Below are 57,267 nucleotides of genomic sequence, written 5' to 3' on the forward strand. Positions count from 1 at the left end.
AAAAATGAGAAAGCCCGCCTCGTGCGGGCTTTTTCATTTGCATCGCCGATCCGGCGCCGCTACGAGAAATTCGCGATTGCATCCGCCCGCGACTGCGCTATCGTGGCGGGATGCGTTCTTGACCCCTGCGCGATGCTCGATCCGACCGACCTGCGATTGCTGTATCAGCTCCGGCCCGCGGAGGCTGGCGATTTTCCGTTTGCCGAGGCGCTGACGCACGGCAACATGGGCGGCTATTACAAGCGCCACGGGCTCGTCTGGCGCAGCGACCTGTTCTTTGCGAGCTGGCGCGAATCCGAAAACTTCATCCTGGAAGCCGACGGCGAGCGGATCGGCGTGCTGCGCGTGACCGAGGAGGGCGATTCGCTGCACATCCGCGACGTGCAGATCGCAGCCGGTCATCGCGGGCAGGGCGCCGGCACCTACATGCTCGACATGTCGCATCGCTGGGCGCGCGCCCGCGGGCTGCACGAACTCCAGTTGCGCGTGTTCGTCGACAATCCGGCCGCGCGGCTCTACCAGCGCATGGGCTACCGCGTCACCGGGCCGAGGCTGGCGCAGCTCGGCTCGATCCGCCACATGGTGCGCCCGGTCTGAGCGCGTAACGGTGCAACGCGGGGCGCAACACGGCGGCGGTCAGCGTGCAGTGCCGAGCGCGTCGTCGTCAGGGGCGTCGTCCGCCGCGATGTCGTTTTCCGCACCGCGATGCTCGTAGCCGCGCAGCATGAACGCGCGCGGGCTTTCGCCGAACGCGCGCCGGAACATCGCTGAAAACGCACTCTGGCTCTGGTAGCCGAGTTCGCGCGCGATATGCGACAGCGGGCGCCCCTGGTTCAACAGCGGAATCGCGCGCGCGAGCAGCGCCTGCTGGCGCCACTGCGAAAAACTCACGCCCAGTTCCTGCTTGAACAGCCGCGAGATCGTGCGCGTGCTTGCGCCGACCTCGCTCGCCCAGTGTTCAAGCGATTCCGCGTGCGCCGGTTGCGCGAGCACCGATTCGCACAGCATGCGCAGCCGCTTCTCGTCGGGCATCGGCACCGCGAGCGGCAGCGGTTCGGCGCGGCTCAGCTCGTCGAGCACGAGCCCGCCCAGCAGCCGTTCGCGGGTGCCGCTCAGGTCGCGCGCGTCGAGCGCGACGATCAGTTCGCGCAGCAAGCCCGTCACCTCGACCACCCGGCATGCGTCGAGCCCGTCCGGCACGACCGACTCGTCGATATACAGCGTGCGCAAGTACGCTTCCTCGACGATCACGACCTCGTGCGTCACGTGCGGCGGCACCCAGATCGCACGGGAAGGCGGCACCATCCAGGTCGTCCCGGTCGTCGCGACGCGCAGCACGCCGCGCGACGCATACGCGAGCTGAGCCCACGCGTGCGTGTGCAGCGGGATCCGGCGGCCGGCATCCACCTGCCGCGCCCGGACACGCATCGGGTGGACGCGGGTCGGCGCGAACTCGGGCGGGATGTCGATGACGTCGTAGGGATTCGATGCGTCGGCTTGGGCAGGCGGATTCATGGACGATTCGGTCGGCGCGGCGGCGATGCCGTTATTTTAGAAGGCGCCGCGCAGGCGCATGCGGCGGTTTTTCGGCCGATAATGCACCGTTCAAATGAACGTTGTATGGGGCCACACGCGTTCCGGCCGGCATAAGCCCGGGCCCGGGCCGGCGCGACGCGTCGTGCCGAAACGAACCATCGTGCCGCCGGCGCGGTCTATCGATGCGGGCGCGTCTTCGCGCGAGCGGCGCCCACGCGCCCCAACGACGCCGGCGCCCGCGGCACGGCCGCGACGGTCCGGCGCGGCAACACCTGAATCGAAGAGGAGAACCACGATGCGCTACGTATTCGTCTACGGCACGTTGAGAGCGGGAGAAGCCAACGACATCGGCCATGCGGCCGCGCGGCACGGGATCGCCGCGCCGACGCTGCTCGGTGCGGCCGCGCTGCCGGGCGAACTGTACGATTTCGGCACGTATCCGGGCATGGTCGCCGGGCCGGCCGGCCCGGCGCTCGTATGGGGCGATGTCTACCAGATCGACGAGCGACTGGTGCCCGTGCTCGACGAGATCGAGCGCGTCTATCCGGGCGTCGACACGCTGTTCCGGCAGGAGCCGGTGACCGTCGAGCTCGGCGGCCGTTCGTATGCGTGCGTCTACTATCCGGTCGCCGCACATGCGGCTGCCGGCCATCCTCGCATCGCGTCGGGCGACTGGGTTCAGCACCGGCGCGAGCGGGAAGTCGCCTGAGCGTCCGCGCGGCGAACCGCCGCGCTGCAAAAGAAAAGCGCCCCGCGGGGCGCTTTATTCATGCCGCCTGGTCGTGCGACCGGCGGCGGGCAGGACAGGGGTGACCCGGTCCGGGCCGTCAGATTTCCTCGTACAGCGGCAGCGTCAGGAATTCGGTGAAGCCTTCCGACGTCGACATCCGTTCGAAGATCGCCGCGGCACGCTCGTACGGCTGCGTGTTGCCGCCGACCGAACGCTTCACGTTGTCGAGCTCGGCCTTCGCGAATTCGCGCACGAGCTCGGCGCTGACCTTGCGGCCGTCGTCGAGCACGCCCTTCGGCGAGAGGATCCACTGCCACACCTGCGAGCGGGAGATCTCGGCGGTCGCCGCGTCTTCCATCAGGTTGTGGATCGGCACGCAGCCGTTGCCGTCGAGCCAGGCGCCGAGATAGTGGATGCCGACGTTGATGTTGTTGCGCAGGCCGGCTTCGGTGATCGGTGCTTCAGGCTGGAAGTCGAGCAGGTTGCTGCCTTCGATCTGCACGTCGTCGCGCTGCTTCGCGATCTGGTTCGGCTTGTCGCCGAGCACCTTGACGAATTCCTCCATCGCGATCGGCACGAGGCCCGGGTGCGCGACCCAGCCGCCGTCGTAACCGTCGGTCGCGTCGCGCTGCTTGTCCGAGCGCACGCCGCCCATCGCCTTGTCGTTCGCTTCCGGATCGTTCTTGATCGGGATCAGCGCGCTCATCCCGCCGATCGCCGGCGCGTTGCGCTTGTGACAGGTCTTCAGCAGCAGCAGCGCGTAGGCGCGCATGAACGGCACCGTCATCGTGATCTTCGAGCGATCGGCCAGGCAGAAGTCGCGGTCGTTCTTGAACTTCTTGATCGCCGAGAAGATGTAGTCCCAGCGGCCGGCGTTCAGGCCCGAGCTGTGTTCGCGCAGTTCGTACAGGATCTCGTCCATCTCGAACGCGGCGAGGATCGTCTCGATCAGCACCGTCGCGCGGATCGTGCCGCGCGGCACGCCGACGGCCTCCTGTGCCGCGACGAAGATGTCGTTCCACAGGCGCGCCTCGAGATGGCTTTCCATCTTCGGCAGGTAGAAGTACGGGCCCGAGCCGCGCGCGATCAGTTCCTTCGCGTTGTGGAACAGGAACAGCGCGAAATCGAAGATGCCGCCGGACACGCGCTGGCCGTCGACCGTCACATGCTTCTCGTCGAGGTGCCAGCCGCGCGGACGCACGATCAGCGTCGCGACCTTGTCGTTCAGCTGGTACGACTTGCCGTTCTGTTCGAGCGAGATCGTGCGGCGCACCGCATCCTTCAGGTTGATCTGGCCGTCGATCTGGTTCGTCCAGCTCGGCGCGTTCGAATCCTCGAAGTCCGTCATGTACGAATCGGCGCCCGAGTTCAGCGCGTTGATGATCATCTTGCGCTCGACGGGGCCCGTGATCTCGACACGGCGGCATTGCAGGTCGGCCGGCAGCGGCGCGACCGTCCAGTCGCCTTCGCGGATCGCCTTCGTGTCGGCCAGGAAATCGGGGCGTTCGCCGGCGTCGAGGCGCCGGGTGCGCTCGACACGGGCCTGCAGCAGCGCCTGGCGGCGCGGCTCGAAGGTGCGATGCAGCGCCGCGACGAGTGCGAGCGCTTCAGGCGTCAGGATCGCTTCGTAACCCGGCTTGATGTCGCCGGTGATCGCCATGCCTTGCGGCAGCGTGATCGGGGTGCTCATGAGTCTCATCTCCTTGGTCGGTCAGTTGCGGTTTCGGTGAAGGGGGAAGGCGGCAGCGCCGCGAACGTCATGCGCCCGGGCCGGGGCGCGCGCGGTTCGCGGGTCTGCCGGACGGAGCCGGGGTGGCGAGGAATGCGAGCAGGTCGGCCATGCCGCTGCCGGTGCCGTCGGGCGTCACGCCGAGTTCCTCGGCGGGCGCGCCCGTGCGGTTGAGCCAGAACGTCGTGTAGCCGAACCAGGCGGCCCCTGCGATGTCCCAGGCGTTCGACGACACGAACACGATGTCGCGCGGGTGCGCGCCGAACGCGGCGGTGCCGAGTGCGTATGCGACCGGGCTCGGCTTGTACGCGCGCACCGCGTCGACCGACAGCACGCGATCGAACAGGCCGGTCATGCCGGCGCTCTTGATCGCGATGTCGAGCATCTCGGGATTGCCGTTCGACAGGATCGCGAGGGGCGGGCGCGGGTCGAGCGCGCGCAGCTTGCGCAGCGCGGGCACCGTGTCGGGATAGGTGGACAGGCACGCGTATTCGTCCATCAGCCGCTTCTCGGCCGCGCTGTTCAGTGCGAGGCCGAGCACGCGCGCGGCGAACCGCAGCGCGTCGAGCGTGATGTCGCGGAACGGGCGATAGCGGGCGCCGGACGGATCGGCGAGCGTGCGCAACTGCGAGTATTCGATTTGCTTGCGTCGCCACAGCTGCGACAACCGGTCCCCGTGACCGGGAAACATCTGCTCTGCCGCGGCCACGACCGCATGCACGTCGAACAACGTGCCGAATGCGTCGAAGAGGATTGCGTCGGGAGAGGAGAGTGTCGTTGTGGCCGACATAGCCTTGCGCTCCAGTTTCAGAGGTCGGGTCGATTCTATTCGTGATAGCAGATGCTAAAAAAGACGCTAATCATCACTTGATCTTTTACTTTCATATACCTAATCTAGGCCGCTTAAGCTATTTGAAGGGCGGGCGCGCCGCCCTTGCGAGTCATGGACCGGTTCAAACAGATCGAAACGTTCGCCGCGGTCGCGGCGAAGGGCAGCCTGTCGGCGGCCGCGCACGCGGAAGGCGTCGCGCCGGCGATCATCGGCCGCCGCCTCGACGCGCTCGAGGAGCGGCTCGGCGTCAAGCTGCTGGTGCGCACGACGCGCAAGCTCACGCTGACTTTCGAGGGTTCGGCCTTCCTCGAGGATTGCCAGCGGATCATCAACGACATGCAGAACGCGGAGGCAAGCGTGTCCGCCGGCGGCGTGAAGGCGAGCGGCCACCTGCGCATTTCCGCGCCAGCCGGCTTCGGGCGGCGCCACGTCGCGCCGCTCGTGCCCGAGTTCAGCGGCGCGCATCCGGACGTGTCGGTCACGCTCGACCTGTCCGACCGGATGGTCGACCTCGTCAACGAGGGGTTCGATTGCGCGGTGCGGCTTGGCGAGTTGCCCGATTCGTCGCTGGTGTCGCTGAAGCTCGGCGAGAACCGGCGCGTGTGCGTCGCGTCCCCCGCGTATCTCGCGCGGCGCGGCACGCCGGCCACGCTCGCGGAGCTCGCGCGCCACAACTGCCTCGCGCTTGCCGCGAACGCGAACCAGCAGCGCGGCTGGGCGTTCCAGGAGGACGACAAGGTCGTGTCGATCCGCGTGAACGGCACGATGGAATGCTCGGACGGCGCGGTGCTGCACGAGTGGTGCCTCGCCGGCTACGGCCTGGCATGGCGATCGTGGTGGGAGGTCGGCGACGACATCGCGGCCGGCCGCCTCGTCAGCGTGCTCGACGCGTTCGCGGCGCCGCCGATCGGCATCCACGCGGTGTTTCCGCAGCGACGCCACCTGCCGCTGCGCGTGCGCCTGTTTCTCGACTACCTGAAACATACATACGAACGGCCCGGGTATTGGGGCGAGTAGGGGCGCGAGCAGGGCGCGCCCGCCCGCGCGTTTCCGATATGAGGGCGAACCCGCTGCCGGCGCCGGTCGCCCGGTTTCGCGCACTACAATCGAAACTGGCATGCGCGATGCGCCGGGGCCGGCCCGCATGGGTTCGCGGCGCGCGCGGTGCGTCTGACGCAGGAGGGCGCGATGTTCCGGCACATCCTCGTTCCAACCGACGGTTCCGAACTGTCGCAGAAGGCGATCGACGGCGCGATCGACCTGGCGCGCGCGGTCGGTGCGCAGGTCACGGCCTACGCGTGCCTGCCGCAGTATCCGTACTCGCCGTTTTCCGAAGTGATCATCGAGCCGCCCGCCGATTTCCGGGCGCGCAGCGAGCGCGAGGCACGCGCGCACCTGGACGACGTGCAGGCGGCCGCCAAGGCGGCCGGCGTCGTCTGCGACAGCTGGACGAGCGTGCATCCGTCGCCGTACCTCGGCATCATCGAGGCGGCCGAACGCGGCGGCTGCGACGTGATCTTCATGGCGTCCCACGGGCGCCGCGGGCTCGGCAGCCTGCTGATCGGCAGCGAAACGCAGCGCGTGCTGACCCATACGAAAATTCCGGTGATTGTCTATCGGTAGACGCGGTGCCGTGTGTGGCCGTATGTGGCCGCGCGGGCGGCGGCACGGCAGCGCCGCTGAAAAAGGGCGCGCCGGACGAAGCCGGCGCGCGTCGTTGCTGGCGGCCGCAGCCGCGCGGCGGGTCGCGCGGGTCACCGCGCGCCTGCCGTCTCCTCCCTGATTGTTGTTCCGTGTGCTGTTCCGTGCGGCCGATGCCGCGCCGTCGCGTGACGGGCGGGCATCGGCGTGGCGCCATCGCGCGTTACGCGACCTTCTTGCCGTCGAAGAACTGTTCGTCTTCGGTCGAGCCGTGCAGCGCGGTCGTCGAGGCTTCGCGCTCGACCGTCTGCGTCACCGCGTCGAAGTAGCCGGTGCCGACCTCGCGCTGGTGCTTGACGGCCGTGAAGCCCTTGTCGGCTGCCGCGAACTCGGCCTGCTGCAGTTCGACGAACGCGCTCATCTGCGTGCGGGCATAGCCGTGCGCGAGATTGAACATCGAGTAGTTCAGCGCATGGAAGCCGGCCAGCGTGATGAACTGGAACTTGTAGCCCATCGCGCCGAGTTCCTTCTGGAACTTCGCGATCGTCGCGTCGTCGAGGTTCTTCTTCCAGTTGAACGACGGCGAGCAGTTATACGACAGCATCTTGCCCGGGAACTGCTTGTGGATCGCTTCAGCGAACTTCTTCGCGTACTCGAGATCCGGCTTGCCCGTTTCGCACCAGACGAGATCGGCGTGCGGCGCATACGCGAGGCCGCGCGAGATCGCCTGCTCGATGCCCGGCTTCGTGCGGAAGAACCCTTCGACCGTGCGCTCGCCCGTCAGGAACGGCTTGTCGTTGTCGTCGATGTCGGACGTGATCAGGTCCGCGGCTTCCGCGTCGGTCCGCGCGACCAGCACGGTGGGCGTGCCCATCACGTCGGCCGCGAGACGCGCCGCCGACAGCTTCGCGACCGCTTCGCGCGTCGGCACGAGCACCTTGCCGCCCATGTGGCCGCACTTCTTCACCGACGCGAGCTGGTCCTCGAAGTGGACGCCCGACGCGCCTGCCTCGATCATCGCCTTCATCAGTTCGAACGCGTTCAGCACGCCGCCGAAGCCGGCTTCCGCATCCGCGACGATCGGCGCGAAGAAATCGACGTAGCCGTCGTCGCCCGGGTTCTTGCCTTCCGACCACTGGATCTGGTCGGCGCGCGTCAGCGTGTTGTTGATGCGCTTGACGACGAGCGGCACCGAGTTCGCCGGGTACAGCGACTGGTCCGGGTACATTTCGCCCGCGACGTTCGCGTCGCCGGCCACTTGCCAGCCGGACAGGTAGATCGCCTTCAGGCCGGCCTTCACCTGCTGCATCGCCTGGTTGCCGGTCAGCGCGCCGAGCGCGTTGACGAACGGCTCTTCGTTGATGAGGCGCCACAGCTTTTCCGCGCCGCGCTTGGCCAGCGTGTGCTCGACGGCGATCGAGCCGCGCAGGCGCACCACATCCTCAGCCGTGTAGCTGCGCTTGATGCCCTGCCAGCGCGGATCGGTTTCCCATTGCTTTTGCAGTTCCTGTGCCTGTTGCTGTCGCGACATGATGAGCTCCTTGATGCGGTGTGTTGCCAGATCGGTCGAATCGGACGGTGCTGATGCTGTTCTCGAAGCGGGGCGGGGTGCGTGCCGTTTCGCGAAGTCTTGTATAAGAGTCTAGGCAAACCGAGCGACGTGAAATAGGGGCTGTCTCAGGAAGTTTGCAAGTTTTTTATCTTTATAAATCAGTATCTTGTGATTTTCATTCCGCAATGAGAAACGATTTTTCCTATCTCGCAATCGGAGGGTTGTGCCGCGCAGCATGATTTTTTACGACGCAAAAAATTTTTCCGCATCGTGAAATGTGGCGCGAGACGAAAAAAAACCGGCGCGGGTGCGCCGGTCTGCTGGATGGGCGGGCGGCCGGGGGGGCCGCCGGGGCGTGCTTACGACGCCGAATTGCTGCGACGCGGGCCGCCGCTGCGCTGGCCGTCGCGACGCGGGCCGCCGTCACGGCTGCCGCTCGGCTTGCCGCTCCAGCCGCCGCCATTGCCGCCGCCGTAGCTGCGGCCGTTGCCGCCATGGCCGCCGCCCGGCTTGCCGCCGAAACGACGACCGCCGTTACCGCCGCCCGGACGGCCGCGGCCGCCGGTGCCGCGATCGTTGCGCGGGGGCGCCTTGCGCGGCTCGAAGCCTTCGATCACGTTGACCGGCAGCGGCGAGCGCACGAAGCGCTCGATGCGCTTGAGCGCACCCTGTTCGGCGTGGTGCACGAGGCTCACCGCGGTGCCCGAACGGCCGGCACGGCCCGTACGGCCGATACGGTGCACGTAGTCTTCCGCGAACTTCGGCAGGTCGTAGTTGAACACGTGCGTGATGCCCGGGATGTCGATGCCGCGGGCCGCGACGTCGGTCGCGACCAGCACGCGCACGCGGCGCTCGCGCAGCGCACGGATCGTGCGGTTGCGCGCGCCCTGCGGCAGGTCGCCGTGCAGCGCGGCCGATTCGAAGCCTGCGTCGGCGAGACGGCCGGCGAGCTGGTCGGCGTCGATCTTGGTCGCCGTGAAGATGATCGCCTGGTCGAGCGCGTCGTCGCGCAGCAGGTGATCGAGCAGGCGATCCTTGTGGTCGCGGTCGTCGACGTAATGCACGGTCTGTGCAATGTTCGCGCGCGATTCGAGACGCTGCTGGATTTCGATGCGCTCCGGATCCTTCAGCAGGCGGCTCGTCAGCGAACCGATCTTGCCGTCGAGCGTGGCCGAGAACAGCATCGTCTGGCGCGACTCGGGCGTCGCGGCGACGATCGTCTCGATGTCGTCGATGAAGCCCATGTCGAGCATGCGGTCGGCTTCGTCGAGCACGAGCATCTTCAGTTCGGACAGGTCGATGCGGCCGCGCTCGAGGTGATCGAGCAGACGGCCCGGCGTGGCGACCAGGATCTCGGGGTTCTTCGCGAGCAGCATCAGCTGCTGGCCGTAGGCGACGCCGCCGAGGATGCTGACCGTGCGCAGGCGCTTCAGGTGCTTGCCGTAGGTCGACGCGGCCGTGGTGACCTGCATCGCGAGTTCACGGGTCGGCGTCAGCACGAGCAGGCCCGGGCGGGCGACGGGCTGCGGGCGGCGCGCACGGCGGTCGCCCTGGTTCGGGTCGCGCGGCGCGCGCGGTTGCTGCGCCTGCGCCTTCTGGAGCTGCGCGAAACGTTCGATCGCGGGCAGCATGAATGCGGCCGTCTTGCCCGAACCGGTCGGGCTCGACACCAGCAGGTCCCGACCGGCGATGCCGGCCGGAATCGCGCGCTGCTGGACCGGGGTCGGCTTGGCGTAGCCGGCGGCCTCCAGCGCGGAGACGATCTCCGGCGACAACCCGAGCGACGCGAAAGTCGGTTCGTCCGACGCCGGTTCGACCGCGGCCGGTGCGGCGGCGTTCTCGAGACCGAGCGCCTGGTCGGCGATCGCGTTGAGCGGGCTGGAGTTGATGCTCGAAGTCATAACAATCCTTGAAACACAGTGGGTGAAACGTCGGCGCCAATCGCGCATACCCAAGTCGTCGGATTCAGCGAGCAAATCGGGAAACGGGTGCAATCCGCCGAACCGTCGGCGGATGAGGCATTAGAAGCTGTTTTGGGTGCGGCGCGCTTCTGGAGCGGGGCCGCCAGCCTGATAAGTGACGACCGCGAGGGTCGAAGCAGGAGGGGACAGGTTCTAAACCGGATTGGAGCTTAACGCTACGAGGCGTCGGGCCGGAACGGCTTGCGAGCCGAGCGCGGGGGTGACGCAGGCAGCATTATAAAGAAATTTGCTGCGCTGCGCCACTGATTTGATTGCCTATTGCGGCGGGCGGGCCAGGTCAGGACGCCGTGCCGTTCTTCAGCGATTCGACGAGCTCGATGTATTGCTGCTTCGCGGCGTCCTGGGTCGTGCCTTTCAGCGCTTCCCATGCGTCGTACTTGTACTTGCCGACGATGTCGGTGAAGCCCGGCTTGTCGCCGTGCGCGTCGCCGTCGGTCGCTTGCTTGAAGAGCGCGTACAGGCGCAGCAGCGTCAGGTTGCCCGGGCGCTCGGTCAGTTGCTTGACGTCGACCTGGGCCTGGTCGAATTGGGCGGTGAGTTCGCTCATCGTGTGTCTCCGTAAGGGTTTCAAGTCGGGCGATCTTAACAAGCGCCGCGCCGCGCGGGGTCGAGCGATCCTTCCAAACCGCCGGCCGCGCGGCGTGCGCATCGCGATCGGGTCCGATCGCCCGTGGGAACGGGGCGCCGCATTACAATGTCGGCCATGACGCAAACAGTGCTCCTCGCCATCGATACGTCGACCGAATACTGCTCGGTCGCGCTGCTGCGCTCGGCTCAGGCCGATGACGCCGTTTCCACCCCGCAAACCTGGGTCCGCCACGAGCTGACGGGCGCCGTGTCGAGCACGCGCGTGCTGCCGGCCATCCAGGAACTCTTCGCCGAGTCGGGCCTCACGTTCGCCGACTGCGATGCGATCGCGTTCGGCGCGGGCCCCGGCTCGTTCACCGGGCTGCGTACCGCAACCGGCATTACCCAGGGTCTCGCGTTCGGGCGCGGGCTGCCGGTCGTGCCGGTCAGCACGCTGCTCGCGTGCGCCGAGCACGCGCGGCTGCGCGCGCCCGGCACGACGCGCGTGCTGGCCGCGCTCGACGCGCGGATGGACGAGGCGTACTGGGCCGACTTCGCGTGGGACGAGCAGGCGGGCGACTGGCGCACGCTGCATCCGGCGTCGCTCGATGCGCCGGGCGCCGTCGGCGTGCCCGATGCGCCGTTCACGCTCGCGGGCAACGCAGCGGCCGCGTTCGGCGCGCAGCTGCCGGCCGCGGCCGCCGCGGCCGTGATCGACGGCGACGCGCTGCCGCATGCGCTGGCGGTCGCGCATGCCGCACTGCGGGCGTTCCGCGCCGGCCGTACGGTGCCGGCCGACCAGGCCGCACCCGAATACGTGCGCGACAAGGTCGCGCAGACCACCGCCGAGCGCATCGCGGCGCGCGCCGCGCAGACGGGCGGGGCGAAAGGATGACGGGCGTATTGTTGAGCGACCGCTATTTGTCGCCGATGACCGACACCGATCTCGACGAGGTCGTCGCGATCGAGCAGGTCGCGTACGAATTCCCGTGGAGCCGCGGCAACTTCGAGGATTCGTTGCGCAACGGCTACTTCGGCGTGTGCCTGCGGCACGTGACGGGCGCGCTCGTCGGCTATTGCGTGCTGATGCCGGTGATCGACGAGATGCACCTGCTGAACCTGTGCGTCACCCCGGCCGCCCAGCAGTCGGGCGCGGGCCTCGCGCTGCTGCGCGAAGCCGTGCGCATCTCGCGCGCGGAGCGGCTCGACGGCATGCTGCTCGAGGTGCGGCCGTCCAATCCGCGCGCGATCCATCTGTACGAGCGCTTCGGCTTCGTGACGATCGGCCGGCGCAAGAACTACTATCCGGCGCGGCATCACAGCCGGGAGGACGCGATCGTGATGCGTCTGACGCTGAACAAGGACGAAGGGGACGCGCATGGCGTGGGCTGAAGCAGCGCTCGAGGAAATGGGGCTCGCGCAGATCTGGGTGCGGCGCGGGCAGCCTGTGGAACGCGGTGAAGCGGGCGAAGCGCCGGCGGCGGCATCCGGCGCGGCGGACGATGTGTCCGCCGTTGCGGCCGCAACCGTCGCGGCAACGCCGCGGGCGGCGGCAGAGCCGCCGCGCGACACGCAGCCGCCTGCGACGCGTGCGTTCGCACGCGACGATACGCCGCCGGCTGGCGGAGCCGCGCGCGATACGTCGCCGGCCGGTGACGCGGGCACGGCGCCGCGTGCCGCGATCGACGACGACCGTGCGTCCGGCAAGCCCGCGCCGGCCGCCGCCGCGGACGACATGCCGCCGCTCACCGAAGACGATTTCGCGTGGTTCGACGCCGCGCCGCCCGGCGATCCGCTGCCGCCGGCCGAATCGCGTCCTGCCGCAACGCCGGTGGCGATGCTCGACTGGGATGCGCTCGCCGCGCGCGTCGCCGGCTGCACGAGTTGCCGTCTGTGCGAGAAGCGTACCAATACCGTGTTCGGTGTCGGCGATCGAGAGGCGGACTGGATGCTGATCGGCGAAGCGCCGGGCGAGAACGAGGACAAGCAGGGCGAGCCGTTCGTCGGCCAGGCCGGCAAGCTGCTGGACAACATGCTGCAGTCGCTCGCGCTCAAGCGCGGCGACAACGTCTACATCGCGAACGTGATCAAGTGCCGCCCGCCCGGCAACCGCAATCCGGAGCCCGACGAGGTCGCGCGCTGCGAGCCGTACCTGCAGCGCCAGGTCGCGCTCGTGAAGCCGAAGCTGATCGTCGCGCTCGGCCGCTTCGCCGCGCAGACGCTGCTGAAGACGGAGGCGAGCATCGCATCGCTGCGCGGCCGCGTGCATACGTACGAAGGCGTGCCGGTGATCGTCACCTACCACCCTGCATACCTGCTGCGCAGCCTGCAGGACAAGTCGAAGGCGTGGGCCGACCTGTGCCTGGCGCGCGACACGTTCCAGCGGGCGGAGGGCGCCGACGCCAACGGGCCGGCCGGACAATGACGCGCGGCGCGGCGTTCGTGTTCGTCGATACGCTGCACGATGCCGCGGTTCGCGATCTGGGCTGGCTCCTCGCGAGCCCGAGCCTGCTCACCGCGGCGCCCGGCGCGCCGCTCGCGCATCCGTGGTCGGATGCGGTCGAACGGGTGGCCGTCGAAGCGTGGCTCGTCGCGCTCGATGCCGCGCCCGAGCCGCTGCACCGTGCGCTCGACGGGCTGCGGCCCGTGCGACTCGGCCGCTATGCGGAATGCCTGCTCGAATACTTCCTCACACACGGGCCGTCGCTGCGGCTCGTCGCCGCCAACCTGCCGCTGCGCAGCAACGGCAAGACGCTCGGCGAGGTCGATTTCCTCGTCGATGCGCCGGGCGGGCAGCGCCTGCACTGGGAACTCGCGGTGAAGTGCTATCTATGCGCGCCGGTGGACGGCGACGCATCGCTCGCGGATTTCGTCGGGCCGAATCTCGTCGACCGCCTCGATCGCAAGCGCAGCCGGCTGCTCGAGCATCAGCTGCGGCTGAGCGATCGCCTCGGGTTCGCGCTGCTCGGCTACGGGGCGCCGTCCGATGCGCAGATGTTCATCAAGGGCTGGCTGTTCTATCCGCACGGCGTGCCGCTGCCGCCGGTCGCCGCGGAAATCGCGGCCGATCATCCGTGCGGGTTCTGGCTCACGCATGCGCAGTGGCCGGCCTGGGCGGCCGCGCAACCCGACGGCTCGGCGTGGAACGTGCTGCCGCGGTTGGCATGGCTCGCGCCACGGCGGGTGGCGGCCGACGCCGCGCCCGAACCACTCGCGCATTCGCTTGAGTTGCCGTCCGTATTGACGGCGCGCCAGGCGCCCGCGCTGATCGGCGTGCATCGACAGGACGGCAACGGCGCATGGCGGGAGACGGCGCGCGGCTTCATCGTGCCGGACGACTGGCCCGCGCGTGCGCGGGCGTTTGCCGCGCAGGGCGACTGAAACCGCGTCAGCCGGCCCTTACCACCAGCGATGGAAGTGATGGACGGGGCCGACGCCCTGGCCGACGTCGAGCTGGCCGCTCGCGGCGATCGCGCCGGTCAGGTAGGCCTTCGCTTCGCGCACCGCGTGCTCGAGATCGGGCTGCTGCGGCAGCAGCGCGGCGATCGCCGACGACAGCGTGCAGCCCGTGCCGTGCGTGTTGCTGACCGGCACGCGCGTTCCGTCGAACCGCACCGCATGCGTCGCATCGACGAGCCAGTCGGGGCTCGCCGCCGCGTCGGGCAGGTGGCCGCCCTTCATCAGCACGGCGCGCGCACCGGTCTTCAGCAGCGCGTGGCCTTGCCGGACCATGTCGTCTTCGGTCGTCGCGGGCGTGTCGCCAAGCAGGGCCGCTGCTTCGGGCAGGTTCGGCGTGACGACGGTCGCGAGCGGCAGCAGCGCGTCGCGCAATGCGTCGACCGCGTCGGGCGCGAGCAGCGCGTGCGAGCTCTTCGAAATCATCACCGTGTCGAGCACGACGAAGCGCGGCGCGTAACGCCGCAGCGCGTCGGCCACCGCATGCACGATCGCCGCGTTCGCGAGCATGCCGATCTTGACCGCGTCGATGCGGATGTCGTCGAACACCGCGTCGAGCTGCGCGGTCACGAACGCGGCGTCCGGCGCGTGCACGCCGGTCACGCCGCGCGTGTTCTGCGCGGTCAGCGCGGTGATCACGCTCGCGCCGTATGCGCCGAGCGCGGAGAAGGTCTTGAGGTCGGCCTGGATGCCCGCGCCGCCACCCGAGTCGGAGCCGGCGATCGTCAGGACGTTGGGTATCGGGTGCGTCATGATGGCAAGGCGCCGGTTGGAAGACCGGCGCCGGCGGACGGAAACGGAACCAAGGCGAAGTGTAGCGTCAGTGCCGCGCTTCGCCGATCAGTGCGACCGAGTCGAACTGACGCTGGTTCGCCTGGTGGCGGCGCATCACGAGCCACATCGTCAGGCAGACGAACGTGCCGAACAGCACGATCACGACGCCGACCGGCACGTCGAGCCAGACCAGCACCGCGTACAGGCACAGCATCACGAGCACCGACAGGTTCTCGTTGAAGTTCTGCACCGCGATCGAATGGCCGGCCGACAGCAGCACGTGGCCGCGATGCTGCAGCAGCGCGTTCATCGGAACCACGAAATAGCCGGACAGCGCGCCGACGCAGATCAGGAAGATATACGCGACGATCAGGTACACCGGCAGGCGCAGGTGGCCGAAGTGCACGGCCCAGTGCGACGGGAACAGGTCGCGCGTGTAGAACGCCATCAGCATGACCGCGATGCCCATGATGATGCCGACGGGCAGCACGGTGAGCGACTTCTTCAGCGGGATCCGTGCGGCGGCGGCGATCGCGCCGCCCGCGACGCCGACCGCGACTACCGCCTGAAGGATCGCGCCTTCGGACAGCGACATGTTGAGCGAGACTTCGGCCCACTTCAGCACGATGAACTGCAGCGTCGCGCCCGCGCCCCAGAACAGCGTCGTGACCGCGAGCGAGATCTGGCCGAGCTTGTCGCGCCAGAGCACCATGAAGCAGTCGGCGAAGTCGGTGAGGAGCTTGACCGGGCCGCGCTCCTGCTTCGGGTAGCGCGCGCCGGTATCGGGGATCCGCAGGTTGAACATCGCGGCGATCACGTAGATCGCCATGATGATCACCATCGCCGCTTCGGCAGGCGTGGCGATCCAGGCCGGCGTGTGCGCGATCACGTGCGACGCGATGTGCGGGCTGATCAGCGCGCCGCCGAGCACGGTGCCGAGGATGATCGAACTGACGGTCGTGCCTTCGATCCAGCCGTTCGCGGCGACGAGCCGGTCGGCCGGCAGCAGCTCGGTCAGAATGCCGTATTTCGCGGGCGAGTAGGCCGCGGCGCCGAATCCGACGATCCCGTACGCGATCAGCGGGTGGGCGCCGAACAGCATGATCAGGCAGCCGACCACCTTGATCGAGTTGGTGATGAACATCACGCGGCCCTTCGGGCGCGAGTCGGCGAACGCCCCGACATACGCCGCCAGCACCACATAGGACAACACGAAGAACAGCTTGAGCAGCGGTGTCATCCAGTTGGGGGCGTGGAGGTCTTTCAGCAGGGCGATGGCGGCGATGAGAAGCGCATTGTCGGCCAACGACGAGAAAAACTGCGCGGCCATGATGGTGTAAAAACCTTTTTTCATCTGATGCGATGCTTTCGTCGCTGCGGCAGGGCCGCGTAGGCCGCCTGGTATGCGATCGGCTTATTCCGTTCGAAATGGGTTGTGCGCACGGCTTTATAACACGAAAATACGGCAGTTCGGACTAGCAAGATTCCCCGATCGTTCCGCAAATTGTCGGCTTCGGTGCTCAAAAGGCGCGGTAAGCTGCTGATTCGCAAGCGTCTTTACGTAAATTTCCCATGCCGCGCCCGATCTCCGCCACCATCCATACCGCCGCTCTCGCGAACAATCTCTCCGTCGTCCGCCGATTTGCCGGCCCGTCCAAGGTCTGGGCGGTCGTCAAGGCCAACGCATACGGCCACGGTCTCGCGCGCGTGTTTCCCGGCCTGCGCGGCACCGACGGCTTCGGCCTGCTCGATCTCGACGAGGCCGTGAAACTGCGCGAGCTCGGCTGGGCCGGCCCGATCCTGCTGCTCGAAGGGTTCTTCCGCTCGACCGACATCGACGTGATCGACCGCTACAGCCTGACGACCACCGTCCATAACGACGAGCAGATGCGGATGCTGGAGACGGCGCGGCTGTCGAAGCCCGTCAACGTGCAGCTCAAGATGAACAGCGGGATGAACCGGCTCGGCTACGTGCCGGAGAAATACCGCGCCGCGTGGGAGCGCGCCCGCGCGTGCCCCGGCATCGGCCAGATCACGTTGATGACCCATTTTTCGGACGCCGACAACGAGCGCGGCGTCGCCGAGCAGTTCGCGACCTTCGAGCGCGGCGCGGCAAACATCGCCGGTGCGCGCAGCCTCGCGAATTCGGCGGCGGTGCTGTGGCATCCCGATACGCACTTCGACTGGGTGCGGCCGGGGATCGTGCTGTACGGCGCATCGCCGTCGGGGCTGTCGGCCGACATCGCCGACACGGGGCTGAAGCCCGCGATGACGCTCGCGTCCGAGCTGATCGCGGTGCAGACGATCGCGAAGGGGCAGGCGATCGGCTACGGCTCGACGTTCTCCGCGCAAGCGCAGATGCGCATCGGCGTCGTCGCGTGCGGCTACGCGGACGGCTATCCGCGCGTCGCGCCCGAAGGCACGCCGGTGATCGTCGACGGCATCCGCACGCGGATCGTCGGCCGCGTATCGATGGACATGATTACCGTCGACCTGACGCCGTGCCCGCAGGCCGGCGTCGGCGCGCGGGTCGAGCTGTGGGGCAACACGCTGCCGATCGACGACGTCGCGCGCCATTGCGGGACCATCGGCTATGAACTGATGTGCGCGGTTGCCGGCCGCGTACCGGTGCGCGCGGAATAAGGGCAGCACGCGTGGCCAAACAGAAAACCGTCTACGTCTGCAGCGAGTGCGGCGGACAAACCCCGAAGTGGCAGGGGCAGTGCCCGGCGTGCCAGGCGTGGAACACCCTCGTCGAATCGGTCGCCGAGTCGCCGGCCGCCCATCGCTTCCAGTCGCTCGCGAAGCGCGCGCCCGTACAGCGCCTCGTCGACATCGAGGCGGCCGACGTGCCGCGCTTCTCCACCGGCATCGGCGAATTCGATCGCGTGCTGGGCGGCGGGCTGGTCCCGGGCGGCGTCGTGCTGATCGGCGGCGATCCGGGTATCGGCAAGTCGACGCTGTTGCTGCAGTCGCTCGCGGACATCGCGAGCGAGCGGCGCGCACTCTATATCAGCGGCGAGGAATCGGCCGCGCAGATCGCGTTGCGCGCGCAACGGCTCGCGCTGCTCGACGGCGGCGCGCCGGCGGCCGAACTGAAGCTGCTCGCCGAGATCCAGCTCGAGAAGATCCAGGCCGCGATCGACGCGGAACGGCCGGACGTCGCCGTCATCGACTCGATCCAGACCGTCTATTCCGAAGCGCTGACGTCGGCGCCCGGTTCGGTGGCCCAGGTGCGCGAATGCGCGGCGCAGCTCACGCGCATCGCGAAGCAGTCCGGCACCGCGATCATCATGGTCGGGCACGTGACGAAGGAGGGCAACCTCGCCGGCCCGCGCGTGCTCGAGCATATCGTCGACACGGTGCTGTACTTCGAGGGCGATACCCATTCGTCGTTCCGGCTCGTGCGCGCGTTCAAGAACCGCTTCGGCGCGGTCAACGAACTCGGCGTGTTCGCGATGACCGAGCGCGGGCTGCGCGGCGTCGCGAACCCGTCCGCGCTGTTCCTGTCGCAGCACGAGCAGGTCGTGCCGGGTTCCTGCGTGCTCGTCACGCAGGAGGGCACGCGCCCGCTGCTCGTCGAAATCCAGGCGCTCGTCGATACGGCCCACGTGCCGAACCCGCGCCGGCTCGCGGTCGGCCTCGAGCAGAACCGTCTCGCGATGCTGCTCGCGGTGCTGCACCGGCACGCGGGCATCGCGTGTTTCGACCAGGACGTGTTCCTGAACGCGGTGGGCGGCGTGAAGATCACCGAACCGGCCGCCGACCTCGCGGTGCTGCTCGCGATCCATTCGTCGATGCGCAACAAGGCGTTGCCGAAGGGCCTGATCGTATTCGGCGAAGTGGGGCTGGCGGGCGAGATCCGGCCGTCCCCGCGCGGCCAGGAACGGCTGCGCGAGGCCGCGAAGCTCGGCTTTACCGCCGCGCTGATCCCGAAGGCGAACGCGCCGAAACAGCCGATCGAAGGACTGAACGTGATGGCCGTCGAGCGGATCGAGCAGGCGATCGACCGCGTGCGCGATCTCGAATGACCGTGCGTGGCCGGCCCCCGCGCGTGCCGGCCGGACGCGATCTGTCGCGTAATTGGTTGTAAAGGATATGTAGGCCTCTGTAACCCGCCGGACATTGCTTTTCCCTATCCTTGGTCGGATTGTCGAACCGCGCAATGCGAAGGGAACCTATGTTTGAACAGTATGGGGAAACGCCGAGCGGACGCAGTTACAACCTGCGCGGCTGCCGCGTGTCGGAGCCGATCGTTCAGCCGTGGGGCGGCGGATGCCGGATCGTCGAGTGGATCGACGACGAAGGGCGCCTGGCGCGCCGGGTGGTGTCCGAGGACGTGACGGAAGCGGAGGTGGCCGCGGCGATCCGCCGGCCGACCGAAGGGCGGCGTCACCTGATGGGGGATGACGAACAGATGCCGCGCGATACGTTGCCGCGGCGTTGAGCGGGCGGCGCGGCAGACGGACGGTCGCCGCAACGACGTCAAACGCGACGATGACAAAGAGGCCGGGCCTGGGCGCCCGGCCTTGTCGTTTCCGGGCCCGGCGCGGCCGGGGCGGGTTCGTGGGTCGTCGACGCCCGCGGAGATGTGCCGCTTCGCCGACGAAGCGGCCGGCCGACGGCGCCGAAGCCGCGTTCAGCCGATCTGCTCGAGTTCTTCCTGCACGGCGAGCCAGTCGGCCTCGACCGTTTCGAGTCGCGTATTGACCTCGCCCAGCTTGCGGATCGCCTCGGTCAGTTCCGTCTTGCGCACGGCCTCGTAGCTCGCCGGATCGGCGACGAACGCGTCGAGGCGCGCCTTCTCCGCGTGCAGCGTTTCCATTTCCCTTTCGAGCTTCGTGATGCGGTTCTGCAGCGGCTTCTTCAACTGCGACAGCCGCTGGCGCTCCTCGGCCGCCTGACGCTTTTGATCCTTGCGGTTGACGCCCGGATCGGCGCCCGCTGCCGCCGCGCCGTCGGCCTTCGCGGCCGCGCGTTGCTCGGCCGCGTGCTGCAGCAGCCAGTCGCGGTAATCGTCGAGGTCGCCGTCGAACGGCTGCAGCCGGTGCTTTGCGACGAGCATGAACTGGTCGGTGGTCGCGCGCAGCAGGTGGCGGTCGTGCGACACGAGGATCAGCGTGCCTTCGAACTGCGCGAGCGCCATCGTCAGCGCGTGGCGCGTTTCGAGGTCGAGGTGGTTGGTCGGTTCGTCGAGCAGCAGCAGGTTCGGCTTCTGCCAGATGATCAGCGCGAGCGCGAGCCGCGCTTTCTCGCCGCCCGAGAACGGGCCGACCGGGCTCGTCGCCATGTCGCCGGAGAAATTGAAGCCGCCGAGGAAGTCGCGCAGTTCCTGCTCGCGCGTATCGGGGGCGAGCCGCGCGAGATGCGCGAGCGGCGAATCATCCTCGCGCAGCGTTTCGAGCTGGTGCTGCGCGAAATAGCCGATCGTCAGCCCCTTGCCGTCGCGCACGTGGCCCGACAGCGGCGCGAGCGTGCCGGCCAGCGTCTTGATCAGCGTCGACTTGCCCTGGCCGTTCGCGCCGAGCAGACCGATGCGCTGGCCGTTCTGGATCGACAGCGCCACGCGTTCGACGATCGGGATGTCCGTGCCGTCGTCGGCATGGTAGCCGCAGCGGACCTCCTCCATCACCATCATCGGGTTCGGCGCGGCGTCGGGCGTGCGGAACTCGAAGGTGAAGGGCGATGCGATGTGCGCGGGCGCGATCAGCTCCATCTTCTCGAGCGCCTTCATCCGGCTTTGCGCCTGCTTGGCCTTGGTCGCCTTGGCCTTGAAGCGGTCGACGAAGCTCTGCAGGTGCTCGATCGTCTTCTGCTGCTTTTCGTACGCGTTTTGCTGCAGCGCCAGTTGCTGCGCACGCAGCACTTCGAACTGCGAGTAATTGCCGCCGTAGCGCTTCACCTGGCGATTTTCCAGATGCAGCGTGACGTTGCAGATCGAGTCGAGGAATTCGCGGTCGTGCGAGATCACGACCAGCGTGCCGGCGTAGCGGTGCAGCCAGTCTTCGAGCCAGACGATCGCGTCGAGGTCGAGGTGGTTGGTCGGTTCGTCGAGCAGCAGCAGGTCGGAGCGGCACATCAGCGCCTGCGCGAGGTTCAGCCGCATGCGCCAGCCGCCGGAGAAGCTGGCGACCGATTCGCGCGTCTGCGCGAGCGTGAAGCCGAGGCCGAGCAGCAGCGCTTCGGCGCGCGCCGGCGCGGTGTAGCCGTCGGCGTCGGCGAAGGCCGCGTGCGCGTCGGCTTCGGCCGCGCCGTCATGCGCGGCCGAGGCGGCGGCGATGCGCGCTTCGATCTCGCGCAGCGCGGTGTCGCCGTCGAGCGTGTAGTCGAGCGCCGAGCGGTCGACGGCGGGCGTTTCCTGCGACACGTGGGCGATCCGCCACGACGGCGGCATCGCGAAATCGCCGCCGTCGGAATGCAGCTCGCCGCGCAGGACCGAGAACAGCGTCGATTTGCCGGCGCCGTTCGCGCCGATCAGGCCGGCTTTCTCGCCGGGATTGAGCACGAACGAGGCCGACTCGAACAGCGGCTTGGTGCCGCGCGCAAGGCTGAACTGATTGAAACGGATCACGGCGGGAATGACTGACCAAAACCGCTATTCTAGACTGCGCGAGCGTCGCTCCGGATATCGGCCGTTCGGCAGGTGCCGCAACGGCGCGATTTCGCCTAGACTCCACGTCGATCCGGTTTCGTAAAAGGAGTGCCCGATGTCCACCCTGTATTCGTTCAGCGCAGAGACGCTCGCCGGTGAGCCGGCGTCGCTCGATGCGTACCGCGGCAAGGTGCTGCTGATCGTCAATACCGCGAGCGAGTGCGGCTTCACGCCCCAGTATGCGGGCCTGCAGAAGCTGTACGACCAGTACGCGGCGCGCGGTTTCTTCGTGCTCGGCTTTCCGTGCAACCAGTTCGGCAAGCAGGAGCCGGGCGACGCCACGCAGATCGGCGCGTTCTGCGAGCGCAACTACGGCGTCACGTTCCCGATGTTCGCGAAGATCGACGTGAAGGGCGATCACGCACATCCGCTGTACCGCTACCTGACCGACGAGGCGCGCGGCATCCTCGGCCTCAAGGCGATCAAGTGGAATTTCACGAAATTCCTGGTCGACCGCGACGGGCGGATCGTCAAGCGCTACGCGCCGTCGACGAAGCCCGAGGAAATCGCCGCGGATATCGACCGGCTGCTGTAACCGCGTGAAGCGGCGAGCGGGCGTTCCGGACCGAACGGGCCGGGACCGCGGCGCCGGGCCGGTCGGTGCGCAAGCGTGTGCCGCCATACAGGCATACGGGGGCATACGGGCTGCGGGCTGCGAGCGGCCGGCGCTCGCGCGACCCCTACAGGATCGGCGCGAACAGGCGCGCGACGTGCATCGCGATGCGCCGCCACGCGGGCGAGTGCCGATACTCGTTCGCATCGACCTCGTAGGCCTGCGCGAAATCGGCGTCGAGCATGGCTTCGACCTCGTCGGCGAACGCGCGATCGACGGTCAGCACCATGATTTCGAAGTTGAGGCGGAACGAGCGGTTGTCGAGATTCGCGCTGCCGATCGCGGCGGCGACGCGGTCGATCAGCACGACCTTCTGGTGCAGGAAGCCGGGCCGGAAGCGAAACACCTTGACGCCCGCGTCGACGAGATCGCGGGCATAGAGCCTGGACGCCTCGAACACGACGTAGTGGTCGCGCCGGCTCGGGATCAGGATGCGCACGTCGACGCCGCGCATCACCGCGAGCTTCAGCGCGGCGATCACCGCTTCGTCGGGCACGAGATACGGCGTCGTGATCCAGACCCGTTCGCGCGCGGCGTTGATCGCCTCGACGAAGAACAGCGAGCCGGTTTCCTGTTTGTCGGCCGGCCCCATCGGCACGGCGAGGCAATGCATCGCGTCGTCGGGCAACGCCGCCGGCGGCGCGGCGAGCGGCGGCAGCGTCTGCGTGGCCCAGTGCCAGTCCTCGGCGAACACCTGCTGAATGCTGGCCACCACCGGGCCGCGGATCTCGATATGGGTGTCGCGCCACGGCGACAGGCGCCGGTTCGCGCCGAGATATTCGACGCCGACGTTGTGGCCGCCGACGAACGCGCGATTGCCGTCGACGACGACGATCTTGCGATGGTTTCGGAAGTTGAGCTGGAAGCGGTTGACGAACTTGCGGTGGGTCGCGAACGGATGGACCTCGACGCCGCCGCGGCGCAGCGTGTCGACGTAGCTGTGCGGCAGGTCGAAGCTGCCGATGCTGTCGTACAGCAGGTAGCAGCGCACGCCGGCCGCCGCGCGTGCGAGCAGCGCGTCGCGCAGCATCTGACCGAGCGCGTCGTCGCGCACGATGAAGAACTGGACGACCACGTAATCGCGCGCGGCGTCGATCGCCGACAGGATCGCCGAGAAGGTCGCGTCGCCGTTCACGAGCGTGCGCACCGCATTGCCGCCGACGAACGGCATGCCGCCGAGCCGCGTGAGCGCGAGCACGGCGGCCCGGCCGATCGCGTCGGCGGCCGGCCCGTCGGTTGCATCCGCATCGAGCCACGGCGCGCGCGGCGTGTGCGTGCGCAACGCCTCCATCTCGTGGCGCCGCGCGTCGACGTAGCCGGAGAACTTGCTGCGGCCGAGGAACAGGTAGGGGATGAGCGTCAGGTACGGCATTGCGGCGAGCGACACGGCCCATGCGATCGCGCCTTGCGACGTGCGCGTGTTCATGATCGCGTGACACGCCGCGATGATCCCGAGCACATGGACGGCCAGGATCAGGGTGCCGAGATGTAGCCAGTCGAGGGTCATAGGCGCGTGACGGACTCCTGAGGTCGTGCGGCGCGACGGCCGCTTACGCGCATCTTACCCAACCGTGCGGGACCGCGGTGTGCCGTACCGCACGGTTCGGTCGCGGCGCGCCGTCAGGCCTTGCGCGGCAGGTCCGACGCCTGGATCAGGAACACGGCGTCGTCGCCCGCGCTGGTGGGCAGCCACGTGAGCTCGAGGCCGCCGAACGCGGCTTCGACGTGCTCGCGCTCGTTGCCGATCTCGACGACGAGCACGCCGTCGTCGTGCAGCCACTTGTGCGCTTGCCCGATGATGCGCCGTACGATGTCCATCCCGTCCTCGCCGCCCGCGAGCGCCATTTCCGGCTCGTGCCGGTACTCGGGCGGAAGGGCCGCCATCGACGTTGCGTTCACGTACGGCGGATTCGTCAGGATCACGTCGTAGCGCGTGTCGGGGTCGGTGCGGAACGCGGGCAGCGGCGTGTAGAGGTCGCCGCGATGCAGCGTGATGCGATCGTCGAGGCCGTAGTCGCGCACGTTGATCTCGGCGACTTCGAGTGCCTTCTCGGACAGGTCGACCGCGTCGATCTCGGCATTCGGGAACGCGCTGGCCGCGAGAATCGCGAGGCAGCCGGAGCCGGTGCACAGCTCGAGCACCGCGCCGACCTGCTCGGGATCGGCGACATACGGCTGCAGCCCGTCGTCGAGCAGTTCGCCGATGAACGAGCGCGGCACGATCACGCGTTCGTCGACGTAGAAGCGGTGGCCGTGCATCCACGCTTCATGCGTGAGGTACGCGGCCGGCACGCGGTCCGTCGCGCGTCGTTCGATCACCGCGAGCACGGCCGCGATTTCGTCGGGCAGCAGGCGGGCATCGAGGAACGGCTCGAGGGTGTCGAGCGGCAGGTCGAGCGTGCGCAGCACGAGGTAGGCGGCTTCGTCGTACGCGTTGTCCGAGCCGTGGCCGAACGCGAGCTTCGCCTTCGAGAAGCGCGTGACCGCGTAGCGCAGCAGGTCACGAACAGTTGCAAAAGGTGTCGTCATGCGAGGCTCCGTCAGGCGATCAGTTGTTCGAGCACGCGGCGGTACACGTTCTTCAGCGGGTCGACGAAGCGCACGTCGATGTGCTCGTCGATCTTGTGGATGCTGCCGTTCGGCGGACCGAACTCGATCACCTGCGGGCAGATGCGCGCGATGAAGCGCCCGTCGGACGTACCGCCCGTCGTCGACAGCTCGGTCGTGAGGCCGGTCTCGGCGCGGATCGCGTTCTCCAGCGCGTTCGACAGGTCGCCGCGCGGCGTGAGGAACGGCAGGCCGCTCACCGACCACTTCAGCGTGTACTCGAGGCCGTGCTTGTCGAGGATCGCATGCACGCGTGCCTGCAGGCCCTCGACGGTGCTCGCCGTCGAAAAGCGGAAGTTGAACATCAGGTCCGCGTGGCCGGGGATCACGTTGGTCGCGCCGGTGCCGGCATGCAGGTTCGACACCTGCCAGGTGGTCGGCGGGAAGTATTCGTTGCCTTCGTCCCACTGTTCGGCGGCGAGCTCGGCGAGCGCCGGCGCGAGCAGGTGGATCGGGTTCTTCGCGAGGTGCGGGTACGCGATGTGGCCCTGCACGCCCTTGACGATCAGTTCGCCCGACATCGAGCCGCGGCGGCCGTTCTTCACGACGTCGCCGAGTTCGGCGGTCGACGTCGGCTCGCCGACGATGCAGTAGTCGAGGCGTTCGCCGCGCGCTTCGAGCAGCTCGACGACCTTCACGGTGCCGTCGGTGGCCGGGCCTTCCTCGTCGCTCGTGATCAGGAACGCAATCGCGCCGCGGTGGCCGGGGTGGGCCGCGACGAATTCCTCGGAGGCGACGACGAACGCCGCGAGCGACGTCTTCATGTCGGCCGCGCCGCGGCCGTACAGCTTGCCGTCGCGATGCGCGGGAATGAACGGCGGCGAGGTCCACTGCTCGAGCGGGCCGGTCGGCACGACGTCGGTGTGGCCCGCGAATGCGAGCAGCTTGCCGTCGCGGCCGTCGGTGCCGCGCTTGACGGCCCACAGGTTGGTCACGCCGTGCGACGCGATGGTCTCGCATTCGAAGCCGAGCGCGGCGAGGCGCTCGGTCATGATCTGCTGGCAATGCTGGTCGTCGGGCGTGACGGACGCGCGGGCGATCAGCTGTTCGGTAAGGGCTAGGGTGGCGGACATGGTTCGGACCACTTTCGATAAAAAATGCCGGCGCGGTGGCCGGCAGCGATGAGACGTCGGGCTACACCCGCGGGCGCCGCGCGGGCGGCCCTAGGCGGCAAACAGCGCCGCGTACTGATCGGCCACGAAGCCGAGCGATTTCACGCGGCCGTTGACGACGAGCACGGGGCGCTTGATGACCGACGGCTTGTGGATCATCAGCGCGACCGCGCCGGACTTCGTTTCCGCGGCTGCCTTCATGGCGTCGTCCAGGCCGCGCCACGTCGTGCCGCGCTTGTTCACTAGCGCGTCGAGCGACACGTCCTTCAGCCAGTCTTCAACCAGCGGTGTGCTGACGCCGAGCTTCTTGAAGTCGTGGAACTCGAATTCGATGCCGTGATCGTCGAGCCACACGCGGGCCTTCTTCACGGTGTCGCAGTTCGGAATGCCGTAGACGACCACGGTGCGCGGCTTGGCCATCAGTCGCCTCGCAGCAGCTCGTTCAGGCCGACCTTCGCGCGGGTCTTCGCGTCGACCTTCTTCACGATCACCGCGCAGTACAGGCTGTGCGAGCCATCCTTCGACGGCAGGTTGCCGGCGACGACGACCGAGCCGGCCGGGATGCGGCCGTAGCTGACTTCGCCCGTCTCGCGATCGTAGATCTTGGTGCTCTGGCCGAGGTACACGCCCATCGAGATCACCGAGTTCTCCTCGACGATCACGCCTTCGACGACTTCCGAGCGCGCGCCGATGAAGCAGTTGTCTTCGATGATGACGGGGTTCGCCTGCAGCGGCTCGAGCACGCCGCCGATGCCGACGCCGCCCGACAGGTGCACGTTCTTGCCGATCTGCGCGCACGAGCCGACCGTCGCCCACGTGTCGACCATCGTGCCTTCGTCGACGTACGCGCCGATGTTGGTGTACGACGGCATCAGCACGACGTTCTTCGCGATGAACGAGCCGCGGCGCGCGATGGCCGGCGGCACGACGCGGAAACCGCCCGCGGCGAAATCGTCGGCCGTGTAGTTCGCGAACTTCGACGGCACCTTGTCGTAGAACTGCGAGTAGCCGCCGGCCGGCATCGGTGCGTTGTCCTCCAGGCGGAACGACAGCAGCACGGCCTTCTTCAGCCACTGGTGCACGGTCCAGTTGCCGTCGATCTTCTCGGCGACGCGCAGTGCGCCGCGGTCGAGCTGCTCGATCGCGTGAGCGACGGCTTCGCGGACGTCGGCGGGCGCGGCCTTCGGCGATAGCTCGGCGCGGTTTTCCCAGGCGGTATCGATGATTTGCTGAAGTTGTTGCGACATGTTCGTTTTCGCAGGAGATGAATGGGATTGATCGGGATGGACGTCTTACCGCGCGAGAGCCCGGCAGAAATCGACGATGCGTTGCGCGCCCTCGACGCATTCGGGGGTGCCCGCGACGAGCGCGATCCGGATGAAATCGCGGCCCGGATTCGTGCCGTGCGCGTCGCGCGCCAGGTACGAGCCGGGCAGAACCGTCACATTATAGTCGGCGTACAGGCGGCGGGCGAACTCGGTGTCGGACAGGCCGGTGCGTGCGACGTTGGCCCACAGGTAGAACGCGGCGTCAGGCAGCTTCACGTCGATCACGTCGGCCAGCATCGGCGTGACCGTGCTGAACTTCTGCAGGTACAGCGCGCGGTTCTCGCGCACGTGCGCCTCGTCGTTCCACGCGGCGATGCTCGCGTGCTGCCAGACCGGCGACAGCGCGGCGCCGTGGTACGTGCGGTACAGCAGGAATTTCTTCAGCAGCGCGGCGTCGCCGGCGACGAAGCCCGAGCGCATGCCCGGCACGTTCGAGCGCTTCGACAGGCTCGACAGCATCACGAGCCGCTCGAAGCCGCGGCCGAGGCGGTGCGCGGCCTCGAGGCCGCCGAGCGGCGGCGCCGCTTCGTCGAAATAGATTTCCGAATAGCATTCGTCGGACGCGATCACGAAACCGTGGCGGTCGGACAGCGCGAACAGCTCGCGCCAGTCGTCGAGCGTCAGCACGGCGCCCGTCGGGTTGCCCGGCGAGCACACGTACAGCAGCTGGGTGCGCGCCCAGACTTCGTCGGGCACCGCCGCGTAGTCGCACGCGAAGTTGCGCGCCGGGTCGCTGTTCGCGAAATAGGGTTCGGCACCGGCCAGGAGTGCCGCGCCTTCGTAAATTTGATAGAAAGGATTCGGACAGAGTACGATCGCCTTCTTGCCGTCCGCGCTCGGGCGCGCGTCGATCACCGTCTGCGCGAGCGAGAACAGCGCCTCGCGCGACCCCGACACGGGCAGCACCTGCGTGGCCGGGTCGATCTGCGGCAGCCCGTAGCGGCGTTCGAGCCAGTGTGCGATCGACGTGCGCAGCGCGTCCGAGCCGGCCGTGGCCGGATACGACGCGAGGCCGTCGAGCGAAGCCACCACGGCGTCGCGGATCAGCGCCGGGGTCGGGTGCTTGGGCTCGCCGATGCCGAAGCTGATCGGTTTCAGGCCGGCGGAAGGCGTCACGTCCTTGAACAGGGCGCGCAGCTTTTCGAAGGGATAGGGCTGGAGCGAGTCGAGTCGAGGGTTCACGGGCGAAGCGGCCATCGCGGCCGGTTGGAGCGAAAAGGGGCGGCGCAGGTGCCGCACGGCTGCGAACGGGCGCCGACGGCGCGCGATTCGCAGCGGACGATTATAGCGTGACGCAATGCGGTCACGGCCTGCCGGAACGGCGGCCGGGCCGGTGGAATAAAGGGTATCGAACCAAATGAATAACGCGGTACGCGGCAGCCTGCCGACGCTGGCTATCCTGATCGGCGCGTCGGTATGGGGCCTGATCTGGTATCCGCTGCGGATCCTCGCGTCGCTCGGCCTCACCGGCACGCTGGCGAGCGCGCTGACGAGCGCGGTCGCGTTCCTGTTCGTGATCGTCGTGCGGCACCGCACGATCGCGACGCTGCGCTGGCACTGGGTGCTGCCGGGCATCGCGATCACGGCCGGCGTGACCAACCTCGGCTTCGTGTGGGGCACGATCCACGGCGAAGTGCTGCGCGTGATGCTGCTCTTCTACCTGACGCCCGCATGGACCGCGATCTACGCGCATTTCCTGTTGCGCGAGCGGCTGACCTGGGCCGGCGCGGCGCTCGCGGCGCTGTCGATCGGCGGCGCGATGCTGATGCTGTGGTCACCGGCGCTCGGCATGCCGCTGCCGGCCAACCCGGCCGAATGGGCGGGGCTGGCGGCCGGCCTGAGCTTCGCGATGAGCAACGTGCTCGTGATCAAGGCGAGCCGCGAGCTGCCGGAGATGCGCGCCGAGATGCGCACCGCGACGCTGTTCGGCGGCGCGGCGGTGTTCGGCGCGATCGCATCGCTGTTCGAGGGGCTGCCGGCCGCGCCGGCGGGCAGCCAGCTCGGCGCCGCGGCCGCGATCATCGCCGCGATCGGCGTGACGATGGCCGCGAACAACCTGCTCGTGCAATACGGGCTCGCGCGCGTGCCGGCGAACCGCGCGTCGATCATCATGCTGTTCGAGATCGTGATCACCGCGCTGTCCGCGTGGGTGTTCGCAAGCGAACTGCCGACCGCGCGCGAGTGGGCGGGCGGCGTGTGCATCGTGCTGGCGACGCTGCTGTCGAGCCGGGTCCATCGTGCCGCGCCGGCATCGGGCAAACCCGGCGACGGGCGGGACGGCGCACGCGCGATGGTATGATGGAAGCCGTTTGCGGGGCCCAACGCTTGAGATGCGCGCGGCCCCGCTTTTGAATTCCGGGGCGCATCGCGCACACGGGCCGTCCGGCCCCGCGCGTCGCGGCCCCGTCCGTTTCACACCTTCTTCACATCCGGTACCGCCGTGCGTCTGAGCTCGATCAAACTCGCTGGCTTCAAATCCTTTGTCGATCCCACGCATTTCCAGGTTCCGGGCCAGCTTGTCGGCGTGGTGGGCCCGAACGGGTGCGGCAAGTCCAACATCATCGATGCCGTGCGCTGGGTGCTCGGCGAGTCGCGCGCGTCCGAGCTGCGCGGCGAGTCGATGCAGGACGTGATCTTCAACGGCTCGACCGCCCGCAAGCCCGGCAGCCGGGCCAGCGTCGAACTGATCTTCGACAACTCCGACGGCCGCGCGGCCGGGCAGTGGGGCCAGTACGGCGAGATCGCCGTGAAGCGCGTGCTGACGCGCGACGGCACGTCGAGCTACTACATCAACAACCTGCCGGCGCGCCGCCGCGACATCCAGGACATCTTCCTCGGCACGGGCCTCGGGCCCCGCGCGTACGCGATCATCGGGCAGGGCATGATCGCGCGGATCATCGAGGCGAAGCCGGAAGAACTGCGCGTGTTCCTCGAGGAAGCCGCGGGCGTGTCGAAGTACAAGGAGCGCCGTCGCGAGACCGAGAACCGGCTGCACGACACGCGCGAGAACCTGACGCGCGTCGAGGACATCGTCCGCGAACTCGCCGCGAACCTCGAGAAGCTCGAGGCGCAGGCCGTCGTCGCGACCAGGTACAAGGAACTCGTCGCCGACGGCGAGGAGAAGCAGCGCCTGTTGTGGCTGCTGCGCAAGAACGAGGCCGCGGGCGAGCAGCAGAAGCAGCAGCGCGCGATCGAGCAGGCGCAGATCGACCTCGAGGCGCAAACGGCGAAACTGCGCGAGGTCGAGGCGCAGCTCGAGACGCTGCGGGTCGCGCATTACTCGGCGAGCGACGCGATGCAGGGCGCGCAGGGCGCGCTCTACGAGGCGAACGCCGAAGTGAGCCGCCTCGAGGCCGAGATCAAGTTCATCGTCGAGTCGCGCAATCGCGTGCAGGCGCAGATCGCCGCGCTGAACGCGCAGCGCGAGCAATGGCGCGCGCAGGCCGAGAAGGCGCAGGACGAGCTCGAGGAAGCCGAAGAGGCGCGCGCGATGGCCGACGAGAAGGCCGCGCTCGCCGAAGACAACGCAGCCGCGAAACACGACGCGCTGCCGGCGCTCGAGGCGAAATGGCGCGATGCGCAGGCGCAGCTCAACGACGAGCGGGCACGGATCGCGCAGACCGAACAGTCGCTGAAGCTCGAGGCCGCGCACCAGCGCAATGCCGACCAGCAACTCCAGCAGCTTCAGCAGCGCCATGAGCGCCTGAAGTCCGAGGCGGGTGGGCTCGACGCACCGGACGAAGCGCAGCTCGAGGAGTTGCGCATGCAACTCGCCGAGCAGGAAGAGATCCTCGCCGAAGCGCAGGCGCGCCTCACCGATGCACAGGAAACGGTACCGCGCCTCGACGGTGAACGCCGCGCGGCTCAAGAGCGCGTGCAGGCCGAAGGCGCGCAGATCCACCAGCTCGAGGCGCGGCTCGCCGCGCTCAAGCAGCTGCAGGAAAACGTGCAGACCGAAGGCAAGATCCAGCCGTGGCTCGACAAGCACGAGCTCGGCGCGCTGCCGCGTCTCTGGAAGAAGCTGCACGTCGAGGCCGGCTGGGAAGCGGCGCTCGAGGCCGTGCTGCGCGAGCGCCTGGCCGCGCTCGAAGTGTCGAATCTCGACTGGGTGAAGGCGTTCGCGACCGATGCGCCGCCCGCGAAGCTCGCGTTCTACGCGCCGCCCGCGGCCGGGGAGCCGCCGGCCGCCGCGGCCGGGCTGCGCCCGGTGCTGTCGCTCGTGCGCATCGACGATGCGGGCATCCGCGCGGTGCTGAACGACTGGCTCGGCAACGTGTACGTCGCCGACGACGTCGCACAGGCGCTCGCGACGCGCGCGCAACTGCCGGCGGGCGGCGCGTTCGTCGTCAAGGCCGGCCATATCGTCACGCGGGTCGGCGTGCAGTTGTACGCGGCCGATTCGGAGCAGGCCGGGATGCTGGCTCGCCAGCAGGAAATCGAGAACCTGACGCGCCAGGTGCGTGCGCAGGCGCTGCTCGCCGACGACGCCCGCACGGCGGCGGTGCGGGCGGAAGCCGCGCATACGCAGGCCACGCAGGCGCTCGGCGACGTGCGCGCGCAGGCCGAACGCGCGACGCAGCGCGTGCACGCGCTGCAGATGGACGTGCTGAAGCTCGCGCAGGCCCATGAACGCTACACGCAGCGCAGCACGCAGATCCGCGAGGAACTCGAGGAAATCGGCGCGCAGATCGACGAGCAGCGCGCACTGCGCGCGGAATCGGAGGCGAACTTCGAGCGTTTCGACGGCGAACTCGCGGAACTGCAGGCGCGCTTCGAGGACAACCAGCTCGCGTTCGAAGCGCTCGACGAAACGCTGACGCAGGCGCGCCAGGAAGCGCGCGACCTCGAACGCGGCGCGAACGACGCGCGCTTTGCCGCGCGCAACGCGGTCACGCGGATCGACGAGCTCAAGCGCAGCATCCAGATCGCGCACGAGCAGAGCGAGCGCGTTGCCGCGTCGCTGGAAGACGCGCGTGCCGAACTCGAAACGATCAACGAGCAGACCGCGCACACGGGCCTGCAGGACGCGCTCGAGATTCGCGCGGTCAAGGAAGAGGCGCTGCAGGCCGCGCGGATCGAACTCGACGACCTGACCGCGAAGCTGCGCGCATCGGACGAGCAGCGTCTCGTCGCCGAGCGTTCGCTGCAGCCGCTGCGCGACCGCATCACCGAGCTGCAGTTGAAGGAGCAGGCCGCGCGCCTGTCCGTCGAGCAGTTTGCCGAGCAGCTCACGACGGCCGAGGTCGACGAGGAAGCGCTGCGCGAGAAGCTGACGCCGGACCTGAAACCGTCGTACCTGCAGGGTGAGGTCACGCGCCTGAACAACGCGATCAACGCGCTGGGCCCGGTCAACATGGCCGCGCTCGACGAGCTGAAGGCCGCGAGCGAGCGCAAGGTGTTCCTCGATGCGCAGTCGGCCGACCTGATCGACGCGATCACGACGCTCGAGGATGCGATCCACAAGATCGACCAGGAAACCCGTACGCTGCTGCAGGGCACCTTCGACGAGGTCAACCGTCACTTCAGCGATCTGTTCCCGCGCCTGTTCGGCGGCGGCCAGGCGAAGCTGATCATGACGGGCGACGAAATCCTCGATGCCGGCGTGCAGGTGATGGCGCAGCCGCCGGGCAAGAAGAACGCGACCATCCATCTGCTGTCGGGCGGCGAAAAGGCGCTGACCGCCACCGCACTGGTGTTCGCGATGTTCCAGCTGAACCCGGCGCCGTTCTGTCTGCTCGACGAGGTCGACGCGCCGCTCGACGACGCGAACACCGAGCGTTTCGCAAATCTCGTGCGCGCGATGTCCGACAAGACGCAGTTCCTCTTCATCTCGCACAACAAGATCGCGATGGAGATGGCGCAGCAACTGATCGGCGTGACGATGCAGGAGCAGGGCGTGTCGCGGATCGTCGCGGTGGACATGGAAACCGCCGCGGGTTTTGCCCAGAATTGACGTTTGACGAAACCGGACCGCGTTCGCGCGGCGCATGGGCGCCCGTTCGCGGGTCCGACGAACAAGAATTGCTGATGGAGCGTGCATGGACGAGTTGACACTCGGTTTGATCGGCGCGGGCGCCGTCGTGGTGGGCGGCGTCGTGGTCTACAACGCGTGGCAGGGCGCGAAGGTGCGGCGCAGGATGCCGCGCCCGATGCCGGAAGAGACGGCCGAGGCGATGAATCGCCCGGAGCGCGACGAAGAGCTGCCGTTCATCGAGCCGGTGCGCCAGCCCGTGCGCCGCGAACCCGCGGCGCCGGCATCGGCCGCTGCCGCCGCGAGCGCGCCGGTCGAAGCCGCGCGCGTCGAGCCGACCTTCGGCGGCGTGGCGCCTGCCGACACGCCGGCCGACCTGCAGGCCGAGGCCACCGGGGTCGACACGCCGTTGGCGTCGACCGAGTCGGCCGAGCAGGCCGTCGACGAAAGTGCGGTCGCCGCCGCGCAGGAAGCGCAGGTCGCCGACGCATCGAACGAACCGGTCGAGCCCGTGCTGCCGGCCGCGACGACGATCTCGTCGGCGCCGCCCGCGATCGTCGACCGCCGGATCGACTGCATCGTGCCGATTCGCCTCGGCGCGCCGCTGCCGGGCGACAAGATCCTGCCGGCCGCGCAGCGGCTGCGCCGCGCGGGCAGCAAGCCCGTGCATATCGAAGGCAAGCCGGAAGGCGGCCAGTGGGAGCTGCTGCAGAACGGCGTGCGCTATGAAGAACTGCGCGCGGCCGCGCAACTCGCCAACCGCAGCGGCGCGCTGAACGAGCTCGAATTCTCCGAGTTCGTGACGGGCGTCCAGCAGTTCGCCGACGCGATCGACGGCGCACCGGAATTCCCGGACATGATGGAGACGGTCGCGATGGCGCGCGAACTCGACGGCTTCGCCGCGCAGTGCGACGCGCAGCTGTCGATCAACGTGATGTCGGACGGCGCGCCGTGGTCGGCGAACTACGTGCAGGCCGTCGCGTCCCAGGACGGGCTGCTGCTGTCGCGCGACGGCACGCGGTTCGTGAAGCTCGACGCGAAGCAGAACCCCGTGTTCATGCTGCAGTTCGGCGACACGAACTTCCTGCGCGACGACCTGACCTACAAGGGCGGCAACATGATCACGCTGGTGCTCGACGTGCCGGTCGCCGAAGAGGACATCCTGCCGTTCCGGCTGATGTGCGACTACGCGAAGTCGCTGTCTGAACGGATCGGTGCGCGGGTCGTCGACGATTCGCGCCGGCCGCTGCCGGAATCGACGCTCGTCGCGATCGACCAGCAGTTGATGAAGTTGTACGCGAAGCTCGAGGAAGCGGGCATCCCGGCCGGTTCTCCGGTCACGCGTCGCCTGTTCAGCCAGTAACGCGTTTCACGGGCGGCGGTCTGCGCTGCCCGTCGCCCGTCGGCCCATTTCGCTGCAGTGCACACACGCCGCCTGTGTGCGCTGCAGCGGGCCTGCGCGGCACACATCGCGTGCCCCCGCCGCGGCGTCAAACTGAGATAATCGCACATCCGATTTTTCAGAACGAATCTGCCGCCAGCATGGCCCGAACCCAAGCCGAACCGCCAGCCAGCCAGCCCGACGCGCGTGCCGCGTGGCTGCGCGACCAACTCGAGCGGGCGAATTACGCCTATTACGTGCTCGACCAGCCGGATCTGCCCGACGCCGAATACGACCGGCTGTTCGGCGAGCTGCAGCAACTCGAAACCGCTCATCCCGAACTCGTGACGCCCGATTCGCCGACGCAGCGCGTCGGCGGCGAAGTGGCGAGCGGGTTCACGCCGGTCGTCCATGACGCACCGATGCTGTCGCTGAACAACGGCTTCGCGGACGAGGACATCGCCGCGTTCGACAAGCGCGTCGCCGATGCGCTCGACAAGACGACCGATCTCGCCGGCTCGGTGACGGACCCGGTCGAATACGCGTGCGAGCTGAAGTTCGACGGCCTCGCGATTTCGCTGCGCTACGAGCAGGGCGTGTTCGTGCAGGCGTCGACGCGCGGCGACGGCACGACGGGCGAGGACGTGACGGAGAACGTCCGCACGATCCGCTCGATCCCGCTGAAGCTGAAGGGCGCGCACGTGCCGGCCGTGCTCGACGTACGCGGCGAGGTGCTGATGTTCAAGCGCGATTTCGCACGCCTGAACGAACGCCAGCGCGCGGCCGAGCAGCGCGAATTCGCGAACCCGCGCAACGCGGCGGCCGGCAGCCTGCGCCAGCTCGATCCGAAGATCACCGCGCAGCGTCCGCTGTCGTTCTTCGCATACGGGATCGGCGTGCTCGACGGCATGCCGATGCCGGACACGCACAGCGCGCTGCTCGACTGGTACGAGTCGCTCGGCCTGCCGGTGAACCGCGAGCGCGCGGTCGTGCACGGCGCCGACGGCTTGCTCGGCTTCTTCCGCAAGGTCGGCGAGAAGCGCGAGTCGCTGCCGTATGACATCGACGGCGTCGTCTACAAGGTGAACCGGCGCGACGAACAGGACCGTCTCGGCTTCGTGTCGCGTGCGCCGCGCTTCGCGCTCGCGCACAAGTTCCCGGCGCAGGAAGCGCTGACGAAGCTCGTCGCGATCGACGTGCAGGTCGGCCGCACCGGCGCGATCACGCCGGTCGCGCGGCTCGAACCCGTGTTCGTCGGCGGCGCGACGGTGACCAATGCGACGCTGCACAACGAGGACGAAGTGCGCCGCAAGGACATCCGGATCGGCGATACCGTGATCGTGCGGCGCGCGGGCGACGTGATCCCCGAGGTCGTCGGCGCGTTGCTCGACCGCCGGCCGGACGACGCGGCCGAGTTCGTGATGCCGACCGAGTGCCCGGTGTGCGGCTCGAAGATCGAGCGCCTGCCGGACGAGGCGATCGCGCGCTGCACGGGCGGCCTGTTCTGCCCGGCGCAGCGCAAGCAGGCGCTGTGGCATTTCGCGCAGCGCCGTGCGCTCGACATCGACGGGCTCGGCGAGAAGATCATCGATCAGCTCGTCGAACTGAATCTCGTGCGCACGCCGGCCGACCTGTTCAATCTCGGTTTCGCGACGCTCGCGGAACTCGACCGGTTCGCCGAGAAGTCCGCACAGAATCTGCTCGATTCGCTCGAGAAGGCGAAGCACACGACGCTCGCGCGCTTCATCTACGGGCTCGGGATCCGCCATGTCGGCGAATCGACCGCGAAGGATCTCGCGAAGCATTTCGGGTCGCTGACCCCGATCATGGACGCGTCGATCGAGGAGCTGCTCGAAGTGAACGATGTCGGGCCGATCGTGGCCGAGTCGCTCCACCAGTTCTTCGCGGAAGAGCACAATCGCACGGTGATCGAGCAACTGCGCGCGCCCGGCAAGGTCACGTGGCCCGAAGGCCCGCCCGCGCCGAAGGCGCCGCAGGGCGTGCTCGCCGGCAAGACGGTCGTGCTGACGGGCACGCTGCCCACGCTCACGCGCGACGCGGCGAAGGAAATGCTGGAAGCGGCCGGCGCGAAAGTCGCGGGCTCGGTATCGAAGAAGACGGATTACGTGGTCGCGGGCGCCGAAGCCGGCAGCAAGCTCGCGAAGGCCGAGGAACTCGGCATCCCCGTGCTGGACGAAGACGGACTGCACCAACTCCTGGAGGGCAACACGCCATGATTCGCGAGATCCTGAAGATGGGCGATCCGCGCCTGCTCGAAGTCGCCAAGCCGGTCGAGCGGTTCGACACCCCCGAACTGCACGAGATCGTCGCGGACATGTTCGAGACGATGCATCACGCGAACGGCGCGGGGCTCGCCGCGCCGCAGATCGGCATCGGGCTGCAGATCATCATCTTCGGCTTCGGCAGCAACAATCGCTATCCGGACGCGCCGCCCGTGCCCGAAACCGTGCTGATCAACCCGAAGGTCGAGTACATGCCGCCGGACATGGAAGAGGGCTGGGAAGGCTGCCTGTCGGTGCCGGGCATGCGCGGCGTCGTCAGCCGCTATGCGAAGGTGCGCTACAGCGGCTTCGACCAGTTCGGCGCGAAACTCGACCGCGTCGCCGAAGGCTTCCACGCGCGGGTCGTCCAGCACGAATACGATCACCTGATCGGCAAGCTGTATCCGATGCGGATCACCGACTTCACGCGGTTCGGCTTCACCGAGGTGCTGTTCCCGGGGCTCGATTCGGCCGACGACTGACCTCGATGCGGCTGCGCGCGCCGTGTGGCGCGCCGTCGTCGTACCGAAACGAAAAAGCCCGCTTGCGCGGGCTTTCTTCGTTGCGTGGCACGCAGCGCGTGCCCGCTGTCAGAACGGGCTGACGGGCTGTCAGAACGACTCGTCGGCCGACAGGTAGCGCCATTGCCCTTGCGGCAGCGCGCCGAGCATCACGCGGCCCATCCGCACGCGCTTCAGGCCGATCACGTCGAGACCGACCAGTTCGCACATGCGGCGGATCTGGCGCTTCTTGCCTTCGCGCAGCACGAAACGCAGCTGTTCGCCGTTCTGCCAGCTCACCATCGCCGGCTTCAGCGCGACACCGTCGAGCTCGAGGCCGTGGCGCAGCTTCGCGAGCGATTCGGCGGGGAAGTGCTGATCGATGTCGATCAGCCGTTCGCCGAAGCGCACGCGCACCAGGTATTCCTTGTCGATGTCCGACTGCTCGCCGATCAGCTGCTTCGCGATCCGGCCGTTCTGCGTCAGCACGAGCAGGCCGGTCGAATCGATGTCGAGCCGTCCGGCCGGCGCGAGCGCGTGCAGGTGCTGCGGCGAGAAGCGTACTGGCGAGCGGTCGCCGCTCCACTGGTTCGCGCGCGTGATCAGCACCGACGCGGGCTCGTAGCCGTCTTCCGCCTGCCCCGACACGTAGCCGACCGGCTTGTGCAGCAGGATCGTCACCTGGGCGGCTTGCGCGGCGCTCGCGCGCTCGTCGATCTCGATCTTCTGGTCCGGGCGGACCTTGGTGCCGAGCGTGTCGATGCGTTCGCCGTCGACGAGCACCCAGCCCTTCTCGATCCATTCGTCGGCTTCGCGGCGCGAGCACAGGCCGAGTTCGGACATGCGCTTCGACAGGCGCATCAGGCCCGTTTCGTCGCCGTGGTCGACGTCGGCGGCGCGGCGCTTGACCGGTTGGGCGCTCTTCAGCGCGGCGCCGGTCGAGCGGCGTTCGGTGCTGCTGCGCTCGCCGTCGCGTGCGGGGCGAGCCGGGCGGTCGGACGACGTACGGCGTTCGCCGAAGCTGCGCTTCTCGCCGTAGCCGGCCGCCTTGTCGCGATAGGGCGCGCGTGCACCGCCTTCGGCACCTGCGCGGCGCGGGCGTGCGTCGTCGTCGCCGCGGCGCGCGGGGCGGTCGGACGACGTGCTGCGTTCGCCGAAGCTGCGCTTCGGTGCATCGCCGGTGGCCTTGTCGCGGTAGGGGGCACGTGCGCCGCCTTCGGCGCTTGCGCGGCGCGGCCGCGCATCGTCGTCGTTGCGACGCGCCGGGCGGTCGGATGACGCGCGGCGGTCGCCGAAGCCACGCTTTTCACCTTCACCGGCCGCCTTGTCGCGATAGGGCGCGCGTGCGCCGCCTTCGGCACCTGCGCGGCGCGGGCGTGCCTCGTCGTCGCCGCGACGTGCGGGACGGTCGGACGGCGTGCGGCGCTCGCCGAAGCTGCGTTTTTCGCCGTAGCCCTCTGCCTTGTCGCGATACGGTGCGCGTGCGCCGCCTTCGGCGCCTGCACGGCGCGGACGTGCATCGTCGTCGTTGCGACGTGCCGGACGATCGGACGACGTACGGCGTTCGCCGAAGCTGCGTTTCTCGCCGTAGCCCTCTGCCTTGTCGCGATACGGTGCGCGTGCGCCGCCTTCGGCGCCTGCACGGCGCGGGCGTGCCTCGTCGTCGCTGCGACGTGCCGGACGGTCGGACGGCGTACGGCGCTCGCCGAAGCTGCGCTTCGTGCCTTCGCCGGCTGCCTTGTCGCGATAGGGCGCGCGCGCGCCGCCTTCGGCGCCTGCGCGACGCGGCCGCGCCTCGTTGTCGCTGCGATAGCCGCGTTCGGCACCGCCGTCACGCGGCGCGCGCTTCGCCGGCGCGCGATCCGCACCGGGACCCTCGCCGCGCGGCTTGAACGCGCGTTCGCCCGCGGCTGCCGGTGCGGCGGCCTTCTTTGGGCGCGCGGGCTTGTCGGACGCGGGCGGCGCGGCGGGGCGCACCGCCTTGCGGGCAACGAGGCTGCCGGAGCGGACAGGGGCGCGGGTCGGCGATGCCGGCTTCGGATTCTTGACGGTTAATTTGGTGCGCATAAACGCTGGGATTCATTCAGACTGCGATCGCGCGCAGCAATTCGGTTTCGAGCTGGATCTGCAGGCGGTTGTCGGACAGGCCGGCACCGTCGAGCAGGAAGATGTCCTCGACGCGTTCGCCGAGCGTATTGATCCGCGCCGCGTGGACGCCGACCTGATGCTCGGCCAGGACGCGCGCGATCGAATAGAGAAGGCCCGGCCGGTCGTTGGCGGACACGGACAGGATGTAGTACTGGCCGCGCTCGTCGGCCCGGAGGTCGACGCGCGGCGTGATCGGAAACGTCCGGGACAGCCGCGACAGGCGGCCCTTGGACGGTTCCGGCAGCGACGCGGTTTCGGCAAGGCGTGTCGCGAGTTGCTGTTCGACGAGATTGGCGATGTCGCGGTAGCGCACGTCGCGTTCGGTCTGCGTGACGATGAAGTTGTCGAGCGCATAGCCGTGCCGTGTCGTGCTGACGCGCGCATCGAGCACCGACAGCCCGTTGCGGTCGAAGTACGCGCAGATGCCCGCGAACAGGTCGGGGCGGTCCTTCACGTACACGAGCACCTGCAGCGCGTCGCCGATCGGCGACGGCCGCGCACGGACGATCGCGGTCTCGGCGTTCACGTGGCGGTACAGCACGCGGGTCTGCCATGCGATGTCGGCCGCGTCGTGACGCAGGAAGAAGCCGATGTCGAGCTGATCCCACAGCGCGCGGTGCGCGTCGTCGGGCACGGTCTCGAGGCGCAGCAGCGCGAGCGCCTGCTCCTGCCGCGACTTCAGTTCCGAATGCGCGTCGGGATTGGCGCCGCCGAGCACCGCGAGCGTGATGCGGTACAGGTCCTCGAGCAGCTTGCCCTTCCACGTGTTCCACACCTTCGGACTCGTGCCGCGGATATCGGCGACGGTCAGCAGGTAGAGCGCGGTGAGGTACCGTTCGTTGCCGACGACTTCGGCGAAGCGCTTGATGACTTCGGGGTCGCTCGTGTCCTGCTTCTGCGCGACCTGGCTCATCGTCAGGTGATGCTGGACGAGCCATACGATCAGCGCCGCATCGTCGCCGGCGATCCCGTGCTCGCGGCAGAAGCGCCGCGCGTCGGCCATCCCGAGCGTCGAGTGGTCGCCGCCGCGGCCCTTCGCGATGTCGTGGAACAGCGCCGCGACATACAGCACCCACGGGCGCTCGAAATTGCCGATCAGCTGGCTGCAGAACGGGTACTCGTGCGCATGCTCGGCCACCGCGAAGCGGCGGATGTTGCGCAACACCATCAGGATGTGCTGGTCGACCGTGTACACGTGGTACAGGTCGTGCTGCATCTGGCCGACGATGCGGCGGAAATTCAGCAGGTAGCGGCCGAGCACGCTCGTCTGGTTCATCAGCCGGAACGCATGCGTGATGCCTTCGGGCTGCTGCAGGATCTGCATGAACGTGCGGCGGTTCTGCGGATCGCGCCGCCACGTGTTGTTCATGATCTCGCGCGAGTTGTACAGCGCGCGCAGCGTGCGGGCGGACAGGCCCTTCACGCCGCGGGTCGTCTCGTACAGCAGGAACGCTTCGAGGATCGCGTCGGGATGGCGCTCGAACACGCCGTCGTCGACGATCTCGAGCATGCCCTGCTTCTCGACGAAGCGATCGGGCGACAGCACGCGCGTGATGCCGCTCGTCGCGGGGAACAGCTGCGCCTCGATGTTCTGGATCAGGATCGTCGCGAGCTGCGTGACCGCTTTCGCGGCCCAGTAGTAGCGGCGCATCAGCTGCTCGCTCGCGCGCTTGGCCTGCGTCGGCCGGTAGCCGAAGCTCTCGGCGGCTTGCGTCTGCAGGTCGAACACGAGCATGTCCTGGCGGCGGCCGGCGATCACGTGCAGCCGTGCGCGCAGCGTCTTCAGGAATCCTTCGTTGCGGCGCAGCTCGCGCGCCTCGCGATCGGTGATGAGGCCGCGCGTGTCGAGTTCGCGCCAGCTGCTGCCGAAGCCGGCCGCGCGCGCGATCCACAGGATCGTTTGAAGGTCGCGCAGCCCGCCGGGGCTTTCCTTCACGTTCGGCTCGAGGCTGTACGGCGTGTCCTGGAACTTCGCGTGGCGCTGGCGCATCTCGAGCACCTTCGCGGTGAAGAACGCGCGCGCGTCGAGCGCCTCGTGATACCGCACGGTGAAGCGTTCGAACAGCGCGGTGCTGCCGACGATGCGGCGCGCCTCGAGCAGCGAGGTCTGCACGGTGACGTCCTGCGACGCTTCCTCGATGCATTGGGCAACCGTGCGCACGCTGCTGCCGATCTCGAGGCCGAGATCCCACGCCATCCCGATGAAGCGCTCGATGCGCGCGTCGAGCGCCGGGTCGTGCGCATCGGGCAGCAGCACGAGGATGTCGACGTCGGAGTGGGGCGCGAGCTCGCCGCGCCCGTAGCCGCCGACGGCGACGAGCGCAAGCGTCGCGGGCAACCCGCAGTCGTCCCACACGCGCTTGAGCGCATCGTCGGTGAGTTTCGACAATGCGTGCATCAGCGACGCGACGTTGGTCGCGCTGCGAAAGCGCTCGAGCATGCCGGCCTTGGCGGCCTTGAATTCGGCGCGCCGCGACAGCGCTTCGGGCGAGGGGGCGGCGTGAGCGTTCATGGGCGGCCGTTCAGGTTTGGGGGCGGGCTGGCGCGGCGGCGCTCAGACCGCGGCGGCCGGTTGCGCGAACACCGGGCGTGCCGGCGTGCCGGCCGATACGGTCAGCACCTCGTAGCCCGTCTCGGTGACGAGCACCGTGTGCTCCCACTGCGCGGACAGGCTGCGGTCGCGCGTCTTGACCGTCCACTGGTCGGGCATCGTGCGGATGTCGCGCTTGCCGGCGTTGATCATCGGCTCGATCGTGAAGATCATCCCGGCCTTCAGCTCGATGCCGGTGCCCGGACGGCCGTAGTGGACGACCTGCGGATCTTCGTGGAACACCGTGCCGATGCCGTGCCCGCAGTATTCGCGCACGACGCTGTAGCCCTGCGCTTCCGCGTGCTTCTGGATCGCGTAGCCGATGTCGCCGAGGTGCGCGCCGGGCTTGACCTGGTCGATGCCGAGCCACATGCACTCGTAGGTGGTCTGCACGAGACGCTTCGCGAGGATCGAGCCTTCGCCGACGATGAACATCCGGCTGGTGTCGCCGAAGTAGCCGTTCTTGATCACGGTGACGTCGATGTTCAGCGCGTCGCCGTTCTTGATCACCTTCTCGCCCGGAATGCCGTGGCAGATCACGTCGTTGACCGAAATGCAGGTGGCCTTCGGGTACGGCGGATAGCCGGGCGGCTGATAATTCAGCGGCGCGGGGATCGTGCCCTGTTCGTTGAGCATGAATTCGTGACAGAGCCGGTCGAGTTCGGCGGTCGTGACGCCCGCGACGACGTGCGGCGTGATGAAGTCGAGCACTTCGCTCGCGAGACGGCAGGCGACGCGCATCTCGGCGATGTCGTGTTCGTTTTTGAGCGTAATAGCCATCGAGGTATGCCTGGAATGCGGTGAATTGACGGATTATCGCACCTTATGGCGGGCCTCGCAGCCCCTGCCGGCGGTGCCGATGCGGGTTTTCGCGGATTGTCCGGCCGGCTGCCGCGCGGCAAGCGAAAGTGGCGGGCGACTTGAGAGCCGACAAATCGGCGTGCTATACTCTTTGGCTAAGTCGACATCCAAATGCCGAACCTGCCCCGTCGTGGGGCGGCATGGCGATGAAAGACTTGCGGCACGGGCATTTTCGCACGTGCCGAATCGCAAGCCGGCGCAACCAGGGTGCCGGCCGCGCGGAACGAAGGTCCTTCGGGGCGCGTTCGCGCGGCGGTACGGCAGCCGGCTTAAGACCCAACCCTCGTGGAGAATTTACATGGCAGTCACGATGCGCCAAATGCTGGAAGCGGGTGTCCACTTCGGTCACCAGACGCGCTTCTGGAACCCGAAGATGGCTCCGTTCATTTTCGGTCACCGCAACAAGATTCACATCATCAACCTCGAAAAGACGCTGCCGATGTTCACGGACGCACAGAAGTACGTGCGCCAGCTGGCAGCGAACCGCGGCACGATCCTGTTCGTCGGCACGAAGCGCCAGTCGCGTGACACGATCGCCCAGGAAGCGCAACGTGCGGGCATGCCGTACGTCAACGCACGCTGGCTCGGCGGCATGATGACGAACTTCAAGACGCTGAAGGTGTCGATCAAGCGCCTGAAGGACATGGAAGCGGCCGTCGAATCGGGCGAAACCGAGAAGATGAGCAAGAAGGAAGCGCTGCTGTTCGAACGCGAAATCGCGAAGCTGCAGAAGTCGATCGGCGGCGTGAAGGACATGGGCGGCATTCCGGACGCAATCTTCGTCGTCGACGTCGGCTACCACAAGATTGCCGTCACGGAAGCGAACAAGCTGGGCGTGCCGGTCATCGCCGTGGTCGATACGAACCACTCGCCGGAAGGTGTGGACTACGTGATCCCGGGTAACGACGACTCGAGCAAGGCAGTCGCGCTGTACGCCGAAGGCGTGGCCGACGCGATCCTCGAAGGCCGTGCGAACGCGGTCAACGAAGTGGTCCAGGCAGTGCGCAGCGGTGGCGACGACGAGTACGTCGAGGAAAACGCGTAACTGGCCCCGAGCCGGCGCAAAAAGGGGGCTCTCAACAGGCCCCCTTTTTTTAAGCTTGTGCGCCGGACCTGATCGCGCCGAATCGGCGCGGGTCCGGAAACGATTTTCGGCCGTTCGCGTCCAAGCGGGCGGCGTTGTGAATACAGACTCAAGGAGCGAATGATGGCGGCAATTACCGCAAGCATGGTGGCAGAACTGCGCGCAAAGACCGACGCACCGATGATGGAGTGCAAGAAGGCGCTGACGGAAGCCGACGGCGACCTGGCCAAGGCTGAAGAGCTGCTGCGCGTCAAGCTCGGCAACAAGGCGAGCAAGGCGGCATCGCGCGTGACGGCCGAAGGCGTCGTCGCATCGTTCGTCGGCGGCAACGCAGGCGCGCTGGTCGAACTGAACTGCGAAACCGACTTCGTCGCGAAGAACGACGACTTCCTCGCATTCTCGAAGACGGTTGCAGAACTCGTCGCGACGCAAAACCCGGCCGACGTGGAAGCACTGTCGGCACTGCCGCTCGAAGGTTCGACGGTCGACGCAGTCCGTCTGGCCCTGATCGGCAAGATCGGCGAGAACGTGTCGATCCGCCGTTTCGTCCGTTTCGAAACCGCGAACAAGATCGCAACGTACCTGCACGGCGCGCGTATCGGCGTGATCGTCGAGTACACGGGTGCTGAAGAGCAGGTCGGCAAGGACGTCGCGATGCACATCGCCGCGATGAAGCCGGTCGCGCTGTCGTCGGCCGACGTGCCGGCGGAACTGATCGAGACGGAACGCCGCGTCGCCGAGCAGAAGGCTGCCGAATCGGGCAAGCCGGCTGAAATCGTCGCGAAGATGGTCGACGGCAGCGTCCAGAAGTACCTGAAGGAAGTGTCGCTGCTGAACCAGACGTTCGTGAAGAACGACAAGCAGACGATCGAGCAGATGCTGAAGGCAGCGGATTCGGCAGTGCAGAAGTTCGCGCTGTTCGTCGTCGGCGAAGGCATCGAGAAGCGCCAGGACGACTTCGCCGCCGAAGTGGCCGCGCAAGTCGCAGCAGCAAAGCAGCAGTAAGCAGTCAGGCAGTATCCGCGGCGGGCGTCCGCTCCGCCGCGGCCGGCGGCGCCGCCGGCCGGCCGGGAACCCCGGTCCGACCGTCGGCGCTTGCCCGAATCAGTATTTCGCCCCTACAGTTCGTGGTTGTCATCCTCTCGTCGCTCGGAAGCCCCTATGTCCAATGCCTATAAACGCGTCCTCCTCAAACTCTCCGGCGAAGCGCTGATGGGCGACGATGCCTTCGGCATCAATCGCGCGACGATCGAACGGATGGTGGCGGATATCGCCGAAGTCGTGGGTCTCGGCACGCAGCTCGCGGTCGTGATCGGCGGCGGTAACATTTTCCGCGGTGTCGCGGGCGGCGCGGCCGGCATGGACCGCGCGACGGCCGACTACATGGGGATGCTGGCGACGATGATGAACGCGCTGGCGCTGCAGGACGCGATGCGCCACGCCGGCATCGTCGCGCGCGTGCAGTCCGCGCTGCGCATGGACCAGGTCGTCGAGCCGTACATCCGGCCCCGCGCGATCCGCCAGCTCGAGGAAGGCAAGGTCGTGATCTTCGCGGCCGGCACGGGCAACCCGTTCTTCACGACGGACACGGCTGCCGCGCTGCGTGGTTCGGAAGTGGGCGCCGAGGTCGTTTTGAAGGCGACCAAGGTCGATGGCGTATATTCTGCCGATCCGAAGAAGGATCCGTCGGCCACGCGCTACACGACGATCAGCTTCGACGAGGCGATCAGCCGCAATCTGCAGGTGATGGACGCGACGGCCTTCGCGCTGTGCCGCGACCAGAAGCTGCCGATCCGCGTGTTTTCGATCAACAAGCCGGGCGCGCTCAAGCGTATCGTGCTGGGCGAGGACGAAGGTACGCTCGTCCACGTGTAAACTCCCGCGGATGCGGGTCATCGGCCGCGGCGCGCAAGATGCGCCGGGCGGGGCCCGCGTTCTTTGAAGGTTTGAAGGTTCGGAGGTTGAAATGAGTGTCGCTGATACCAAGAAGGGCGTCGAGCAAAAGATGCAGCGCTCGATCGATGCATTCAAGAGCGATCTGGCGAAGATCCGTACGGGCCGTGCGCACACCGGCATGCTCGATCACGTGCAGGTCGACTATTACGGGTCGATGGTGCCGATCTCGCAGGTTGCCAACATGACGCTCGTCGACGCACGCACGATCGGTGTGCAGCCGTGGGAAAAGCCGATGGTGGCGAAGGTCGAGAAGGCCATTCGCGAAGCCGATCTCGGCCTGAACCCGGCAACGTCCGGCGATCTGATCCGCGTGCCGATGCCCGCGCTGACGGAAGAGCGCCGCCGCGAGCTGACCAAGGTCGTGAAGGGCGAGGGCGAAACGGCCAAGGTCGCGATCCGCAACCTGCGCCGCGACGCGAACGAAGCGCTCAAGAAGCTCGTGAAGGACAAGGAAATCTCGGAAGACGACGAGCGCCGTGCGAGCGACGACGTGCAGAAGTTGACCGACAAGCACGTCGCCGAAATCGACAAGCTCGTGCAGACCAAGGAAGCCGAGATCATGACGGTCTGACGACCGTCCTCGCGCGCCGCCTTCTTCCCGCATTACTGTCTCAACGGCCATGACCTATACCAGCTCTACCGTTCGCGTGCCTGACGTCGGCGCCGTGCCGCGTCATATCGCGATCATCATGGACGGCAACGGCCGTTGGGCGACCGAACGCCGCTTGCCGCGCGTCGCGGGGCACACCCGCGGCGTGGACGCCGTGCGGGCGGTGGTCGAAGGCTGCGCGCGCGCCGGCGTCGAATACCTGACGCTGTTCGCGTTCAGTTCGGAAAACTGGCGCCGGCCGAACGACGAAGTGTCGTTCCTGATGCGCCTGTTCATCACCGCGCTCGAGCGCGAGATCGGCAAGCTGCATGCGAACGGGATCCGCCTGCGGGTGGTGGGCGATCTCGAGCGTTTCGAGCCGCGCATCCGCGAACTGATCCGCCGCGCCGAAACCAAGACGGCGCGCAACACCCGCCTGACCCTGACGATCGCCGCGAACTACGGCGGCCGCTGGGACATCCTGCAGGCGACGAAGAAACTCGTCGAGCAGGCCGTGCGCGAGGGCCGCGAGGTCGAGGTGACCGAAGACGCGTTCGCGCCGCATCTGGCGATGGCCTATGCGCCGGAGCCCGATCTTTTCATCCGCACCGGCGGCGAGCAGCGCGTCAGCAATTTCCTGCTGTGGCAGCTCGCGTACGCCGAATTCTATTTCACCGACAAATACTGGCCGGACTTCGACGGCGCGGCGCTGGCCGACGCGATCGCGTCGTATACCGAGCGCGAGCGCCGTTTCGGGCGCACCAGCGCGCAGCTCGAACCGCAATCGCAGAACGCCGATTCCCTTTCATGCTGAAAACCCGTGTGATCACGGCGGTCGTGATGCTGGCGGTGTTGCTGCCGGTGACGCTGTTCGCGCCGCTCGCCGCGTTCGGCGCGCTGATCGGTGTCGTGCTCGTGTTCGCCGCGTGGGAATGGGCGCGCCTGCTGAAGCTCGGCGCGACCGGTTCCGTCGTCTACGCGATCGTCGCGGCGCTGGCGCTCGCGGCGACCGCGCCGCTCGGCGTCGATGCCGCTTCGTCCCGTCCCCTTTTTATGGCGGCCGGCGTATTCTGGCTGCTGGTCGGCCCGTTCTCGCTGCGGCGCAAGCCGGAACTCGCGGGCGGCGTATGGCGGCCGTTCCTGCTCGCGGCCGGGCTCGTGGTGTTCGCGGCCTGCTGGCACGCGGTCGTCGCGGCGCGTGCGCAGGGCGTTCCGTTCGTGCTGTCGCTGCTGCTGGTCGTCTGGCTGGCCGATATCGGCGCATATTTCGCGGGCAAGGCCTTCGGAAAGCGTAAACTCGCTATTACGATCAGTCCCGGGAAGAGCTGGGAAGGCGCGATCGGCGGCTGGCTCGCCGTGATGGTCGTCGCGGGCATCGCGATGGCCGCGCACGGGTTCGAGCCGACCCTGTTTTCCGCATTCGCGACGCGCTACGGGATGCCCGGCGCGTGGGCCGCGCTGACGCTGCTGGTGGCGTACAGCGTGATCGGCGACCTGTTCGAGTCGCTACTCAAGCGTCAGGCGGGCGTGAAGGATTCGAGCGGCCTGCTGCCCGGTCACGGCGGCGTGCTCGACCGCGTCGACGCGCTGCTGCCGGTGCTGCCGCTCGCCATGCTGCTGCTTGGTTAAACCACTATTTCTGTTATGCAAAAACGTCTGACACTGCTCGGTTCCACGGGCTCGATCGGAGACAGCACGCTCGACGTGGTCGCCCGCCATCCCGAGCGTTTCTCGGTCTACGCGTTGACCGCGCACCGCAACGGCGACAAGCTCGTCGAGCAGTGCCTGCGCTTCGCACCCGAAGTCGCGGTGGTCGGCGATGCGAACACGGCGGCGCACGTCGAGGCGAAACTGCGCGCGGCGGGCAGCAAGACCACGGTGCTGCACGGGCCGCAGGCGCTGGTCGACGTGTCGAACAGCGACGGCTGCGATACGGTCGTCGCGGCGATCGTCGGCGCGGCCGGCCTCGCGCCGAGCCTCGCGGCCGCGCGCGCCGGCAAGCGCATCCTGCTCGCGAACAAGGAATCGCTCGTGATGTCGGGCGCGATCTTCATGGACGCCGTGCGCGACCATGGCGCGATCCTGCTGCCGGTCGACAGCGAACACAACGCGATCTTCCAGTGCATGCCGCGCGACGAGAACGAGCACGGCGGGATCTCGAAGATCATCCTGACCGCGTCGGGCGGCCCGTTCCGCACGCGCGAGCCGGCCACGCTCGTCGACGTGACGCCGGACGAGGCCTGCAAGCACCCGAACTGGGTGATGGGCCGCAAGATTTCCGTCGATTCCGCGACGATGATGAACAAGGGTCTCGAAGTGATCGAGGCGCACTGGATCTTCGGCCTGCCGGGCGACCGGATCGACGTGTTGATTCACCCGCAGAGCGTGATCCATTCGCTCGTGTCTTACCGCGACGGCTCGGTGCTCGCGCAGCTCGGCAACCCCGACATGCGCACGCCGATCGCGCACGCGCTGGCGTTCCCGGAGCGCGTCGACGCGGGGGTCGACCAGCTCGACCTCGCGCAGATCGCACAGCTGTCGTTCGAGAAGCCCGACTACACGCGCTTCCCGTGCCTCGCGCTTGCGCTGAAGGCGCTTGAAGAGGGCGGTATCGCGAGCGCCGCATTGAACGCGGCGAACGAAATCGCGGTCGAAGCGTTTCTCGAGCGCCGGATCGGCTTCATGGCGATCGCGGCGACGGTCGATGCGGTGCTCAACGCACTGCCGAACCGCAACCCGAACGGGCTCGACGACGTCCTTGCGGCGGATGCCGAGGCACGCCGCCTCGCCGCCGAGATCATTGCGAAAGCGCCTGCGCCACGCGTGGAGCGCACTGTCTGAATGAGGTGCTCATGAACGTGCTGGTCGAACTGATCGCGTTTGCGGTGGCGATCGGGGTGCTGGTCGTCGTGCATGAGTACGGACACTATCGCGTCGCGCGCTGGTGCGGCGTGAAGGTGCTGCGTTTCTCGATCGGCTTCGGCCAGCCCGTCGCACGCTGGGTCAGCCGCAGGACGGGCACCGAGTGGACGCTCTCCGCGCTGCCGCTCGGCGGCTACGTGAAGATGCTCGACGAGCGCGAGCCGGGGCCGGGCGTCAAGCCCGAGGAGCTCGACCAGGCGTTCAACCGGCAATCGGTGTTCAAGCGCATCGCGATCGTCGCCGCCGGCCCGATCGCGAACTTCCTGTTGGCAATCGTCCTGTTTTCCGCCGTATTCGCAACCGGCGTGACCGAGCCGGCCGCGGTGCTCGCGCCGCCGGCCGCCGGTACGGCGGCGGCTCGCGCGGGCTTCGACGGCAGCGAGACGATCGTCTCGATCCGCGACGCGCAAGGCGGCGACGCCGTGCCGGTGCGCTCGTGGTCGGACCTGCGCTGGAAGCTGCTGGCCGCCGCGTTCGACCATCGCGAGGTCGTGCTCGGCGCGCGCGACGGCGGCGCGCCGACGTTCGACTTCCGCGTCGACCTGCGCAATGTTCCCGAAAGCCAGCTCGACGACGATTTCATGATGCATCTGGGCTTCGAGACCGGCGGCGGCACGCTGTCGGTGGCGTCGGTGCAGCCCGGCAGCGCGGCCGAGCAGGCGGGCCTGAAGGCCGGCGACAAGCTGCTCGCGCTCGACGGCAAGCCGATCGGCGGCGCATCGCGCTTCATCGACGCGGTGAAGCACCATGCGGGCCAGGCGGTCGAACTGCAGGTCGACCGCGGCGGCGCCTCCCGGACGGTGTCGATCGTGCCGCAGGCGCAGCGCGACGATGAAACGGGGCAGAAGGTCGGCCGGATCGGCGCGGCGCTGTCGATGAACACGCCGTCGGTGGACGTGCGCTACGGGCCGATCGAGAGCCTGCAGCTCGGCGCGCGCCGCACGTGGGACATCGCCGTTTATTCGCTGAAGATGTTCGGGCGGATGATCACGGGCGATGCGTCGCTGAAGAATCTGTCCGGCCCGGTGACGATCGCCGACTACGCGGGCAAGAGCGCGCGGCTCGGTCCGACGGCCTTCCTGTCGTTCCTCGCCCTTGTCAGCATTAGCCTCGGGGTGCTGAACTTGCTGCCGATTCCCGTTTTGGACGGGGGGCATCTGTTATATTATCTGGTTGAAGCCGCGACCGGGAAAGCCGTATCGGAGCGCTGGCAGCTGATTCTGCAAAGAGCCGGGTTGATCTGCATCGTCGTATTGTCGGCGATCGCGCTGTTCAACGACCTGGCTCGGTTAATCCATTTCTGAAGCGTCAGGCGGCGGCCAGTCGGCCGCCGCCTGATTTGATGCAGCTAAATATTGGGGATGCACGTTGTTCAAACCTCATCGCTTTGTACCTAAGACAGTTGCTGCGGCCGCGCTCGCCGCTCACGGCCTCGCGGCGCATGCAGCGGCACCGTTCGTGGTGCAAGACATCAAGATCGAGGGGTTGCAGCGCGTCGAAGCGGGTTCGGTGTTCGCCTACCTGCCGATCAAGCAGGGCGATACCTTCACCGACGACAAGGCATCCGAAGCAATCCGCGCGCTGTACGCGACGGGCTTCTTCAACGACGTGCGCATCGCCACCCAGGGCAACGTCGTGATCGTGCAGGTGCAGGAGCGTCCGGCCATCGCGTCGATCGACTTCACCGGCACGAAGGAATTCGACAAGGACAACCTGACGAAGGCGCTGCGCGCGGTGGGTCTGGCCGACGGCCGCTACTACGACAAGGCGCTCGTCGACAAGGCGGAGCAGGAGCTCAAGCGTCAGTACCTGACGCGCGGCTTCTATGCGGCCGAGGTCAAGACGACGATCACGCCGGTCGACGCGAACCGCGTGTCGATCCTGTTCGCGGTCGCGGAAGGCCCGAGCGCGAAGATCCGCCAGATCAACTTCATCGGCAACAAGGCGTTCAGCACCAGCACGCTGCGCGACGAGATGCAGCTGTCGACGCCGAACTGGTTCTCCTGGTACACGAAGAACGACCTGTACTCGAAGGAAAAGCTGACGGGCGACCTCGAGGCCGTGCGCTCGTACTACCTGAACCGCGGCTACCTCGAGTTCAACATCGAGTCGACCCAGGTGTCGATCTCGCCGGACAAGAAGGACATGTACCTGACGGTCACGCTGCACGAAGGCGAGCCGTACACGGTGTCGGGCATCAAGCTGTCGGGCAACCTGCTCGATCGCGAAGCCGAACTGAACAAGCTGATCAAGATCAAGCCGGGCGATCGCTTCTCGGCCGAAAAGCTGCAGCAAACGACGAAGTCGATCGTCGACAAGCTCGGCGAATACGGCTACGCATTCGCGACCGTCAACGCGCAGCCGGACATCGACCAGGCGAACCACAAGGTGAACCTGAATCTCGTCGTCGATCCGAGCCGCCGCGTGTACGTGCGCCGCATCAACGTGGTCGGCAACACGCGCACGCGCGACGAAGTCGTGCGCCGCGAAATGCGCCAGCTCGAAAGCTCGTGGTTCGATTCGAACCGCCTCGCGCTGTCGAAGGACCGCGTGAACCGTCTCGGCTACTTCACCAACGTCGACGTGACGACGGTACCGGTCGAAGGCACGAACGACCAGGTCGACGTGAACGTGAAGGTCGACGAAAAGCCGACCGGCGCGATCACGCTGGGCGCGGGCTTCTCGTCGACGGACAAGGTGGTGCTGTCGGCCGGCGTGTCGCAGGACAACGTGTTCGGCTCGGGCACGAGCCTGTCGGTGAACGTCAACACCGCGAAGAGCTACCGCACGCTGACCGTCACGCAGGTCGACCCGTACTTCACGGTCGACGGCATCAAGCGGATCACGGACGTCTACTACCGCACGTACCAGCCGCTCTACTATTCGACGAGTTCGAGCTTCCGGATCATCAGCGCGGGCGGCAACCTGAAGTTCGGCATTCCGTTCTCGGAAGTCGACACCGTCTACTTCGGCGCGGGCTTCGAGCAGAACCGTCTCGACGTCGACTCGAACACGCCGCAGAGCTACCAGGATTACGTGAACGAGTTCGGCCGCGTGTCGAACACGGTGCCGCTGACCGTCGCGTGGTCGCGCGATGCGCGTGACAGCGCGCTGATCCCGAGCCGCGGCTACTTCACGCAGGCGAACGTCGAATACGGCGTGCCGGTCGGCAAGATCCAGTACTACAAGGCCGACCTGCAGGCGCAGTACTACTATTCGTTCTCGCGCGGCTTCATCCTGGGCCTGAACCTGCAAGGCGGCTACGGTAACGGCATCGGCAACCCGTACCCGATCTTCAAGAACTACTACGCGGGCGGTATCGGCTCCGTGCGTGGCTACGAGCCGAGCTCGCTGGGCCCGCGCGACACGAAGACGAACGACCCGATCGGCGGTTCGAAGATGGTGGTCGGCAACATCGAGCTGACGTTCCCGCTGCCGGGCACCGGCTACGACCGCACGCTGCGCGTGTTCACGTTCCTCGACGGCGGTAACGTGTGGGGCAACGCACCGGGCGGCACGAGTACCGGCGCGAACGGCCTGCGTTACGGCTACGGTGTGGGTCTCGCGTGGATCTCGCCGATCGGCCCGCTGAAGCTGAGCCTCGGCTTCCCGCTGCAGAAGCATGAAGGCGACCAGTACCAGAAATTCCAGTTCCAGATCGGGACGGCGTTCTGATCGAACGCATGACAACAGCAACGAGAGGGTAATTTTGCTAACCGGTAAGTTTTCGAAACGAGTGATGTGTGCGCTGACCGTTGCGCTGGCCTTGGGCGCGGCGACGGCACATGCTCAGGACGTCGCCCGCATCGCGGCGGTCAATTCGGATCGGATCCTGCGCGAGTCGGCCCCCGCCAAGGCGGCGCAGACGAAGCTCGAAGCCGAGTTCGCGAAGCGCGACAAGGATCTGCAGGACCTCGCGGCGCGCCTGAAGTCGATGTCCGACTCGCTCGACAAGAACGGTACGTCGCTGTCGGCGGCCGATCGCGCGCAGAAGCAGCGCGATCTCGCGCAGCTCGATACCGACTTCCAGCGCAAGCAGCGCGAGTTTCGCGAAGACCTGAACCAGCGCCGCAACGAGGAACTCGCGGCGGTGCTGGAGCGCGCGAACAAGGTCATCAAGCAGATCGCCGAGCAGCAGAATTACGACCTGATCGTGCAGGAAGCCGTGTACGTCAGCCCGCGCATCGACATCACCGACAAGGTGCTCAAGGCGCTCGCGTCCGGCTCGACGAACTGAACGGAGCAGACGACGAATGGCATTGACGCTTGAGGCACTCGTAAAGCGGTTCGGCGGCGAGATCGTCGGCGACGCCCAGTGCAAGGTGGGCGGCCTCGCGCCGCTCGACCAGGCAGGCCCTCAGCAACTCGCGTTTCTCGCGAATCCGAAGTACCTGTCGCAGGTCGAGGCAACCCGCGCCGGCGCGGTGCTGATCGCGCCGAGGGATCTCGAAAAGCTGGGCGCGGCCGCGAGCGGCCGGACGGCCGGCCCCCGCAATTTCATTGTGACGCCGAATCCGTACGCGTATTTCGCGCGCGTCGCGCAGATGTTCATCGATCTCGCCACGCCGCCGCGCGCGGCTGGCGTGCATCCGAGCGCGACGATCGATCCGGCCGCGCAGGTTGCCGCGAGCGCGGTGATCGGTCCGCACGTGACGGTCGAGGCCGGCGCGGTGATCGAGGACGGCGTGCAGCTCGACGCGAACGTGTTCGTCGGCCGCGGCACGACGATCGGCGCGGGTTCGCACCTGTATCCGAACGCATCGGTGTACCACGGCTGCAGGATCGGCCCCCGCGCGATCATCCATTCGGGTGCCGTGATCGGTTCCGACGGCTTCGGCTTCGCGCCGGATTTCGTCGGCGACGGCGACGCGCGCACCGGCAGCTGGGTCAAGATTCCGCAGGTCGGCGGCGTGTCGGTCGGCCCGGACGTCGAGATCGGCGCGAACACGACGATCGATCGCGGCGCGATGGCGGACACCGTCATCGAGGAATGCGTGAAGATCGACAACCAGGTGCAGATCGCCCACAACTGCCGGATCGGCGCCTACACGGTGATCGCCGGCAAGGCAGGCATTGCGGGCAGCACGACGATCGGCCGCCACTGCATGATCGGCGGCGCGGCCGGGATCGCCGGCCACGTGACGCTCGGCGACTATGTCATCATCACCGCGAATTCGGGCGTATCGAAGTCGCTGCCGAAGGCCGGCATCTATACCAGCGCGTTCCCGGCCGTCGACCACGGCGAATGGAACAAGAGCGCCGCGCTCGTGCGCAACCTCGACAAGCTGCGCGACCGCATCAAGGCGCTCGAAACCGCGCTGGCCGCCCAGGGCGGCACGGACGCCTGACCGACACCATGCGAGACCATGAACCGGGCACGGCCAGCGCATCCGGCCCGGTTTGCCAGACTGGGCCGCGCGGCGGCCCGCTTCAGCCTTTGCATCACCACCGCGCAGCCTCTGCGTGAGACGAACCATCATGAGCACTGAAAAAATCAATCTCGACATCCACAAGATCCTCACGCTGCTGCCGCATCGCTACCCGATTCTGCTCGTCGATCGCGTGCTCGAACTCGAGCCGCACAAGGGAATCAAAGCGCTGAAGAACGTGTCGATCAACGAGCCGTTCTTCCAGGGGCACTTCCCGAAGCGGCCGGTGATGCCGGGCGTGCTGATCCTCGAGGCGCTCGCTCAGGCGGCCGCGCTGCTGACGTTCGCGGAAGAGCAGCCGAAGGATCCGGAAAACACGCTGTACTACTTCGTCGGCATCGACGGCGCGCGCTTCAAGCGCGTGGTCGAACCGGGCGACCAGCTGATTCTGAACGTGACGTTCGAACGCTACATCCGCGGCATCTGGAAGTTCAAGGCGGTGGCGGAAGTGGACGGCAAGGTGGCGGCGGAAGCCGAACTGATGTGCACGGTCAAGACGGCCGACGCGGCGCCCTGAGCGACGCGGCACGCATGGGTAACGTAACGCGGGCAACGCGACACATCACATCGAGAGGCAACGGCGCATGACCAGGATTCATCCTACCGCGATCGTCGAACCGGGCGCGCAGATCGACGAGTCCGTCGAGATCGGGCCGTACGCGATCGTCGGGCCGCACGTCACGATCGGCGCGCGTACGACGATCGGCTCGCACAGCGTGATCGAAGGTCACACGACGCTCGGCGAGGACAACCGCATCGGCCATTACGCATCGGTCGGCGGCCGTCCGCAGGACATGAAGTACCAGGACGAGCCGACGAAGCTCGTGATCGGCAACCGCAACACGATCCGCGAATTCACGACGATCCACACCGGCACCGTGCAGGACGCCGGCGTGACGACGCTCGGCGACGACAACTGGATCATGGCCTATGTGCACATCGGTCACGACTGCCGCGTCGGCAACAACGTGATCCTGTCGAGCAACGCGCAGATGGCCGGTCACGTCGAGATCGGCGACTGGGCGATCGTCGGCGGGATGTCGGGCGTGCACCAGTTCGTGCGCATCGGCGCGCACTCGATGCTGGGCGGCGCCTCGGCGCTCGTGCAGGACGTGCCGCCGTTCGTGATCGCGGCCGGCAACAAGGCCGAGCCGCACGGCATCAACGTCGAAGGCCTGCGCCGGCGCGGTTTCTCGCCCGACGCGATCTCGGCGCTGCGCAGCGCGTACCGCCTGCTGTACAAGAACGGCCTGTCGCTCGAGGAAGCGAAGGTGCAGTTGCGCGAGCTGGCGACCGCGGGCGGTGAAGGCGACGCAGCGGTCACCGCGCTCGTCGAGTTCATCGACGCGTCCCAACGCGGCATCATCCGCTAAGCGATGTCGCTCCCGACCAATCAGCTCCGGCTCGCGATGGTGGCCGGCGAGCCGTCGGGCGATCTGCTCGCGGCGTCGCTGCTCGGCGGGCTTCAAGCGCGGCTGCCCGCGTCGACCCGCTACTACGGGATCGGCGGGCAGCGGATGCTCGCGCACGGCTTCGATTCGCACTGGCAGATGGACAAGCTGACGGTGCGTGGCTATGTCGAGGCGCTGGGCCAGATCCCCGAGATCCTGCGGATTCGCGGCGAGTTGAAGCGCCAGCTGCTCGCGGAGCGGCCCGACGCATTCATCGGCGTCGACGCGCCCGACTTCAACTTCAGCGTGGAACAGGCCGCGCGCGACGCGGGCATCCCGTCGATCCACTTCGTGTGCCCGTCGATCTGGGCGTGGCGCGGCGGGCGGATCAAGAAGATCGCGAAGTCCGTCGACCACATGCTGTGCCTGTTCCCGTTCGAACCGGCGATCCTCGACAAGGCAGGCGTCGCGTCGACGTATGTCGGCCACCCGCTGGCCGACGAGATTCCGCTCGAGCCCGACACGCACGGCGCGCGCATCGCGCTCGGTCTGCCGGCCGACGGTCCGGTGATCGCGGTGCTGCCGGGCAGCCGGCGCTCGGAGATCGGGCTGATCGGCCCGACGTTCTTCGCGGCGATGGCGCTGATGCAGCAGCGCGAGCCCGGCGTGCGGTTCGTGATGCCGGCGGCGACGCCTGCGCTGCGCGAACTGCTGCAGCCGCTCGTCGACGCGCATCCGCAGCTCGCGCTGACGATCACCGACGGCCGCTCGCAGGTCGCGATGACGGCCGCCGACGCGATCCTCGTGAAGAGCGGCACCGTCACGCTGGAAGCCGCGCTGCTGAAGAAGCCGATGGTGATCTCGTACAAGGTGCCCTGGCTGACCGGGCAGATCATGCGCCGGCAGGGCTATCTGCCGTACGTCGGCTTGCCGAACATCCTGGCGGGGCGCTTCGTCGTGCCCGAGCTGCTGCAGCATTTCGCGACGCCCGAGGCGCTCGCCGATGCGACGCTCACGCAGCTGCGCGACGACGTCAACCGCCGCACGTTGAC

The 57,267-nt window shown here is 67.8% G+C and carries 49 protein-coding genes (1 of these 49 only partly in view); 31 read left to right on the plus strand and 18 right to left on the minus strand.

Features of this window, described 5'->3' with window-relative positions:
- The first annotated feature begins 132 nt into the window (after nt 1-132).
- Nucleotides 133-597: a GNAT family N-acetyltransferase gene (locus tag U5771_RS08220; RefSeq protein ID WP_322023646.1), complete on the plus strand. Its 465-nt coding sequence runs from the start codon at nt 133-135 to the stop codon at nt 595-597.
- Nucleotides 598-636: 39 nt separating this feature from the next.
- On the opposite strand, the gene U5771_RS08225 is transcribed toward U5771_RS08220, so the two are convergent.
- A complete protein-coding gene (locus tag U5771_RS08225) occupies nt 637-1,515 on the minus strand; it encodes a helix-turn-helix transcriptional regulator (RefSeq protein ID WP_322023506.1) in 879 nt (292 codons plus the stop codon).
- Nucleotides 1,516-1,831: 316 nt separating this feature from the next.
- Here U5771_RS08225 and U5771_RS08230 point away from each other — a divergent pair, with 316 nt between their 5' ends.
- On the plus strand, nt 1,832-2,245 hold the full coding sequence (locus U5771_RS08230) for a gamma-glutamylcyclotransferase family protein (RefSeq protein ID WP_322023507.1): 414 nt from the start codon (nt 1,832-1,834) through the stop codon (nt 2,243-2,245).
- 118 nt (nt 2,246-2,363) lie between these two features.
- On the opposite strand, the gene aceB is transcribed toward U5771_RS08230, so the two are convergent.
- Together aceB and U5771_RS08240 are read right to left on the minus strand one after the other, a co-directional pair.
- Complete coding sequence (aceB, locus tag U5771_RS08235; protein ID WP_322023508.1) at nt 2,364-3,956, minus strand: malate synthase A; 1,593 nt, start codon at nt 3,954-3,956, stop codon at nt 2,364-2,366.
- A gap of 67 nt (nt 3,957-4,023) precedes the next feature.
- The gene (locus U5771_RS08240; protein WP_322023509.1) at nt 4,024-4,785 is read right to left on the minus strand and encodes a haloacid dehalogenase type II; all 762 of its coding nucleotides are present in this window, start codon (nt 4,783-4,785) and stop codon (nt 4,024-4,026) included.
- 153 nt (nt 4,786-4,938) lie between these two features.
- On the opposite strand from U5771_RS08240, the gene U5771_RS08245 reads away from it, so the two are divergent.
- Both U5771_RS08245 and U5771_RS08250 read left to right on the plus strand, forming a co-directional pair.
- Nucleotides 4,939-5,844 carry a LysR family transcriptional regulator gene (locus U5771_RS08245; protein WP_059529255.1) on the plus strand — a complete coding sequence of 302 codons (906 nt, stop codon included), beginning with the start codon at nt 4,939-4,941 and terminating at the stop codon, nt 5,842-5,844.
- Nucleotides 5,845-6,015: 171 nt separating this feature from the next.
- Nucleotides 6,016-6,450: a universal stress protein gene (locus tag U5771_RS08250; RefSeq protein ID WP_057929788.1), complete on the plus strand. Its 435-nt coding sequence runs from the start codon at nt 6,016-6,018 to the stop codon at nt 6,448-6,450.
- Between the two features lie 241 nt (nt 6,451-6,691).
- On the opposite strand, the gene aceA is transcribed toward U5771_RS08250, so the two are convergent.
- From aceA to U5771_RS08265, 3 genes are all read right to left on the minus strand, one after another.
- Complete coding sequence (gene aceA, locus U5771_RS08255; protein WP_322023510.1) at nt 6,692-7,999, minus strand: isocitrate lyase; 1,308 nt, start codon at nt 7,997-7,999, stop codon at nt 6,692-6,694.
- A 380-nt stretch (nt 8,000-8,379) separates the two neighbouring features.
- Nucleotides 8,380-9,921 (minus strand): DEAD/DEAH box helicase, encoded by a 1,542-nt coding sequence (locus U5771_RS08260; RefSeq protein ID WP_322023511.1) that lies wholly within the window; start codon nt 9,919-9,921, stop codon nt 8,380-8,382.
- Between the two features lie 358 nt (nt 9,922-10,279).
- Nucleotides 10,280-10,549, minus strand: a complete 270-nt coding sequence (locus tag U5771_RS08265; protein WP_044847954.1) for an acyl-CoA-binding protein — start codon at nt 10,547-10,549, stop codon at nt 10,280-10,282.
- A gap of 147 nt (nt 10,550-10,696) precedes the next feature.
- Here U5771_RS08265 and tsaB point away from each other — a divergent pair, with 147 nt between their 5' ends.
- From tsaB to U5771_RS08285, 4 genes are read left to right on the plus strand one after another with little or no spacing between them, the layout of a single operon-like run.
- Nucleotides 10,697-11,464 carry a tRNA (adenosine(37)-N6)-threonylcarbamoyltransferase complex dimerization subunit type 1 TsaB gene (tsaB, locus tag U5771_RS08270; RefSeq protein WP_322023512.1) on the plus strand — a complete coding sequence of 256 codons (768 nt, stop codon included), beginning with the start codon at nt 10,697-10,699 and terminating at the stop codon, nt 11,462-11,464.
- Nucleotides 11,461-11,961 (plus strand): ribosomal protein S18-alanine N-acetyltransferase, encoded by a 501-nt coding sequence (gene rimI / locus U5771_RS08275; RefSeq protein WP_322023513.1) that lies wholly within the window; start codon nt 11,461-11,463, stop codon nt 11,959-11,961. The genes tsaB and rimI overlap by 4 nt, the downstream gene beginning before the upstream one ends.
- Nucleotides 11,948-12,994: a uracil-DNA glycosylase gene (locus U5771_RS08280; protein WP_322023514.1), complete on the plus strand. Its 1,047-nt coding sequence runs from the start codon at nt 11,948-11,950 to the stop codon at nt 12,992-12,994. Before rimI ends, U5771_RS08280 begins: the two co-directional genes overlap by 14 nt.
- On the plus strand, nt 12,991-13,950 hold the full coding sequence (locus U5771_RS08285) for a DUF1853 family protein (protein ID WP_322023515.1): 960 nt from the start codon (nt 12,991-12,993) through the stop codon (nt 13,948-13,950). The genes U5771_RS08280 and U5771_RS08285 overlap by 4 nt, the downstream gene beginning before the upstream one ends.
- A gap of 18 nt (nt 13,951-13,968) precedes the next feature.
- Here the strand turns inward: U5771_RS08285 and thiD are convergent, their stop codons facing one another.
- Nucleotides 13,969-14,778, minus strand: coding sequence for a bifunctional hydroxymethylpyrimidine kinase/phosphomethylpyrimidine kinase (thiD, locus tag U5771_RS08290; RefSeq protein WP_322023516.1), 810 nt, complete (start codon nt 14,776-14,778; stop codon nt 13,969-13,971).
- A 67-nt stretch (nt 14,779-14,845) separates the two neighbouring features.
- Nucleotides 14,846-16,153, minus strand: coding sequence for a lysophospholipid transporter LplT (lplT, locus tag U5771_RS08295; RefSeq protein WP_322023517.1), 1,308 nt, complete (start codon nt 16,151-16,153; stop codon nt 14,846-14,848).
- A gap of 218 nt (nt 16,154-16,371) precedes the next feature.
- Here lplT and alr point away from each other — a divergent pair, with 218 nt between their 5' ends.
- The 3 genes from alr to U5771_RS08310 all read left to right on the plus strand — a co-directional run bounded on the left by alr (nt 16,372) and on the right by U5771_RS08310 (nt 19,246).
- The gene (gene alr / locus U5771_RS08300; RefSeq protein WP_322023518.1) at nt 16,372-17,442 is read left to right on the plus strand and encodes an alanine racemase; all 1,071 of its coding nucleotides are present in this window, start codon (nt 16,372-16,374) and stop codon (nt 17,440-17,442) included.
- A gap of 11 nt (nt 17,443-17,453) precedes the next feature.
- Complete coding sequence (gene radA / locus U5771_RS08305) at nt 17,454-18,830, plus strand: DNA repair protein RadA (protein ID WP_322023519.1); 1,377 nt, start codon at nt 17,454-17,456, stop codon at nt 18,828-18,830.
- Nucleotides 18,831-18,979: 149 nt separating this feature from the next.
- Entirely contained in the window at nt 18,980-19,246 is a 267-nt protein-coding gene (locus U5771_RS08310) for a DUF2866 domain-containing protein (protein WP_322023520.1), read from the plus strand.
- 192 nt (nt 19,247-19,438) lie between these two features.
- Here U5771_RS08310 and U5771_RS08315 read toward each other — a convergent pair whose 3' ends face one another.
- The gene (locus U5771_RS08315) at nt 19,439-21,370 is read right to left on the minus strand and encodes an ATP-binding cassette domain-containing protein (protein WP_322023521.1); all 1,932 of its coding nucleotides are present in this window, start codon (nt 21,368-21,370) and stop codon (nt 19,439-19,441) included.
- A gap of 136 nt (nt 21,371-21,506) precedes the next feature.
- On the opposite strand from U5771_RS08315, the gene U5771_RS08320 reads away from it, so the two are divergent.
- Nucleotides 21,507-21,986, plus strand: coding sequence for a glutathione peroxidase (locus U5771_RS08320; protein WP_322023522.1), 480 nt, complete (start codon nt 21,507-21,509; stop codon nt 21,984-21,986).
- Nucleotides 21,987-22,131: 145 nt separating this feature from the next.
- Here the strand turns inward: U5771_RS08320 and cls are convergent, their stop codons facing one another.
- The 6 genes from cls to dapC form a co-directional block, all read right to left on the minus strand.
- Entirely contained in the window at nt 22,132-23,571 is a 1,440-nt protein-coding gene (cls, locus tag U5771_RS08325; RefSeq protein ID WP_322023523.1) for a cardiolipin synthase, read from the minus strand.
- Nucleotides 23,572-23,684: 113 nt separating this feature from the next.
- The gene (gene prmB / locus U5771_RS08330) at nt 23,685-24,593 is read right to left on the minus strand and encodes a 50S ribosomal protein L3 N(5)-glutamine methyltransferase (protein WP_322023524.1); all 909 of its coding nucleotides are present in this window, start codon (nt 24,591-24,593) and stop codon (nt 23,685-23,687) included.
- Between the two features lie 11 nt (nt 24,594-24,604).
- Nucleotides 24,605-25,744: a succinyl-diaminopimelate desuccinylase gene (gene dapE / locus U5771_RS08335; protein ID WP_059529300.1), complete on the minus strand. Its 1,140-nt coding sequence runs from the start codon at nt 25,742-25,744 to the stop codon at nt 24,605-24,607.
- Nucleotides 25,745-25,834: 90 nt separating this feature from the next.
- Nucleotides 25,835-26,203, minus strand: coding sequence for an ArsC family reductase (locus tag U5771_RS08340; RefSeq protein ID WP_322023525.1), 369 nt, complete (start codon nt 26,201-26,203; stop codon nt 25,835-25,837).
- Nucleotides 26,203-27,030 carry a 2,3,4,5-tetrahydropyridine-2,6-dicarboxylate N-succinyltransferase gene (gene dapD, locus U5771_RS08345; protein WP_322023526.1) on the minus strand — a complete coding sequence of 276 codons (828 nt, stop codon included), beginning with the start codon at nt 27,028-27,030 and terminating at the stop codon, nt 26,203-26,205. Before dapD ends, U5771_RS08340 begins: the two co-directional genes overlap by 1 nt.
- A 45-nt stretch (nt 27,031-27,075) precedes the next feature.
- Complete coding sequence (dapC, locus tag U5771_RS08350; protein ID WP_322023527.1) at nt 27,076-28,308, minus strand: succinyldiaminopimelate transaminase; 1,233 nt, start codon at nt 28,306-28,308, stop codon at nt 27,076-27,078.
- Nucleotides 28,309-28,468: 160 nt separating this feature from the next.
- On the opposite strand from dapC, the gene U5771_RS08355 reads away from it, so the two are divergent.
- From U5771_RS08355 to def, 5 genes are all read left to right on the plus strand, one after another.
- A complete protein-coding gene (locus U5771_RS08355) occupies nt 28,469-29,410 on the plus strand; it encodes a DMT family transporter (protein ID WP_322023528.1) in 942 nt (313 codons plus the stop codon).
- A 141-nt stretch (nt 29,411-29,551) separates the two neighbouring features.
- Nucleotides 29,552-33,064, plus strand: coding sequence for a chromosome segregation protein SMC (gene smc, locus U5771_RS08360; RefSeq protein WP_322023529.1), 3,513 nt, complete (start codon nt 29,552-29,554; stop codon nt 33,062-33,064).
- An 85-nt stretch (nt 33,065-33,149) separates the two neighbouring features.
- Entirely contained in the window at nt 33,150-34,445 is a 1,296-nt protein-coding gene (locus U5771_RS08365) for a cell division protein ZipA C-terminal FtsZ-binding domain-containing protein (RefSeq protein ID WP_322023530.1), read from the plus strand.
- A gap of 179 nt (nt 34,446-34,624) precedes the next feature.
- Nucleotides 34,625-36,700, plus strand: a complete 2,076-nt coding sequence (gene ligA / locus U5771_RS08370; protein WP_322023531.1) for an NAD-dependent DNA ligase LigA — start codon at nt 34,625-34,627, stop codon at nt 36,698-36,700.
- Nucleotides 36,697-37,227 carry a peptide deformylase gene (gene def / locus U5771_RS08375; RefSeq protein WP_322023532.1) on the plus strand — a complete coding sequence of 177 codons (531 nt, stop codon included), beginning with the start codon at nt 36,697-36,699 and terminating at the stop codon, nt 37,225-37,227. The genes ligA and def overlap by 4 nt, the downstream gene beginning before the upstream one ends.
- Nucleotides 37,228-37,356: 129 nt before the next feature.
- On the opposite strand, the gene U5771_RS08380 is transcribed toward def, so the two are convergent.
- Genes U5771_RS08380 through map form a run of 3 tightly spaced genes read right to left on the minus strand, consistent with a single transcriptional unit; the run spans nt 37,357 to nt 42,763 of the window.
- Nucleotides 37,357-39,312 (minus strand): pseudouridine synthase, encoded by a 1,956-nt coding sequence (locus U5771_RS08380; RefSeq protein ID WP_322023533.1) that lies wholly within the window; start codon nt 39,310-39,312, stop codon nt 37,357-37,359.
- A gap of 16 nt (nt 39,313-39,328) precedes the next feature.
- Nucleotides 39,329-41,905 carry a [protein-PII] uridylyltransferase gene (locus U5771_RS08385; RefSeq protein WP_322023534.1) on the minus strand — a complete coding sequence of 859 codons (2,577 nt, stop codon included), beginning with the start codon at nt 41,903-41,905 and terminating at the stop codon, nt 39,329-39,331.
- Between the two features lie 42 nt (nt 41,906-41,947).
- Nucleotides 41,948-42,763: a type I methionyl aminopeptidase gene (map, locus tag U5771_RS08390; RefSeq protein ID WP_006752148.1), complete on the minus strand. Its 816-nt coding sequence runs from the start codon at nt 42,761-42,763 to the stop codon at nt 41,948-41,950.
- Between the two features lie 379 nt (nt 42,764-43,142).
- Here map and rpsB point away from each other — a divergent pair, with 379 nt between their 5' ends.
- The 14 genes from rpsB to lpxB form a co-directional block, all read left to right on the plus strand.
- Nucleotides 43,143-43,889, plus strand: a complete 747-nt coding sequence (gene rpsB / locus U5771_RS08395) for a 30S ribosomal protein S2 (RefSeq protein ID WP_132024724.1) — start codon at nt 43,143-43,145, stop codon at nt 43,887-43,889.
- A 162-nt stretch (nt 43,890-44,051) separates the two neighbouring features.
- Nucleotides 44,052-44,933 carry a translation elongation factor Ts gene (gene tsf / locus U5771_RS08400; protein ID WP_322023535.1) on the plus strand — a complete coding sequence of 294 codons (882 nt, stop codon included), beginning with the start codon at nt 44,052-44,054 and terminating at the stop codon, nt 44,931-44,933.
- A gap of 156 nt (nt 44,934-45,089) precedes the next feature.
- Complete coding sequence (pyrH, locus tag U5771_RS08405) at nt 45,090-45,803, plus strand: UMP kinase (protein WP_011885142.1); 714 nt, start codon at nt 45,090-45,092, stop codon at nt 45,801-45,803.
- Between the two features lie 91 nt (nt 45,804-45,894).
- On the plus strand, nt 45,895-46,455 hold the full coding sequence (frr, locus tag U5771_RS08410) for a ribosome recycling factor (protein WP_122945702.1): 561 nt from the start codon (nt 45,895-45,897) through the stop codon (nt 46,453-46,455).
- 49 nt (nt 46,456-46,504) lie between these two features.
- Nucleotides 46,505-47,287, plus strand: a complete 783-nt coding sequence (gene uppS / locus U5771_RS08415) for a polyprenyl diphosphate synthase (RefSeq protein ID WP_322023536.1) — start codon at nt 46,505-46,507, stop codon at nt 47,285-47,287.
- A complete protein-coding gene (locus U5771_RS08420; protein ID WP_322023537.1) occupies nt 47,281-48,102 on the plus strand; it encodes a phosphatidate cytidylyltransferase in 822 nt (273 codons plus the stop codon). Before uppS ends, U5771_RS08420 begins: the two co-directional genes overlap by 7 nt.
- A 15-nt stretch (nt 48,103-48,117) precedes the next feature.
- Entirely contained in the window at nt 48,118-49,314 is a 1,197-nt protein-coding gene (locus U5771_RS08425; protein ID WP_322023538.1) for a 1-deoxy-D-xylulose-5-phosphate reductoisomerase, read from the plus strand.
- 11 nt (nt 49,315-49,325) lie between these two features.
- The gene (gene rseP, locus U5771_RS08430) at nt 49,326-50,699 is read left to right on the plus strand and encodes an RIP metalloprotease RseP (RefSeq protein ID WP_322023539.1); all 1,374 of its coding nucleotides are present in this window, start codon (nt 49,326-49,328) and stop codon (nt 50,697-50,699) included.
- Between the two features lie 64 nt (nt 50,700-50,763).
- Nucleotides 50,764-53,070, plus strand: a complete 2,307-nt coding sequence (gene bamA, locus U5771_RS08435) for an outer membrane protein assembly factor BamA (RefSeq protein ID WP_044843770.1) — start codon at nt 50,764-50,766, stop codon at nt 53,068-53,070.
- 64 nt (nt 53,071-53,134) lie between these two features.
- Nucleotides 53,135-53,632, plus strand: coding sequence for an OmpH family outer membrane protein (locus U5771_RS08440; protein WP_185658144.1), 498 nt, complete (start codon nt 53,135-53,137; stop codon nt 53,630-53,632).
- 16 nt (nt 53,633-53,648) lie between these two features.
- Nucleotides 53,649-54,743, plus strand: coding sequence for a UDP-3-O-(3-hydroxymyristoyl)glucosamine N-acyltransferase (lpxD, locus tag U5771_RS08445; protein ID WP_322023540.1), 1,095 nt, complete (start codon nt 53,649-53,651; stop codon nt 54,741-54,743).
- A gap of 130 nt (nt 54,744-54,873) precedes the next feature.
- A complete protein-coding gene (gene fabZ, locus U5771_RS08450) occupies nt 54,874-55,341 on the plus strand; it encodes a 3-hydroxyacyl-ACP dehydratase FabZ (RefSeq protein WP_006495559.1) in 468 nt (155 codons plus the stop codon).
- Nucleotides 55,342-55,408: 67 nt separating this feature from the next.
- Nucleotides 55,409-56,197 carry an acyl-ACP--UDP-N-acetylglucosamine O-acyltransferase gene (lpxA, locus tag U5771_RS08455; RefSeq protein WP_322023541.1) on the plus strand — a complete coding sequence of 263 codons (789 nt, stop codon included), beginning with the start codon at nt 55,409-55,411 and terminating at the stop codon, nt 56,195-56,197.
- A gap of 3 nt (nt 56,198-56,200) precedes the next feature.
- On the plus strand, nt 56,201-57,267 hold the 5' portion of the coding sequence (lpxB, locus tag U5771_RS08460) for a lipid-A-disaccharide synthase (protein WP_322023542.1). The gene runs 103 nt beyond the window's last position; only the first 1,067 of its 1,170 coding nucleotides appear in the window; it begins with the start codon at nt 56,201-56,203; its stop codon lies off the right edge, out of view.

The sequence above is a fragment of the Burkholderia sp. BCC1977 genome (genome assembly GCF_905339595.1).
Lineage (GTDB): Bacteria > Pseudomonadota > Gammaproteobacteria > Burkholderiales > Burkholderiaceae > Burkholderia.

Coding starts and splice junctions, on each gene's coding strand:
- def (WP_322023532.1), top strand. CDS start 36,697: ATGATTCGCGAGATCCTGAAGATGGGCGATCCGCGCCTGCTCGAAGTC.
- thiD (WP_322023516.1), bottom strand. CDS start 14,778: ATGACGCACCCGATACCCAACGTCCTGACGATCGCCGGCTCCGACTCG.
- lplT (WP_322023517.1), bottom strand. CDS start 16,153: ATGAAAAAAGGTTTTTACACCATCATGGCCGCGCAGTTTTTCTCGTCG.
- fabZ (WP_006495559.1), top strand. CDS start 54,874: ATGAGCACTGAAAAAATCAATCTCGACATCCACAAGATCCTCACGCTG.
- cls (WP_322023523.1), bottom strand. CDS start 23,571: ATGACCCTCGACTGGCTACATCTCGGCACCCTGATCCTGGCCGTCCAT.
- prmB (WP_322023524.1), bottom strand. CDS start 24,593: ATGACGACACCTTTTGCAACTGTTCGTGACCTGCTGCGCTACGCGGTC.
- U5771_RS08340 (WP_322023525.1), bottom strand. CDS start 26,203: ATGGCCAAGCCGCGCACCGTGGTCGTCTACGGCATTCCGAACTGCGAC.
- U5771_RS08285 (WP_322023515.1), top strand. CDS start 12,991: ATGACGCGCGGCGCGGCGTTCGTGTTCGTCGATACGCTGCACGATGCC.
- U5771_RS08225 (WP_322023506.1), bottom strand. CDS start 1,515: ATGAATCCGCCTGCCCAAGCCGACGCATCGAATCCCTACGACGTCATC.
- U5771_RS08230 (WP_322023507.1), top strand. CDS start 1,832: ATGCGCTACGTATTCGTCTACGGCACGTTGAGAGCGGGAGAAGCCAAC.
- U5771_RS08280 (WP_322023514.1), top strand. CDS start 11,948: ATGGCGTGGGCTGAAGCAGCGCTCGAGGAAATGGGGCTCGCGCAGATC.
- lpxA (WP_322023541.1), top strand. CDS start 55,409: ATGACCAGGATTCATCCTACCGCGATCGTCGAACCGGGCGCGCAGATC.
- U5771_RS08265 (WP_044847954.1), bottom strand. CDS start 10,549: ATGAGCGAACTCACCGCCCAATTCGACCAGGCCCAGGTCGACGTCAAG.
- tsaB (WP_322023512.1), top strand. CDS start 10,697: ATGTCGGCCATGACGCAAACAGTGCTCCTCGCCATCGATACGTCGACC.
- U5771_RS08380 (WP_322023533.1), bottom strand. CDS start 39,312: ATGCGCACCAAATTAACCGTCAAGAATCCGAAGCCGGCATCGCCGACC.
- map (WP_006752148.1), bottom strand. CDS start 42,763: ATGGCTATTACGCTCAAAAACGAACACGACATCGCCGAGATGCGCGTC.
- U5771_RS08440 (WP_185658144.1), top strand. CDS start 53,135: ATGTGTGCGCTGACCGTTGCGCTGGCCTTGGGCGCGGCGACGGCACAT.
- pyrH (WP_011885142.1), top strand. CDS start 45,090: ATGTCCAATGCCTATAAACGCGTCCTCCTCAAACTCTCCGGCGAAGCG.
- U5771_RS08240 (WP_322023509.1), bottom strand. CDS start 4,785: ATGTCGGCCACAACGACACTCTCCTCTCCCGACGCAATCCTCTTCGAC.
- aceB (WP_322023508.1), bottom strand. CDS start 3,956: ATGAGCACCCCGATCACGCTGCCGCAAGGCATGGCGATCACCGGCGAC.
- uppS (WP_322023536.1), top strand. CDS start 46,505: ATGACCTATACCAGCTCTACCGTTCGCGTGCCTGACGTCGGCGCCGTG.
- U5771_RS08365 (WP_322023530.1), top strand. CDS start 33,150: ATGGACGAGTTGACACTCGGTTTGATCGGCGCGGGCGCCGTCGTGGTG.
- U5771_RS08220 (WP_322023646.1), top strand. CDS start 133: ATGCTCGATCCGACCGACCTGCGATTGCTGTATCAGCTCCGGCCCGCG.
- U5771_RS08260 (WP_322023511.1), bottom strand. CDS start 9,921: ATGACTTCGAGCATCAACTCCAGCCCGCTCAACGCGATCGCCGACCAG.
- rseP (WP_322023539.1), top strand. CDS start 49,326: ATGAACGTGCTGGTCGAACTGATCGCGTTTGCGGTGGCGATCGGGGTG.
- U5771_RS08245 (WP_059529255.1), top strand. CDS start 4,939: ATGGACCGGTTCAAACAGATCGAAACGTTCGCCGCGGTCGCGGCGAAG.
- frr (WP_122945702.1), top strand. CDS start 45,895: ATGAGTGTCGCTGATACCAAGAAGGGCGTCGAGCAAAAGATGCAGCGC.
- tsf (WP_322023535.1), top strand. CDS start 44,052: ATGGCGGCAATTACCGCAAGCATGGTGGCAGAACTGCGCGCAAAGACC.
- alr (WP_322023518.1), top strand. CDS start 16,372: ATGCCGCGCCCGATCTCCGCCACCATCCATACCGCCGCTCTCGCGAAC.
- rimI (WP_322023513.1), top strand. CDS start 11,461: ATGACGGGCGTATTGTTGAGCGACCGCTATTTGTCGCCGATGACCGAC.
- U5771_RS08425 (WP_322023538.1), top strand. CDS start 48,118: ATGCAAAAACGTCTGACACTGCTCGGTTCCACGGGCTCGATCGGAGAC.
- lpxD (WP_322023540.1), top strand. CDS start 53,649: ATGGCATTGACGCTTGAGGCACTCGTAAAGCGGTTCGGCGGCGAGATC.
- U5771_RS08250 (WP_057929788.1), top strand. CDS start 6,016: ATGTTCCGGCACATCCTCGTTCCAACCGACGGTTCCGAACTGTCGCAG.
- U5771_RS08420 (WP_322023537.1), top strand. CDS start 47,281: ATGCTGAAAACCCGTGTGATCACGGCGGTCGTGATGCTGGCGGTGTTG.
- ligA (WP_322023531.1), top strand. CDS start 34,625: ATGGCCCGAACCCAAGCCGAACCGCCAGCCAGCCAGCCCGACGCGCGT.
- dapC (WP_322023527.1), bottom strand. CDS start 28,308: ATGGCCGCTTCGCCCGTGAACCCTCGACTCGACTCGCTCCAGCCCTAT.
- aceA (WP_322023510.1), bottom strand. CDS start 7,999: ATGTCGCGACAGCAACAGGCACAGGAACTGCAAAAGCAATGGGAAACC.
- dapE (WP_059529300.1), bottom strand. CDS start 25,744: ATGTCCGCCACCCTAGCCCTTACCGAACAGCTGATCGCCCGCGCGTCC.
- U5771_RS08320 (WP_322023522.1), top strand. CDS start 21,507: ATGTCCACCCTGTATTCGTTCAGCGCAGAGACGCTCGCCGGTGAGCCG.
- U5771_RS08355 (WP_322023528.1), top strand. CDS start 28,469: ATGAATAACGCGGTACGCGGCAGCCTGCCGACGCTGGCTATCCTGATC.
- U5771_RS08310 (WP_322023520.1), top strand. CDS start 18,980: ATGTTTGAACAGTATGGGGAAACGCCGAGCGGACGCAGTTACAACCTG.
- U5771_RS08385 (WP_322023534.1), bottom strand. CDS start 41,905: ATGAACGCTCACGCCGCCCCCTCGCCCGAAGCGCTGTCGCGGCGCGCC.
- dapD (WP_322023526.1), bottom strand. CDS start 27,030: ATGTCGCAACAACTTCAGCAAATCATCGATACCGCCTGGGAAAACCGC.
- rpsB (WP_132024724.1), top strand. CDS start 43,143: ATGGCAGTCACGATGCGCCAAATGCTGGAAGCGGGTGTCCACTTCGGT.